The organism is Alkalimonas collagenimarina (assembly GCF_030717845.1).
Classification (GTDB): Bacteria; Pseudomonadota; Gammaproteobacteria; order Enterobacterales; family Alteromonadaceae; genus Alkalimonas; species Alkalimonas collagenimarina.
This window is the reverse complement of the sequence record NZ_JAUZVZ010000003.1, coordinates 114589-172259: the sequence shown is the minus strand read 5'-3', so window position 1 is coordinate 172259 and position 57671 is coordinate 114589. Positions and strand designations below refer to the sequence as shown.

Sequence of the window (57671 nt, the reverse complement as noted above, 5' to 3'; positions counted from 1 at the left end):
AGCATGAATCACCTTTGGTGCAACAGTTTTTGAAAGGCGAAGCCGATGGCGCCGTGCCTTTTCACTACAAAGCGGCGCCTTATGCCGATGAATTAATGGAGTTGTTGTGATGGTGTTGGATCAACTGCAGCGAATGGGCGCTGCCACTATTCACTCCGTTATGGGACTGGGTCGTGCTGCTTTAATGCTGCTTGGAGCTATTTTTGGCAAGCCCAGCATCCGTAAAGGAACACCGTTGCTTATTAAGCAGCTCTATGTTGTCGGTGTGCTGTCGTTACTGATTATTTTGGTCTCCGGGCTCTTTATAGGTATGGTGCTGGCCTTGCAAGGTTATACCGTACTGGTGAAGTTTGGCGCCGAGCAAATGTTGGGTCCATTGGTGGCCTTGAGTTTGTTGCGTGAACTCGGGCCTGTTGTTACTGCATTGCTTTTTGCTGGGCGGGCAGGCAGTGCCTTAACGGCTGAGATTGGCTTGATGAAAGCAACCGAACAACTATCGAGCATGGAAATGATGGCGGTGGACCCATTGCGTCGTATTATTTCCCCTCGATTTTGGGCTGGTGTGATCAGCATGCCTTTGCTGGCCATTATCTTTACTGCGGTAGGAATTTTGGGTGGTCATTTGGTGGGTGTTGATTGGCTGGGTGTCGATGGCGGGGGCTATTGGTCAGCGATGCAAGCGAATGTCGATCTGTATCAAGATGTGTTCAATGGCATCATTAAAAGCATCGTTTTTGCTTTTATAGTGATGTGGATTGCTCTGCACAAAGGGTTTGATGCGGTTCCAACGTCTGAGGGTATTAGCCGGGCGACCACCGAAACCGTAGTAACCGCATCGTTAGCAGTTTTAGCATTTGATTTTATTTTAACCGCATTAATGTTTGGTGGATAACATGAGCACACGGAAAATTGAGATTTTAGTCGGTTTGTTTGTAGCTATAGCCGTAGGTGCTTTTTTGATTCTGGCACTCAAAGTAGCTAACACGGGTTTTGCTGGCTCGGGTGATACCTACACCTTGTACGCCGAGTTCGAAAATATTGGTGGGTTGAAGGCTCGCTCACCCATCAAAGTTGGTGGTGTGGTGGTTGGCCGGGTCGCGGCGATAGAACTGGACAAAAACTACTACACGCCCAGGGTGCGTCTTGAAATTAGTCGACAGTACGATAATTTCCCTGAAACCAGCTCTGTGGTCATTTTAACCTCTGGTTTGCTGGGGGAGCAGTATCTTGGTATCCAGCCCGGCTTTATTGACGAAACCGTCCACATACTCAAAGATGGCGATATGATTGAAGACACGCGTTCAGCCATGGTGCTGGAAGAATTGATCGGTCAGTTTTTATTTAATCGGGATTAGTTATGAAATTAGTTAAATTATTTACACAGATGACAGCTACCTTCGCTTTGTTGCTTTCTGTCTCTTTGTCTGCGGCCGAGGTACAGAAATTTACCGACCCTTATGAAATGATCTCTGTGGTGGCGGATCAGGCGTTTACCCGGTTAGCAGCAGAAAAAGATAACATTATGGCCGATCCTGAGCTGATGCGGGCCATGGTCAATGAAGAACTATTACCTTACATTGATGTGCGCTATGCGGCATTCCGGGTGATTGGTAATCATATCCGCAATACCACCGAAGAGGAGCGTGATGCCTTTGTCATCGCTTTTCAAGAGTACATGATTGCGACCTATGCCGGAACCCTGACCTTGTATCGTGATCAGCAGGTAATCATCGCGCCCAGCCAAGATGTCGGCAACCGCCAGATTGCAACTGTCAGAGCCCGGGTCATCGACCCTGGTAAGCCGGATATCGTCATTGAGTTTAAATTACGCCGCGCCAGAGACTCTGAGTATTGGCAGGTGTTTGATATGGTGGCTGAAGGTATTTCACTGCTGGATAGTAAACGAGCTGAGCTAGCTGGCATGATCCGTCAGCAGGGCTTAAGCCGAGTGACTGAACTGCTGCAAGAACGCGCTAAAGCACCGATTGAGCCGGCTGAACCTGCTGAAGGAGACTAGTCGGTGTTGCGTATAGAGCATGATCAACAACGATTGCTATTTCATGGCACATTGGATAGAAATACTTTGCTTGGTTGCTGGCCTTTTAAGCAACTAAGTAGCATGTCAGGTCAGGTTGTCTTCGATTTTAAACAATTGAGCTCGATTGATACGGCCGGGCTAGCTTGGCTATTAAAACAATTAGCGCTTGCCAGACAAGGGGGCTTGGTGGTTCAATTGCAGCATGTGCCCTCTCAATTATACTCACTGGCTGAAGTAACCGATGTACTTGCTTTACTTCCTATCAGTGATAACACAGAGTAACTAATGGACATTCAACAAATCGAGCAACTTTTGCAGGAACAATTGCAGCTGTCTGAAGTCAAAGTCAGTGCAGATGGTTCTCATTATTCTGTCACTGCAGTTGGCGATTGCTTTGCTGAAGTTAGCCGGGTCAAACAGCAACAAATGATTTATGCTCCCTTGATGGCTGCCATTCAGGACGGCAGTATTCATGCAGTTTCTATTCGTACTTTTACGCCAGAGCAATGGCGTAGAGAAAAATTACTTAACTCATCGATGTAAACGCTTATGCAACAATTCTTAGTGACCGGTGGTGCTGAACTACGTGGCGAGGTAACCATTTCCGGTGCCAAGAACGCAGCCCTGCCTATTTTATTTGCCAGTATCCTATCGGAAGGCGAAGTTATCATTGATAACGTGCCTGAACTGAAAGATATTGATACCACCTTTAAATTGCTACGGTTATTTGGTGCTACGGTTCAACGTGATGGCAATACTGTCATCATTGATGCAGGCCCAATTCATAGCCAAATCGCATCCTATGATTTAGTCAAAACCATGCGGGCTTCTATATTAGCTTTGGGGCCTTTACTGAGCCGCTTTGGTCAGGCTGAAGTGTCGTTACCCGGTGGTTGTGCTATTGGCGCCCGGCCGGTCAACCTCCATATCGATGGTTTACGCAAAATGGGCGCCGATATCACCGTAGAGAATGGCTACATTAAAGCCAAAGCCAGCCGGTTAAAAGCGGCGCATATCGTGATGGATATGGTCAGTGTGACGGGTACCGAAAATCTGATGGCTGCAGCTGTATTGGCCGATGGTGTATCGGTAATAGAGAATGCAGCCCGAGAGCCTGAAGTTACTGACTTGGCTCACTTTTTAAACACCTTGGGTGCCAAAATATCTGGTGCGGGTACCGATACCATTCAGATAGAAGGGGTAGAGCGTTTGCATGGTGGTCGATACCGTGTGTTGCCAGATCGGATTGAAACCGGAACTTTTCTGGTGGCGGCTGCGGTGACAGGCGGAGATGTGACCTGTCGAAACACGCAACCTGGCGAGCTAGAAGTGGTTCTGGAAAAGTTACGTGAAGCTGGTGCGGACATTAGCACAGGTGAGGACTGGATCCGCTTGAATATGACTGGCCGTACCTTAAAGGCAGTGCAAGTGAAAACTGTGCCTCATCCGGGCTTTCCAACCGATATGCAAGCGCAATTCACTGTGTTGAATGTTGTAGCGCAAGGGGTTGGAACTGTGACGGAAACTATTTTCGAAAACCGTTTTATGCATGTGCCTGAATTACAACGGATGGGTGCTCGTATCCAGTTGGAAGGCAATACGGCGGTATGTCAGCACACCGAACAATTGACGGCGGCACAAGTGATGGCAACAGATTTACGTGCCTCGGCTAGTTTGGTGATAGCTGGTTTGGTGGCTGAAGGAACAACTGTTGTCGATCGGATTTATCATATTGATCGTGGGTATGAGCGAATAGAGCATAAACTAGCTGGACTTGGTGCCACGATCAAGCGTACCAATTAAAAATTGTATATGCAGACAAAACCAACCTTAATTGCGTAACTCGCGGATTAAGGTTGGGATAACCATTCGTTCGTTGTTGCGTTGAATGGTCAGTTCCACCGTAGTATCTGGTACCGTCTCGGCGATCATATTCAGCGCATGCTGAGTGCTGGTGAAGCTTTTGCCATCAATTTCCAATAAGATATCATTGACTTGCAACCCAGCTTCCGCAGCCGGGCTGTAAGGGCTGATAGAGGTCAGCAAGACGCCATACAACGGCTGACCGGTCGATATTAACCGATCGCCTGCAGCATTAATCACCGGATCACCAGACACCCCAAGATGCCCACGAAGCACGCGGCCATGCTGAATTAACTTCTCCATCACTCGATGGGCAAGCTTGTAAGGCACCGCAAAGAAAATCCCTTGTACATCCTGACTTTGGCGCTGGAACGTAGCTGCATTAATGCCGACCAGAGTACCATTGCTATTCACCAAAGCCCCACCTGAATTACCAGCATTGATGGCGGCATCCATTCGCATAAAATCGAAGTAACCGCGTGAGCTCATGCCATCGTTGCCATTGGCACTGATGATGCCTTGCGTTACGGTCTGGCCCAAATTCAACGGATTACCAATCGCGAGCACGACATCTCCAACTTGAGGATCTAGCTGAGGATCCTGTGGGATGGCTGGTAGATTATCTGCTTCGACATACAACAAAGCTAAGTCGGTCAGTTCATCTTGACCAATCAACACGGCTTCGAGCCAACGACCATCTTGCAAAGCGACTTCAATATGATCCGCCCCATACACCACATGATGATTGGTTAGAATGTAGCCTTGTGAACTCATAATGACACCAGAGCCGAGTTCTTGTCGCTCTACGGTTCGGGCCCGGAGCGAGCGAGGATGATTGATGGTGGTGCGGGTATACACATTGACCACGGAGGGCGCTGCCATCCTTACGGCTCTGGAATAGGATACTGGCGCTTGCTTTTGTTCTTCTTCATGCAAAGCAGGGCTTGGAAGTTGAAAGTTGATGTATTGTGGGAACAATAGCAACAACACCAGCGCAAGCGCCAGACCGTAAGCAATACTTCGTAACACAAAGAAAATAATCTTAAGCACTGACATCAAGTTAGCCAATTTAGAATGGACTAAGCATAACATCAATTACACAAAAGCAGTAGCCAGAAAACGACTACTGCTTGGTTTGTGATAACGAATGAATGGCTAGCGGATCAGCACATAGAGGGTTTGTTGACCACGCTGGATATTGAGGGCGATAACACCACGCTGATCTTGTAATGCTTTCCTTAGTTCAGCTAAGTTGTGTGTACGTTGTCGGTTGACGCCAATGATAACATCATCTTTCTCTAGCCCAAGACGAGCTGCAGGCGCACCGCGTTCCAACTCACTGACCAGGACTCCCGCTTTGCCGTCATGTGTTTGATCATTGAGTAGTGTGGCCCCTTCCAGCATCGGGTGGATCACGTTGGCTGCAATCTGAGTTTGTTCTGCGCGACCCAGTGTCACCTCAATATCGAGCGTCTTGCCATCGCGTAACACCGCTAAGCTTACATTCCGACCAGCGCCAAGGGTGGCAATTTTTGCACGTAATTCGCGGAAGTTAATAATGCGGTTGCCATTCATGCCAACAATGACATCACCTGAGCGCAATCCCGCTGTTTCAGCAGCTGAATTGGGCAGTACCTCATTGACAAATGCACCCTGGCTGACGGGTAAGTTCATCGCTTCTGTCAGCTCAGACGATACATCAATACCGCGAATTCCTAAGCTGCCCCGGCGGATCTCGCCAAACTCTATCATTTGATCGATCAAACTTTTCATCATGTTGGATGGAATAGCAAAACCAATACCAACGTTGCCACCGTGGGGACCTAAAATGGCGGTATTAATGCCAATCAGTTCACCGCGTAAATTGACCAGGGCGCCGCCAGAGTTACCACTATTGATAGCCGCATCGGTCTGAATGAAGTCTTCATACCCCTCCATGCCAAGATTACCGCGACCAAGCGCACTGACAATACCTGAGGTGACCGTCTGGCCTAAACCAAATGGATTGCCGATAGCAATGGCAAAATCACCCACGCGCAAGCCATCTGAGTTGGCTAACGGTAAAGCAACCAGATTATCTGCTTCAATCTTCAGTAAGGCGATATCGCTTTCAGGATCCTCACCTAACTTTTCTGCTTTATAGGTTCTACCATCTTGTAAGTTAATGACAATATCACTGGCATCACGGATCACATGGGCATTGGTGACGATATAGCCTTGTTCAGCATCAATAATAACGCCGGAACCCAACCCTCTAAATGGCCGTTCTTCACGGAGCTCGCCGGGGGCCCGAGGTCCGAAAAAGTGGCGGAAGGCATCTGGCATTCGTTGGCGAACCTCACGGCTGCCTTGCACGGATATATTGACTACGGCGGGAGTTGCCTGTTCGAGCATGGGGGCCAGTGTCGGCATATCGCCGTCGCTGGCTTGGATTAATGGAATACTTGCTTGAGCCAGTCCGATCGTCAGGCAAAGTGCTGCAATCAGGCTGGTGATGGACACAACGGCATTTTTCATAAATGAACATCTCCTTCAAACACACTGAGCATAAACCCGTTCTCATGCAGCTGCGATAGTTTCGGCTGCAATGAGGCAGGGCGTCGTTACATGATTCAGAATGATGATAAAGATACTTAGTACGAAAAAAAGTTCAATGGAGGATCAGCCTTAATCTTTCTGGGCAGAGCTCACTGCTTGCTTCGGTGACTTGTGCTGAGGCTCTTTAAATAAACCGCTGCTCTGGCCTGCATAATCACGAGGTTGTTCATAGGATTTAGAATACGTCGGCTTTTTCTCATCGAGTTGATGCAGGGAGTCTCGAATATGGCTGGCGGTATCAGATGATAAGTACGATAGCGTTTCATCCTTGTTATTTTCAAGCATTGGTTTTTCAACCAACTCCATTTTGCTTTGCTGCAAGTGATTGGCAATCTTGCCATAGTTGTCTTGCAACTGCGTGATCAACTGATTGGTGGTTTCCAGATGATTTGAGACATCAGCCCTATATTTTTTTAATTGCTCTTTTGTTTCTGTTAGTTCCAGCTGCAATTGATGCTGGTTGTGTTGACGAAGTGCCAGCCACCAGCCTGCGAGACCACCACCCAAAAAACCAACGACTAACCAGACTAAGGTCATTGTAATTGTCATAACAGCTCCTGCATCAACATCAAATCAAATCATTCAAAGGAAGTGTAACCGATTTTTTTAGTTACAGTGGTAAGGCATGTTAAGATAGCACCATACCATTAATTGCGGCTGAATGGCCTTATTTCAAGTATATAACAATGCTGTCACCTCAGGAAAAATATCAACAAGATTTGTTGCGGGATGATTTTCAGCCGGATGAAGCTCAAGCCGAAGCCGTGCGGCACTTGCAACGCCTGTACACTGATTTACTCAAGCAGCGAGAGAGTAAATCAGGTTTTTTGCAGAGGTTGCTCAAGAAAACAGCCACGACGGCACCTGCGAAAGGTCTGTATTTTTGGGGCGGCGTTGGTCGCGGCAAAACCTACTTAGTCGATACCTTCTATGAGTGCCTGCCGTTTGAACGTAAGCTACGGATCCACTTTCATCGCTTTATGCATCGCGTGCATGAAGAACTGAAAATATTAAAAAATCAAGTTAACCCCTTGGAAATCGTGGCCGATCGTTTCAAAGCCGAAACCGATATCATTTGCTTCGATGAGTTTTTTGTCTCAGACATCACTGATGCCATGCTGTTGGGCACCTTGATGCAGGCCCTGTTTGCTCGCGGCATTACCTTGGTTGCAACCTCAAACATCGAGCCAGACGGTTTGTATCGTAATGGCTTGCAACGTGCGCGCTTTTTGCCAGCCATTGATCTCATTAAACAACACACTGATGTGGTAAATGTGGACAGTGGCATTGACTACCGATTGCGTACTTTGGAGCAGGCCGAAATTTATCATGCGCCGCTCGATGAGCAAGCGGAAATCAATCTGGCGGAGTATTTTCATGCGCTATCGGATGAACCGCGGCAACAGGATGTAGCGATAGAAGTAGCTAACCGTCGTATACAGGCCCGGCACGAAGCCGATGGCGTGGTGTGGTTTGCTTTTAGTGCGCTGTGTGAAACCGCTCGCAGCCAATACGACTACATGGAGTTAAGTCGTTGTTACCATACCGTGCTAATCTCAGGGGTTAAGCAAATGGGGCAGCACAATGACGATGTGACGCGGCGTTTTATCGCGCTGGTGGATGAGTTTTATGAGCGTAATGTAACGCTAATCTTATCGGCAGAAGCTGAACTTGAGCACTTGTATCAGGGAGGGCTATTGAATTTTGAGTTTAAACGCTGCATCAGTCGATTGAGGGAAATGCAGTCGCACGATTATTTGGCTCAACCCCACTTGCCATAAGCCACCATAGGCAACATAGTCTAACTCTATTTATCATGGTCAACAGACTTCTTTTTAAAAAGTTGATATTTTTTGAGCAGAAATGCTGATCTTTTGATTTGAATGCATTATAATCCGCGCCCGGCCTACGTTACAGCCTTGTTGCCCTTTAGCCAGGTAACGCTTGTACTCGAAGGGGTACGGTCACGATACAGCACAATAGCCCTGTGCGTATCCGTTGTAACTATGTAAGTTTTGGAAAATTTAAATGAAAACTTTTACTGCTAAACCAGAAAGCGTCCAACGTGACTGGTATGTTGTGGATGCTGCCGGTAAAACTCTGGGACGTATCTCAACTGAAATCGCCGCTCGCTTACGTGGCAAGCATAAGCCTGAGTACACGCCGCATGTCGATACCGGTGATTACATCATCGTGGTCAATGCGGACAAAGTGACGGTAACCGGTAATAAAGCTAAGAATAAGATGTATTATTCTCACAGTGGTTTCCCGGGTGGCATCAAAGAAATCAACTTTGAAAAGTTGTTGGCGAAAAAACCTGAGATGGTGCTGGAAAAAGCCATCAAGGGAATGTTGCCAAAAGGCCCACTGGGTCGTGCTATGTTCCGTAAGTTAAAAGTATATGCAGGCGCCGAGCATCAACATGCTGCTCAGCAACCGCAAGTTTTAGACATCTAATCGGAGCATCTCATGGCACAGAATCAATACTATGGAACTGGTCGTCGTAAAAGCTCAACGGCCCGTGTATTTTTGAAAGCTGGTTCAGGCAACATCGTGATCAACAAGCGCTCTATCACTGAGTACTTTGGTCGTGAAACTGCCCGTATGGTTGTTATGCAGCCATTAGAGCTGGTTGATATGGTTTCAAAATTTGACATGCACATCACTGTGAAAGGTGGTGGTATCAGTGGTCAGGCAGGCGCTATCCGTCACGGTATTACCCGTGCACTGATGGAGTTTGACGAAACCCTGCGTCCGGAGCTGCGTAAAGCTGGCTTCGTGACCCGTGATGCACGTCAGGTTGAACGTAAGAAAGTGGGTCTGCGTAAAGCACGTAAGCGTCCACAGTTCTCTAAGCGTTAAGCTGTATTTACACCTCAAAAGCCCGACCTTGTGTCGGGTTTTTTATTGCTATTCAGCGGCGGTTAATCCTTGTGTAAAGCGTGGCTTTTCATTATGATCGTCGTTATTTATTCATTTATAATAATTTGCTGGTAAACAGCCGCTTAAAATAAGTTGTGTTTAAGCGTAAATGTGGAGATGAGTGGATGAGCAACGCGCCTGTAGATCATGGTCGCCGCCGCTTCCTGACCATTGCAACATCGGTCGTGGGTGGAGTTGGTGCCATTGGAGCCGCTGTTCCCTTTATTGCGTCCTGGAGCCCGAGTGAACGGGCTCGCCAGGCTGGTGCTGCAGTGAGTGCAGATGTCAGCAAAATGGAAGAAGGACAGCTAATACGGGTAGAGTGGCGTGGAAAGCCGGTTTGGATTGTTAAACGCACACAAGAAATGATTGAGCAATTACCTAACCACGAAAACCGGTTACGTGATCCAGAATCAAAAGAACTGCAACAACCGGTGTATGCCCAAAATCGTCATCGCTCCATTCGTCCTGAGTTTTTTGTGGCGGTTGGTATCTGTACGCACTTCGGCTGTTCACCAACTTACATGCCGAATGAATTTGCGTCGCAGGCTGAGGGTGTCCGTTCGGGTTTCTTTTGTCCATGTCATGGTTCCCGCTTCGATATTGCCGGCCGGGTGTTTCAGAATGTACCCGCACCAACCAATCTGGAAGTTCCTCCGTATATGTTTACTGATGAGTTCACCATTTTGGTGGGTGAAGACGAGGAGACTGCCTGATGAAAAACTTGATGAACTGGATCGAGTATCGTCTGCCTGTTGTGGAAAAAATGAAAATCCACATGACGCAGTATCCAGCGCCAAAAAACTTCAATTTCTGGTACTTCTTTGGCTCTTTAGCCATTGTGGTGCTAGTCAATCAGATACTGACTGGTATTTGGTTAACCATGAATTACGAACCTTCTGCTGAAGGTGCTTTCCGTTCTATCGAATACATCATGCGTGACGTCGAGTATGGTTGGCTGCTGCGTTATATGCATTCCACAGGTGCATCGGCATTTTTCGTCGTGGTGTATTTGCATATGCTACGCGGCATGATGTATGGATCTTACCAGAAACCACGAGAGTTACTGTGGATCTTTGGTATGCTGATTTATCTGGTGCTGATGGCTGAAGCCTTTATGGGCTATATGCTGCCTTGGGGACAAATGTCGTTCTGGGGAGCTCAGGTTATTATCTCTATTTTCGGGGTCATTCCATTTATTGGGGATGATTTAACGCTGTGGATCCGTGGTGACTACGTGATCTCCGGTGCAACGCTCAATCGCTTCTTTGCTTTGCACGTCATCGCCTTGCCTCTGGTGTTGGTTATTTTGGTGTTTTTACACATCATGGCGTTGCACGAAGTTGGCTCAAATAACCCAGATGGTATTGATACCAAGCGGGATAAAGATGACAGCAGTGTACCTGCGGATGCAGTGAGCAAATTTGAGTTTCATGACAACTTTACCAAAGGTGGTAAGAAAGTCATCATCGACTCGATCCCATTTCACCCGTATTACACGGTGAAAGACCTGGTTGGTCTGGCTGGCTTTTTATTCTTGTTCGCCTATGTCATCTTCTTTATGCCAGAAGGGGGTGGGTACTTCCTGGAAGCACCAAACTTTGAATTGGCTAATCCAATGAAGACCCCTGAGCATATTGCTCCAGTGTGGTATTTCACACCGTTCTACGCCATTTTGCGGGCAGTACCTAACCCATTATTTGGTGCTATTGCGATGTTTGCAGCCATTCTGGCCTTGGCGTTATTGCCATGGATCGACCGTGGTAAAGTACGCTCTATCCGCTATCGTTGTGGTCTGCATAAGCTGAATTTGGTCAATTTCTGCATTAGCTTTGTGGCTTTGGGGATCCTTGGTGTATTACCAGCGACTCCACTGTACACTTTCCTGTCGCAGTTTTTCTCATTCACGTATTTTGGTTTCTTTATTTTACTGTGGTTCTACAGCAAAAATGAAAATACCAAGCCATTGCCAGAGAGGTTGACCTGATGTTGAAACGTATTATTTCTGCAGCGGCTTTGTTGGCATCCTCTGTCGTGTTGGCAGCTGGCCCGAACATTCCATTGGAAAAAGCACCAGTTGATATTCGGGACACTGCTTCACTGCAGCGCGGTTTTGCCTTGTATCAAAACTACTGCCTTGCATGCCACCAGATGCAGTATCAGCGCTATGCTCGTAGCTTTCGCGATCTGGATATCCCAGAAGAGCTGGGTATGGAAAATCTCATGTTTACCGGTGAGCGGGTTGGTGATCATATTACCAACACCATGGATCCGGTTGATGCGGCAGAATGGTTTGGAGATGCAATTCCGGATCTCACCAACGTAGCGCGAGTCCGTGGTCCTGATTGGATTTATACCTACTTAAAGTCATTCTACAAAGATGAAAGTCGCCCATTTGGTGTTGATAATGATGTCTTTCCAATGGTTGGGATGCCGCACGTGTTGCAAGAGCTGCAAGGGGTACCTTACAAAGCCTATGAAACACGCTTGGTCGATGGTCAACAGACTCAGGTTTATGTTGGTATTCGTACCGATGGTTCCGGTGAAATGAGCGAGGATGAGTACGATCGCGCCGTGGCGGATTTAGTGAACTATTTAGTGTATACTGGCGAGCCTTATCGGTTAGAGTCGGAACGCCTGGGTATTAAAGTATTAATCTTCCTGGCTATCTTTTTTGTTCTGGCCTATCTGTTGAAGAAAGAATACTGGAAAGATGTTCACTAATTATTTGATATCTAAAAGTATTTAATGATAGGGGCCTGTTGGCCCCTTTGCTGTTTATTGTAAACCGGAGGAATGCATGGCGATTTCAGCCAATAAACGCCCTGTGATGACACTGTTTTCTGCTGCGGATGATATGTATAGTCATCAAGTGCGCATCGTACTGGCAGAAAAAGGCGTCAGTGTTGATATTCTCCAGGTCACTCAGGATAACCTTCCTGAGGAACTGTATGAAGTCAATCCATATGGCAGTTTGCCAACCTTGCTCGATCGTGAGCTGTCGCTGTATCAGGCACAAATCATTATTGAGTATTTGGACGAGCGTTTCCCACACCCCCCTTTGATGCCTGTGTATCCGGTTGCCCGTGGTCAGGCACGCTTGATGATGTACCGCATTGAAAAAGATTGGTATGCGTTGGCTGAGCGGATTTTACGCCATGCTGATGATGCTGAGCAGGCGCGACAAGATCTTACCGAAGGCTTGTTGGCGGTTGCCCCTTTATTTGATGAAGCGCCTTTCTTTATGAGTGAGGAGTTTGGCTTAGTAGACTGTTACATGGCGGCATTGTTGTGGCGGTTACCAAAGTTAGGTATTGAACTGAGTGGGCCGGGCAGCAAGACTCTGATGAACTACATGGCTCGTTTATTTGATCGTGATTCCTTTATGGCATCACTGACCGAAGCTGAACGGGAGTACCGTCGAGGAAAAGGAGGCTGATTGTGACCCCAAATCGACCTTACTTGTTGCGGGCATTTTATGAGTGGATCGTGGATAACGACTGTACACCTTATCTGGTGATTGATGCAGACTATCCAGATACTAAGGTGCCACCTCAATTCGTGCAAAATGGACAGATCGTGCTGAATATGGCACCTTCTGCCGTTTCGCAGATGCAAATGGGTAATGACGTGCTCAGTTGCAGTGCCCGCTTTGGTGGGCATCCATTTGCCCTCTATATCCCTGTCAAAGCGGTGTTAGCCATTTATGCCAAAGAAAATGGCGCTGGCACCGTATTCACGTTGGATGAAGACGAAACGGACATGGATGATTTTGATGAGCAGATGGATGAAGAGATGACAGGTAAGCCGTCTACACCAGCGAAAAGTAAAAGCGGTAAATCTCATCTGACGGTTGTGAAATAACAACGTCTGATATCTAGTGAAGGTCGCTTTCGGTTTTACAGCTTGAGGCGACTTTACTATACCGAATCAGCATGTCCTTGAAACGTCTCCACTGTACGCTACCTACTGGCTACTTGACAGAATGCTTTGAGCAGAGGCTCTTGATTTCGTTTACTTAGTAAACAGATCCCCAAATCAAAGTCGGCGAAATTATAATCTACTTTAAGTGCTTTCACGCGATCTTTTACTGGACTGAGTTGGACAACTACATCAGGCGCTAAGGCGACTCCCGTCCCGAGTGCGACCATACTAACCATGGCTTCATGACCATCCACCTTAGCGACCACGTGAGGTGTGATCCCAGTATCTTTGATCCAACGGTCAAATCGACTGCGCGCAGGGCCTCGTTCGGGTTGGATCATGGGAATGTCATGCCATGGAATAGGATCCAGTGCCAGCAAGTCAGCAACTTTGCCGGGTAGCGTCGGGCTTATTAAACCAATTGGCAGCTTGGTGATGGAGTGAAAAGCCATGTTTGACGGCAGTTGCTCTGGGTGGGCAGCTAAGGCGATATCGGCTTCACCGCTTCGTACTTTCTCCATCGCAATCGAAGCATCCCCGGTGGTGAGTTTTATTTCGGCTTTTGGGCAAAGTACCCTGAATTTATCCAGAATATCAGGTAGATGGCTGTAGCTGGCAGTCACGGTGCAAAATAGCTTTATTTCACCTACCAGCTGAGAGCTACTCATGGCCAGGTCTAGCTGCAATTGATGCCATTCATCCAACCATAGACAAGCGAACTGCTGCACACGCCTGCCTTCCGTTGTTAGCTTGACGGAGCGTTTATCCCGAATGAATAACTCGGTATTGAGTTCCTGCTCCAATCGTTGGATGACGCGGGTCAGAGTGGAAGGGCTGACAAACATTTGCTCGCTGGTTTTGGCAAAGTTTAGACTGGATGCCAAATGCAAAAAAAGTTGAGTGCTGCGAATATCCATAGCTTAAGTTTCATAAAGTGAAATACAGAATTGAAAATATATCACTTCATGCAATAAGTACAGTGTCGTATGATGATTTCATTAACGCAGCAACGTGATGTTGCAACGATCAGAACGGCTGGTTCGCGTACAAGTATTCAGAGATGTAGCATGAGCAATTATTTTAACAGTTTAAACTTACGGCAGCAGCTGACTCAGCTGAAACAATGCCGGTTTATGGACAAAAGTGAATTTGCGGATGGCTGCAATGCCATTAAAGAATGGACTATCGTAATTGTCGGCTGCGGTGCTCAAGGGCTAAACCAAGGCCTGAACATGCGTGATTCTGGTTTGAACATCAGCTATGCCCTGCGTGAAGAAGCGATCGCACAAAAACGCGCGTCTTTTGTAAAGGCAACCAGCAATAACTTTAAAGTAGGTACTTATCAGGAGCTGATCCCACAAGCGGATTTGGTATTAAACCTGACACCTGACAAGCAACACAGTGCTGTAGTAGATGCAGTGATGCCGCTAATGAAGCAGGGTGCGACCTTAGCTTACTCGCATGGTTTTAATATTGTTGAGGAAGGCAAGCAAATCCGCCCCGATATTACCGTCATCATGGTGGCGCCAAAGTGTCCGGGTACCGAAGTTCGCGAAGAGTACAAGCGTGGTTTTGGTGTGCCTACCTTGTTGGCTGTACATCCGGAGAATGATCCAAAAGGTCAGGGGCTGACGATTGCAAAAGCCTATGCCTCAGCGACTGGTGGCGATAGAGCAGGAGTTCTGCATTCATCGTTCATCGCGGAAGTAAAATCTGATTTGATGGGCGAGCAAACCATTCTGTGTGGCATGTTGCAAACGGGTTCTATTCTGGCGCATGAACGCATGGTGGCTGACGGTATCGAAGCCGGTTATGCGGCTAAACTGATCCAGCAGGGGTGGGAAGTGATCACCGAGGCGTTGAAGCATGGTGGCATTACCCACATGATGGATCGTTTACCGAACCCCGCGAAAGTGAAAGCATACCGGTTAGCTGAGCAATTGAAGCAGCAACTGCGCCCTTTGTTCGAGCAACACATGGACGACATTATCAGTGGTGAGTTCTCCAGTACCATGATGGCTGACTGGGCCAAGGATGATGCAAACTTGCTACGCTGGCGCGAAGAAACCAAGCAAACCAGCTTTGAGCAGGCACCTGAGTCATCAGAGCAAATTGCCGAACAAAGTTATTTTGATCGCGGCATCTTGTTGGTCTCTATGGTCAAAGCTGGTGTTGAGCTGGCGTTTGAGACCATGGTTGATGCCGGTATTATCGCTGAGTCGGCGTATTACGAGTCGCTGCATGAAACACCATTAATTGCCAATACCATCGCTCGTAAGCGCTTGTATGAAATGAATGTGGTGATTTCTGATACTGCTGAGTATGGCAATTACTTGTTCGCCAATGCTGCTGTGCCGTTATTACGGGATACGGTTAATAGCTTAAGCAGCGAGTTGGTTGGCAAAGGTTTGAGTGCTCCGCAACAAGGTGTTGATAATCTTGAGTTGATTGCCATCAACGAAGCGATTCGTAATCACCCAGTGGAGATAGTTGGCAAAACATTACGTGGTTACATGACCGCAATGAAAAAAATTGTAGAAACTGAGCAGTAATACTCAGTTGAGTTACCCCCGAATGATGTGGTCAACGGTCGTTAGCACGAAGCCAAAAGCTCAGCTAACACCGGACCAATAACGATGTTATACGTGGACCTTGGTTGTTTGCCCTGCTTTGCAGGGCTTTTTTTTTTGCCTAGTACTGTAAGGCTGTGCTGCGTGAGGATAACTGAGCTTTGTGCAACCAATAGCCAATTTTTACAGCACGGATAGGCCAGCCATGCAGGCAACACATCAGCAGTAACCACGGTATCGGCATAGTACTGGATGCTTTGAATGCTGTTAGATACTCTTTGAGCAGAGCGCTGGTTTTAGGTTGGCTGCTTTGTAAGGTTTTACAGGCACCTATAAAGTTTCGCGCACAAAAGTAGCTGATATAAAAGTTGGTCTTGGCCTGACGGCTAGGTAATTGCTGATGAAGTAATGCATCAAAGCCAAGTAATGCTTCTGCTAGATCGATACTTTTTTTGTACTGCATGGCCGGCGATTTATTCGATAAAATACTGTTGGGTCGCTGACGATACTGAACCCAAGGGCTGGGTTGGTAGTAATAGTGCTTTGCAGTCAGAGCTAATCGTGGTGTCACACTGATGTCTTCAAAATAGCGATCGACCGGAAAGTGGAGATCATTCTGCCATAGCGACCGCTTTGATATTTTGGACCAGATATGCATTTGTCCGGCAGAGAACAGACCGGCAATTAGGCCTTCTTTATCTGTACTAAGTTGCTGGCAGGGCCCATGAAAGCTGCTGCGATGATGCTCACCACGCAGATAGTGCTTTAGGCTACGTTTGGCTCTGAGCAGCTCAAAATCACAGAGAATTAAATCTGGTGCTTGCTGCGTGATGATCGACTTAAGTTCATGAATGGCGCCGGCGGTCATGACATCATCGGAATCAAAAAACCACAAATAGCGGCCACTGGCACGCTGTAGCATTGTATTGCGCGCTGCACTTAGCCCCTTATTGTGGGTGTGTTTGAGCAGAGTGAGTTGCTTGGGGTAACGCTGTTGCCAACTGCACATGATGGGATAGCAGTTATCTGGCGAGTCATCGTCTAAAATAATAACTTCACAGCCGTCATCTAATTGCGGCATGATGGAGTGAAGGCAGTCATGTAAATAGTCAGCCACTTTATAAGCTGGAATTAAAATACTTAGCCAGGGTGTCATGGGCAGCAGTTGATTAGTAAGAATAGCGAAAGCGTAACTGATCCGACTGTAACTTTCTGTGAAATACTGTCATTAGTTTAACTTTAAGGTTACATTTTGCGCAAAGGAGATTACATTGAAGACAATAGCCCTGGTTGCTCACGATGGAAAGAAACAAGCGCTCTTGGAGTGGGTTAAGGCTCACGCCGACTTTTTTGCGGATAAAGAATTGTATGCCACGGGTACAACCGGTTCCTTGCTAACCAAACAATTGGGTAGAAAAGTACACTGTTTGGCGAGCGGACCTTTGGGTGGCGATCAACAAATTGGTGCGCTGATTGCGGAGCAAAAGGTCGATTGGTTGGTATTTTTTTGGGACCCGTTGAGCTCACAGCCACATGACCCAGATGTCAAGGCGCTCATTCGGCTGGCGGTGGTATGGAATATACCGGTCGCCTGCAATCAGGCGACGGCAGACTTTATTGTGCATTCCACACTACTGCAGCAGGATTACCAACGCACTGTGCCTGATTTTTCCAGTTATCAAAATCGTCTGCAGCCAGATTAATTCTGGCTGCTGTTCTCTTCTTGAGCTTCTTTCTGTGCTGCTGAGCTGTGGAGTACATGAGTTTCTTCATCATAACGACCATGCAGTTCATCTTTGATGGTCTTATGCCATAACGGAACACCAATAAAATAACCAGCCCGTCCAATGGCGTGAGCAGCAATAGGTGAGGTCAGGGTGGTAAAGGCCATCACCGCCAGAGCTTTTAAGGTCACGCTGCTATCTATAAAGAACAGCATCACACCACACATAATGAGGCCTGCGCCCAGTACACCAGATTTGGTGGTCGCATGCATCCGTGTCAGTAAGTCGGGCATACGAAAGACACCAAGGGAAGCAACCAGCATAAAGAAGCTGCCAGCAAGCACAAAAAGGGCGGCCAGAATATCAGTGATCATCGCGGTGACTCCCTTTTTCCAGATAACGCGCAAAACCGATGGCCGATAAGAACGCGGTTATGGCGAGGACCATGGCCACATCAATAAATGCATCCCGCCCGGTACGAATAGCATAAAGGCCGATAATGCCGACCGTCATGGAGGCAATCAACTCCAGTGCCACCACTCGGTCGGGTAAGGTCGGCCCCTTAAACAAACGCCAAAGCGCAAAGAATAAGGCCACACTCAAGACCGCAAAGCAAACCCATAAGGTGTAATCAAGAATAGGACTCATCGCATTACTCGCAGAATTTTGGTTTCGAGACGTTTCAATTCATTCATCACCTCTTCCTCATTATCCAGATACATCACGTGGACATACAGGACTTTTCGATCAGAGGAGACATCAAGGCTGAGCGAACCCGGCGTTAAGGAGATGGCATTGGCCAGCATACTGATTTCCATGTCACTTTCTGCACGCAATGGCATCGCGATGACACCGGGCTTCATCAGGTGAATCGGGGTCAGTACATCGTAGGCGACTTTTAAGTTTGCCATGACCAGCTCTTTGGTGAAGAACACCACAAAGCTAAACATCCGGGGAACCCGTAAGCGATACTGTCGAACATCAGGGTGCTGACGGAACACCAGAATTAATACCAGATAGGCAATAAAGAAGCCTATGACGATACCACCAGCATTCATGGTATCGGTCAGCGCGGCCCAAATCAGTGCTAAAACCAGATTGGATAGCAACACATTCATGGTGTTTGACCTCCTAGCACCGCTTCAATGTAAATACTTGGGTTAAGTAACTGATGGGCTGCCATTTCTGCCATGACGTAGATAGGCTGAGCAAAGATACCAATCGCCACCGTCATGGCAGCCAATATCCCTATGGTCCAGTATAACAAAGCGTTACGAGTTGGTGCTGGTATGGCAGGCGCAGGTTCTGGTGTGCCTTTCCAAAACGCTTCATTCCATATTTTGATCATAGAGAACAGCGTTAATAGGCCGACCAGCAAAGCAACACCTACTGCCCACCAGGCCGAGGCTTCAACACCAGCTTTAATCAGAATAAATTTAGCGAAAAAACCGGATAGAGGCGGAACCCCAGCCAGTGATAGAGCAGGGATTAAAAAGAGTATGGCCAACCCCGGGTGATCTTTATACAGCCCACCGAGCTTTTTCAGCTCAAAACTACCACGTAAACGATAAATTAAGCCTGCAACTAAGAACAGATTCGCCTTCACAATAATGTGGTGCATGATATAAAACACGCCCCCAATGATGGCCAGCGGGGTGAATAAAGCTAACCCTAAAATCATATAGCCAATCTGGCTGATAATATGAAAGCTTAGGATCCGGCGGATTTCAAATTGAGCTGCCGCACCGAGCACGCCAGTCAGCATGGTTAGGATGGCTATCCACAATAAAATTTCATGGGTAAAGCCAGTATCTGCGGTAAAAATAAGCGTGAACACCCGGTACAATGCATAAACGCCAACTTTAGTGAGCAAGCCAGCGAAGATAGCTGACACTGCCACTTGAGGTGTATGATAGGACGCCGGTAGCCAGAAAAATAATGGGAAGGCGGCTGCTTTAATGGCAAAAGCGATTAAGAACAAACTGCCAATCACAGTGACCATTTTCTGATCATCAACACTGCCAAGTTTAACCGCGATATCGGCCATATTGAGTGTCCCAACCAAGCCATAGGTCAGACCAATCGCCGTAAGAAACAGCGCCGAAGACAGCAAGTTCAAGGTGACGTACTTGATGGCACCTTCCATCTGAGCACGCTCACCACCTAAGATAAGCAATGCAAACGATGCGACCAGCAATACCTCAAACCAGACATAAAGGTTAAAGATATCACCGGTTAAAAAGGCCCCATTTACACCAGCCAGAAGTAAGTGCAGCAGTGGGTAGTAGCCAAAGCGTTCAAAGCGCTTTCGTACCGTTTTTAAACTATAGAGTGCGGTCGCAAAGCCGGTGATACAGGCCAACACCACCATAATGGCGCCAAGCATATCGGATACCAGGACAATGCCAAAGGGGGCAGGCCAGGAGCCGACTTCAAGCACCTGAATACCATGATCTTTCGTTTGAAATAGCAAGGCAATAGAGCTGATGAGCAACAAGGCAGTACCGACGGCACCAATCCAGCGTTGAGCATTATGATTGCTAAGTACGGTGAGAGAAATAGCACCAAGCAACAGTGGAATTATAATGGGTAGCGCAACCAAAACTTCCAGATCCATTAATCGGTTCCCTTCATTTCGTTCATGTCGTCCGTTTGCACGACTTCACAGGCGCGGTGAATAAGCACTACCGCAAAAGCCAGTACGCCAAAACCAATGACGATGGACGTCAAAATGACCGCCTGAGCCAGAGGGTCGGCTGCGGCCCCTGCTATGACATCTTGCCCCTTTGGAATTAAAGGCGGAATGCCACGTTCAAGACCCGCGACGGTAAAAATCAGCAAGTTGGCAGCATTCGATAATAAGATCAAACCAATCACCAGTTTCACCACTGAACGACGTAACATCATGTAAATCGCCGCGGCGTAAAAGGTGCCAATAAGAATAGCCATTAAGGTGGTCATGAATGTTCAGCCTCCGCTAATGTAAAGACGACAGTCAATACAGTTCCGATCACGCCAAGAAAGACCCCAATATCAAACAATAAAGGTGTACTGAGTTTTAGCTCACCAAAGATAGGCAGATCGACCAACCACCATTGGGCCGTAAAAAACGATTGACCGACCAGTAGGGCTGGCAGTGATGCCAGTGCAGCTAACACCAAACCAACACCAACCAGTTGCAACGGATGGACTCGTAGCATGTCTCTGGCTGCTTTGTAGTCTTCGGCAAACAACTTCAAGGCAACCGCTGCAGCAGCCACCAAGCCACCGATGAAGCCTCCACCGGGTTCATCATGTCCCCGCAGCAACAAAAACAACGAAAACAACACCAATAGAGGTAGTAGAAGTGTACTACCGGTATTGAGAATTAAGGAGCGCATATTAAAGCGTCTTGGTTTCATGATGCTTCTCCTTCTTTCTGCGCTTGTTCATCGGCTTTCATTTTTTCTTTTTGTGAGCGACGAAAGGTAAAAGCCGCTCGACGATCGGAGTTGGTCACGGGTAATGCACCTGTCCGCAAGTGGATCATGGCGTAAACGCCGATAGCCACCAGTGCTAATACAAAGATTTCACCCAAGGTATCCAGCGCCCGGAAATCAACCAGAATCACATTCACTACATTGCGGCCATGACCGAGCGGGCCACTGTTTTGCAGGAAGTAATCTGAAATACCTTCCAGCTGACGGGCGCTGGTAATGGCGAGGATCAAGACCGTCATCAACAAGCCGGTTATGCCGGCAATAATCGCATCACGGATGCGATTAGCCGAGGAAGACAAGCTACGGAACTCGGGTAAGCGATACAGCACGAGAACCAAGAGCAAGACAGTAATCGTCTCGACCAGTACCTGAGTAATGCCCACATCGACCGCACTGAAGAAGACGTACAGCAAAGCAACACCAAAGCCCAGCGCGCCGAGCATGGCAACTGCTGCCAGAAAAGAGCGAACCATGACGGCAATGATAGCTGATAAAATCAGTAAAGCGACAATGGCAAATTCATGCACTTTAATATCGCTAAAGTTGATATCAAGCTCTAGCTGATTAACCCGCAACAAGGCCCAACCAACAATGATAATGACGGTGCCAAGTGTGGTGATCAGGTAATTACGTAGATAGCCATTCTGCAGGGTTTTGGTTTGCCAGCTGGCAAAGGTGGTCATGCCCAGCATGAGCCGCTCATAAATAACTTCTGGGCCAAATTTCTCTGCCGTCTGCATAAAGCGGGTGATATGGCGCCAGCCAGCCCAAAAACGATACATGATCAGACCGAAAATTAAACTGCTGATGGTCAGCATCAAAGGAAGATTGATGCCATGCCAGAGTGATAAGCCAATTGTGACCGGCTGGCCATACACGGCTGAGGCAGCGGCTGTTAAGATGCCATTACCTGCCAGAGCTGGTGCCAGGCCAAAGACCAAACCAAGTACCGCCAATAGTGCTGGTCCTACTAATAGAGCAACATTGGGATCATGAGGCTTTTTCGGTGTTTCAATTTGTGGCCCAAACCAAGGTTTCAAGGCCATGATGGCAGCAACTAAGACCACCATAATATTCGCCACCAAGGTGGCAATGGTCAGGCCGATTTGCCAGATAGACGCAGTAAGCACCGCCTCTAGCAGCAACTCTTTACCGACAAAACCAAACAGCGGGATGATACCCGCTAATGATAACGAAGCCAGTATGGCAACGACAGTAGTGATGGGCATGCTGGCACGCAAACCACTGGCATCGCGGAAATCCTTTACGCCAGCCGAGTGGTCCAAAATCCCGGCAATCATAAAGAGCGCACCTTTGTACAAGGCGTGAGCTAATAAAAAGGTCACTGCAGCCAAGGCTGCCTTTTCGGTACCCAACCCCAGTAGCATGGTTAATGTACCCAGTGCCATCACGGTCGAATAGGCCAACACACGTTTGACACCAGTGGCACGACTGGCTAGGAAAATACCGGTCACCATGGTGACGGCGCCAAATAGACTAAGGATCAGCAACCAGGCTTCACTGCCACCCAAACTTGGGTGCAGACGTGCCATCAAATAGACACCAGCTTTTACCATGGTTGCAGAGTGCAAATAAGCAGATACTGGCGTGGGGGCAGCCATAGCGTTGGGCAACCAAAAATGGAACGGGGTTTGCGCCGACTTGGTAAAGGTGCCTAGCAAAATCAATAGCAGCATCGGCAAATACAGCGAGTGTTCCGTCAAGGTACCACTGGCTAGAATGGTACTTAACTCAAAACTACCAGCCGCTAAACCCAGCATGATAAAGCCGGTCATCAGAGCCAGCCCACCCATCACGGTCACCATGAGACCTTGGTGCGCTTTTTTTCTGGCATCTTCTTGCTCATGGTTAAAGCCAATCAGCATAAAGGAGGTGACGGTGGTGAGCTCCCAGAAAACAAATAGACTGATGAGGTTATCTGATAGCACCAGACCCAACATCGACCCCATAAAACCAAGCAAGAAAATATAAAAACGGCCGAGTGATTGATGCCCTTCTAAATAACGTCCGCCATACACCAAAATAAAGAAGCCGATCCCCGTGATGAGTAAGGCAAATAGCAGCGACAGCCCATCCACCAGAAAACTGAGTTGGATTTGCAAACCGGGGAACCAAGGGTAAGCAAACTGCAGCTGACCGCCTTGACTGACTTCAGGTAATAAGCTGGCAAAATAAACAAAGAGCGCAGCGGGTAGCACAGACAATAGCCAACCACTTTGGCGGCCACCAAGGCGGTGCAGCCAGGGAGCAAAACAGGCAAGAATAAAGCATGACAGCACCGCTATCAGCATCATGTGTGGCTCCTTAAAGCGTGAGTGATATACATAACGAATTGTATTATGGCTTAATTTATATAGCCACGCTACCAAATCAGCGGTAACTCCTCAAGAACAAGAGATAGAATGCCTGTTGATAATGTAGCTATCGATGGGCTGATCCGTTCAGTCTTCGGTGAGCGTTACCTTGGCAAGGGATATGGAATATTTAAGGGAGACAATAGCATAAATACTATTGAGAACAATTCTCATTAGGGTTATACTGGCCGCCTTATTCGTATAGGTACACTAGCCGTGCTGATGGTGCGTGCTGTCGCTGGAGTGGGAAGATGAGCATACGTTCAATGGTAGTTCTATGGTGTAGCTTGATCATCGTGGCATGGGTTCAAAGCGCTGAATCGTGGGCGACTGAAGTAAACGTCTACTCTGCCCGTCAGGAGGAGTTGATCAAGCCGGTACTGGATCGATTCAGTGAGCAAACCGGCATCCGGGTGAATTTGATCACCGGCAATGCGGACGAATTGATCACTCGGATAGCGAGTGAAGGGCGCAACAGCCCCGCTGATTTATTAATCACCACCGACGTGGGCCGCTTATACCGGGCAAAGCAGCAACAGTTATTGCAACCTCTGCAATCAGATTTTCTCAACGCTCAGATCCCGACCCATCTTCGTGATGAGGCAGGCTACTGGTTTGGTTTAACCGTTCGTGCCCGTCCTATCTTATATGCAGTGGATCGGGTGGACCCAACCAAGTTAGCAAGCTTGCAAGATTTAACCGCTGCCGAGTGGCGAGGCCGTATTTGTGTGCGCAGCTCGAGTCATATTTACAACCAATCACTAGTCGCTAGCCGTTTGGCTCATGATGGAACTGAGGCCACGGAACAATGGGTGCGTGGAGTCGTTGCCAATTTTGCCCGACCACCGCGTGGTGGCGATCGCGATCAGATCCGTGCATTGGCCGCCGGTGTTTGTGATATTGCTATCGCCAACACTTACTATTTGGCAGGCATGATGAATGACCCCCGTGATCAGGCGGCAGCAAGCCAGATCAAGGTACTCTGGCCTGACCAGGATAGCGCCGGTGCTCATATCAATATCTCTGGAGCCGGTTTGTCTGCGCATGCTCCAAATCCACAGGCGGGTCGGCAATTGCTTGAGTTTATGTTGCAAGCAGAAGCCCAGCAATGGTACGCCGAAGCCAACCATGAATATCCGGTTCGTACTGACGTTGCTTACAGTGAAACTTTGCAGCAATTTGGCAGTTTTAAAGCTGATACCTTGCCCTTAGAGCGTTTAGGTGAGTTGAACGCTGATGCGTTGCGCTTGATGGATCGGGCTCGCTGGCGTTGATAAAGATGTCAATGATGCTGGAGTGCTGCAGTGACTGAACGGAGTCGGCGCTTCCGCTTGGACCCTTGGCGCTGGTTAGTCCTGGTGCCTGCTATGCTGTTAGCAGTTCCGGTACTGATGATTTTACTCAGCGTGCTCGATCCGCAATGGGATGTCTGGGCGCATTTGCGTCAGACCGTACTCTGGAGCTATATCAGCAATTCGTTGCTGTTGGCGTTTGGTGTCGGGTTGGGCGCATTGTTTATTGGCACAGGCTGTGCCTGGTTGGTCTCACAATATCATTTTCCCGGGCGTAAATATCTGGAGTGGATGCTGCTATTACCATTAGCTATCCCAGCCTACATCATTGCTTATACCTACACTGGCTTGTTGGATTTTGCCGGGCCAGTGCAAAGCCAATTACGAATCTGGTTCGACTGGCGCTATGGAGATTATTGGTTTCCTGAAATCCGATCCTTAGGCGGTGCCATCATCATGCTGGCACTGGTGCTGTATCCTTATGTTTATATGTTGGCACGAACGGCATTTCGCGAACAAGCCAGCTCATTGCAAGAAGCCAGCCGCACGCTTGGCCTGACGCCACGTCAGCACTTTTGGCGCGTCGCGTTACCCTTAGCTCGCCCTGCTATTTTAACCGGAACCGCTCTGGCGATGATGGAGGCCTTTGCTGATTACGGTACCGTGCAATACTTTGGCGTCGATACCTTCACCACCGGTATTTTCCGCACCTGGTTTGGTTTGAATAATAGTCTGGCTGCAGCACAGCTGGCGGCGTTATTGACCAGTTTTGTGTTGTTTTTACTGGTACTCGAACAGTGGTCCAGACGTAAAATTCGTTATTATCATCAAGGGCAAAAAGATACTCAGCAGCCGCGACGTACACTGACTGCTGGTCGTAAATGGTTGGTGTTCGTGCTGTGTTGCTTGCCGTTATTGTTTGGCTTTGTTGTTCCGGCGGTTCAACTTAGTCTCTGGGCACTCGCCACCTGGCAAGTAACGCTGGATGAGCGTTTTATGCAACTGGTGTGGAATAGTTTTTCACTGGCCGCCATGGCAGCCCTTATTTCAGTGACCCTGGCATTGGTGTTTGCTTATGCCCGACGCTTAAAACGCGATTGGCTGGTGTTGATCCCAGTCCGACTGGCAGCTATGGGCTACGCCATCCCCGGTACTGTGATTGCCATTGGGGTGATGTTGCCGTTGGCGTTTGTCGACCAGCGCATTGATTTACTGGCCGAGCAATGGTTTGGAGTCCGAACCGGCTTGTTGTTTTCTGGCACTTTATTTGCGCTCTTGCTGGCCTATAGCGTTCGCTTTCTGGCGGTATCGCTGCACAGTGTTGAAGCTGGTTTGCATCGCATCCGGCCCAATATGGATCAAGCGGCTCGTTCGTTGGGCTGTTCACCCCGGCAAGTGTTGTGGCGGGTGCATGTGCCGTTACTGCGTGGTAGTGTATTAACCGCACTGTTGCTGGTATTTGTCGATGTGTTAAAAGAATTGCCAGCAACTCTGATTTTGCGCCCTTTTAATTTTAATACGTTGGCGGTACGAACCTACGAGTTGGCCTCGGATGAGCGATTGGCCGATGCGTCTTTATCGGCATTGGCGATTGTTCTTGTGGGCTTATTACCGGTGATTATTTTGGCGCGCTCTATGGACCGTCACTAAGCGGAAGAAACCATGCTTGTATTGGAACAACTGGCAGTTGCCTATGGCCCCCATACGGTGGTCAAAGACATCAGTTTATCATTATCGAAAGGGCAGATTGGTTGCCTGGTTGGCCCTTCTGGCTGTGGAAAAACCACCATACTACGCGCTATTGCTGGCTTTGAACCCTTAGCGGGGGGAGAAATCAGTCTGGCGCAAGGTGTGGTCAGTAGTCAGCACTACCATTGCCCTCCGGAGCAGCGCCATTTGGGGATGGTGTTTCAAGACTTTGCTTTGTTTCCGCATTTAACGGTGGCAGAAAATATTGGTTTTGGTTTGCAGCAACTCAGTCGGACCGAAGCCACGAAACGCACCCGGGAATTGCTGCATCTGGTTGGTTTGCCTGATCTGGGCCGTCGCTACATCCATCAATTATCGGGTGGACAGCAACAGCGGATCGCGCTGGCCAGAGCCATTGCTCCGAAGCCAGAAATTTTGCTATTGGATGAGCCCTTCTCTAGCTTAGATGCTGAACTGCGGGAGTCATTAGCGCGTGATATACGGCAGATTTTAAAACACGAAGAAATGACAGCCGTGATGGTGACCCATGATCAGTTTGAAGCCTTTACCATGGCAGACTTGATTGGAGTGATGGAGCATGGTCGCATGCAACAGTGGGCTACCCCCTATGAGTTGTACCACAAGCCTATCAACCGATTTGTCGCTGACTTTATTGGCCGGGGGGTGCTCTTACCCGGTGAAATGCTGGACGGGCAGCAGGTGAAAACCTCGTTTGGTATTTTTGCCCAAAGTTATCTGGCTAATTTGCAACAAGGCGAACAGGTCGATGTGCTGATCCGGCCCGACGATATTGTGCATGACGATGACAGTGGCGTTACAGCCAAGGTGTTGGATAAATCGTTTCGGGGGTCGCACATTTTGTATACCTTGCAGCTAAGAAGTGGTGATGAGGTCTATTGTTTGGCGCTCAGTCACCACAATCATGCGGTAGGCGAGATGATTGGGATCCGGCTCGACTTGGATCACATGGTGGTGTATCCACGCATTAGCTAGCTATAGGGTTGCTAGTCTTGCGGGCTCACTTCATTCAAAAGGGAGTCGAGGCGGTGGCAATAACCTTTGTGTGAGCTGATCAATTTCACCATGCTGCTGCATATGTTCGATACCTGCATTAAAGGCTGCTTTTAAAGAAAGTGCCTCTGGATGCTGTCTGGAAAACAGCAAGTACAGTGGTTGCTGCTCGATCGGAGGCTCAATCCAATCGATCTGCGTCAAGTATTCAGAGAACTCATGTTCTAACAAATAGATGCCATTGAGTTTATCACCCGCGATTAAATCAACCCGATCTGCCGCCAGCAATTGAAACAGCTGCTCTTCATTAGACACTTGATAATGGCGAATATTGGTCTCCAGAAAGCCAACCGGATGTGAATAACCCAACACGGAACCATAACGAAGCCCCTGATGTGCCAGATCAAGGTAACTGGTAAAGTTGTACTGCTCGGAGCGGCGTTTAAATAATACAATAGAGGTGTGGTAAATTGGAGTAGGGAAGTAAAATTGCTCTTCGCGTTCAGGGGTATGTTTAACGCCAATAATACCAGCATAATGGCCCTGCCGTGTAGCTTGCATGGCTCTGGCAAATGGCATGTAGTGAATGTCGACTTCCATACCTTGCAAAGCAAAAGCCCGCCGAACGATGGCCGTTAAAGCACCTTCCTCTGGCAGGTGCTCCCCACTATGGGGGCTGTAGTCACTGCTGGCAAGCAGTACGGTATTCGCGTTAAGCAGCGAACTCACCAGCAATAAAAAAAGACCTGGCAGGCATAATTTCATCATGGTACCCAACCAACATACACTGGTTAAGTATGGCAGAAACTGCCTGATTTGCTTGGAGTCTCAGGCAGCTGCTGCTTAAAGGGCGTTATTCTTTGCTATCTTGTTTTGGCAAGCTTGTGCTGGCGGCCGCATCCTGTTCCGGACTAGCCAACGTTGCTTGATCCTGTTGCACCGGAATAGCCCGGGATTGCTGATTGATATTGTATATTTGTTCTGCACTGTTTAGATCAGAACTATTCTTGATACGAGCGATGGTTTCTCTATCAGATAAGAAGCTTTGAATATCATCCAGGATGGCTTGCATTTCTGGCTGATTATCCTCCATTTCCATAATGTGGCGGGGATGCTCGACATTTTTAGCGCCACTGTCTGCAAAGGTACTGGTGGTAATTCGTGAGCTGATGATCCAAGGTGTCAGCGACGAGCGCATAACGTAGTTTTCCGATGCAGTTGAGTCATAAATCCCTTTCCCTGTAGTTAGTTTGCTCTCGGTATAGGTACCTTCACACTTTAGATAAATCAATAAAGAACGAAAATTCAATTCGGCCCAGAACGTGTGAGCATAATTTTCCAGCAAGCGGCCAAAGCTTGAGGCAATGAGCCAGAAAAATAGCAAGCTGAGCAGGAACTGACTTTCATTAAACAATGCAATCAGATACTGCAAGTGTTGGTTGTCGCTTGGTGATGTAAGTGCTTGATACTGCTGCCACAGAGCCAGAACAGCTTTGGACTCATAGAGCATAAAAAATAAGATAACAGGGCCGACGAGTAGTAATAGCTGACCAAACAAAGTGGCAATCAACCGTAAGGTTTTAAACAGAGGTGCTTGTGGCAATGGAGCAAACTCAGGTTGTGTTTCGATCATCACTTCGCCACTAAAATCCCCTTTGCTGGACGATTGCTCGTTTAGTTTTGGTTCGAGCTCACGGTAAATCCGGTTTGGGATTTCTTTATAACGTCGGTTAGCCATTACAATGCTATCGATGTTGACGAACAGCTCCCGGGGATGAATATTTTCTTGCCAGTTATCGCGAAACTCAGACACCCGTGTCATCGCTTTAACCTGTTGGGTGCGCTCTTTAAGCAAAAAAATCACCAAAGGCGCGGTGAGCCCAAGCAACAATAGAATCAGCAATAACGGAGGTAGCACAGCAAAGGGCTCCAGTGCGGTTTGTTGCAGCTCGGTATACAGCTCTTGTATGTCGGGTTGTTGCAACAGCCAGTTCAAGCCAAACCCGAGTATAACGGGTGCTAAAATCGCGAAAGCCATTATTTTGGCAAGTGCAATGTTGCCGTGTGTTTCAATGGTTTGCTCAGCGGCCCGAAACACGGTACTTGCTTTACGCCAACTGATGATCAGATACAGCACCAGAAAAAAAGAAAAAAACGGCAATAAGATGGCGCCAATATCGCCAATCAATCCGGTTGCGCTGACAAACCAGGTCAGTGCAAAGGCCAATAATGCCACGGCAGTTGCAATCACTGCTCCTGCATAACGCTGTGCCAGATTTCGCAGCGGATAAGGAAGAAAGATCAGCTTTGGTACCAAGGTATGCACAAAGCGGGAAATAAACCCATCGGGTTCAATAAAGGTTTTATTTTTGCGGCCCATCAGCATTTCTTCCAGATCAATGCTGCGATAAGCAGGTTTCTCAAGCTTCGCCGTTTCGCGCTCTGATTTACTGAGATTCAAAGCCAGCGATGTAGGGACACTTCGACCTACAAAAAAACGCAGCATTTGAAACACACCACCACCTAACGAGCGTAACCCGCCAGAAAGAAGCACAAAGCCTATAATGGCATAAATCCAGGCCAGTGCTTTATCTTGTTGGATGATTTCAGCCACTTGCAGTAAGGGGTAAACCCCCATACTTGTGACGATCAGGCCTCGTGCGGCGCGGATGAGTCCTTCCATCTTGAAGGGGTTACGAATGCCGAGAGATTCGCTACCGTAATCAAAGGCCATGCTGGTATCCTTAGTATTGTATGACTGACTTGTATACAGATTAGTGTGTCAAAAGATACGATGATCGATTCATGAACGCAATAGATGTAAAAGTGGAAAGAGATACGAGCTAAACGTTTTGCAGGTTGCGCCTATGAAAAAAGCGCCCCTTAGGGCGCCAAAGTGGGCAAAGCAAAGGTTATTGATTGAGGAAGTCCGTCAGCTCTTCGGCCACTGCCGCCATGCCGACTACGCCATCCAGATGACCCCAGATGCCAGGGATCTCAACATATTCGGCCGCTTTTCCCGCTTGTTGCATCACATTACGGCTGTATTGGCTCATGGCAGGTAGCAGCAGCTGGTCACCCGTTGCCGGCATAAACAAGGTTTTTGCTGTGATATTCTCGAGCGATTTTTTCCAATCATCTCCCATCCCGGCACGGAATAACTGTGACGCCCGAACCAGATACAAAATATGATTAGCATCCTGAAATCCGGCCCTAACTGCGGCATGCTCACGCAGTTGCTGCCATGCCGATAAACTAGCGGTGATATCCTGATGCAGCGCTTTTTCGGTTGATGGTGCTGGGTAGCGAAGGTTAAAACCGGTTGGATGCACTGCATCTTGAATGATGTATGACAAGGCGGTGATCAAACCGTGCTGAGGCTGGCCTGTTTCATAGTAGTCGCCCTGATTCCAGGCTGGATCCTGCTTGATGGGGTAGGCCCAGCGTTCTAATCGGACTGCAGCCCAGGCATCGATATAAGCAGATCCAATCACGGGTACCAATCGCTCCACTTTATCCGGATAGCGCGTGGCCCATTCAATGGCCTGAAAAGACCCCATAGAAGCCCCAATCACGGCATGAAGTTTTTCAATACCCAGGCTATCCAGTAAGGCTTTTTGCACTTCGACAAAATCACCAATGGTCACCACCGGAAAACTTAAGCCATAGGGCTGGCCACTGGCCGGGTTGATAGTGGCTGGCCCGGTTGTGATGACATTAGGGTCATAGACATTGGCGTTAACCAATGTATCGACACTGATGACATAATAGCGATCGGTATCGATGGCCTTGCCGGGGCCAATAATAGCATCCCAGTAACCGGGTGCCGGGTCATCCTCATGGTACTTGCCTGCAGCATGTGAAGTACCGGAAAAAAAGTGGGTGATTAAAATGACATTGTCTTTGTCGCTGTTTAACTCACCGTACGCTTCCCAGCCAACCTGAACCGGAGCAATAATCTTGCCATTTTCCGTGGTGAATTCAGCAATTTCAAAGCGCTGCTTTTCGACCAGCATGGCTTGGCTCGTTGCACTCCAAAACAGCAGAAAACCAAGCACAATCAATGGATATTTCATGGTAGAACTCCTTAAAAGAACTGGAACAAGGCAATGGCAACAAAAACACCTGCCAATGGCACTAATACACTGACCACGGCAACGGGCCCATAGGCATTTTGATGGGTTTCGCCGCAAATTGCACGAATGGTGGTGACGACATAACCGTTGTGCGGCAAAGAATCCAAGGCACCTGATGAGATGGCGACCACCCGATGCAGTTGTTCAGGATCAACCCCGCGATCCAAATAGGTTGGTGCTATTTCCGGTAGGGCAATGGCTTGCCCGCCTGAGGCTGAGCCAGTCAGCCCGGCAATAGCGCTGACCGCAACGGCAGCACCCAGTAATTCGGGGCCGGGTAAATGAGTCATGTAATCAACCACGCCAGCGAAGGCCGGGGTTAGCCTGGCCACACTGCCAAAGCCAACCACTGCAGCGGTGTTGCCTATAGCAAGCAAGGCCCCCAGTACGCCCTCATTGGTGGCGGCAGCCGGGTTTTTTAAAAACTTAATATTCATCAGATACAGGCTGACGACACCGCCTGCCAACGCGACAATCAGAGCCGCCTGCTGCAGCTGCTCGTGCAAGAAAAAGGATAAGGTTAGCACCACAACCAGTGGTAAAATACCAAAAATGGCATGGGGTAGCGCTCGGTCATCTACGACGGGATCGCTGCTGCGTTGCTGAAAGTGCTCCCCTTTATTAACCGCCTTACGGATCATCCACATCAGGCTCATGTAGCCGGTAATGGCCATAATCACGGCCACCACCAAGCTGACTTCCCAGCCGGCATAGGGCGTGGTGCCCAGATAAGGAATAGGGATCCAGTTCTGGATCTCAGGTGAGCCTGCCGATGTCATGGTAAAGGTCACTGAGCCCAGTGCCAGTGCTGCCGGAATAAAGCGGCGTGGCAAGTTGGCGCCTTTAAACAGACTGACTGCCATTGGGTAGGCAGAAAAGGCCACTACAAAGACACTGACACCACCGTAGGTCAACACGGCGCAAGCCATCACCACCGCTAGTACCGCTCGGGTTTGACCAATCCGTTTGACAATAGCGAGCGCGACGGCATCGGCGGCTCCGGTATGCTCCATCAGTTTGCCGAACAACGAGCCGAGTAAGAACATTAAAAACCAGGCAGCAACAAAGCCGGAAAAACCATTCATATAGCCATGCACAAAATCAATTTTATCCGCTACATGCCAGAAAGGAATGCCATTGGTTGCGGCAACCAATAATGCGCACAGTGGTGCAGTGATAAACAGGTTAAAGCCACGCATGGTCAGAATAATGAGCAGCAACAAACCCAGAAGCAAGCCGAATAAACCCAGCATGAAATATTCCTCGTTGTATTTTCATCAAGTGTGATACAACAAGTCGCGGCAAGCCATAGTACTAAGGTACAGGTTAAAAAATCTTCATTTCAGCCTACAGTAGTGAGGTACCCGCAACGTATCAGCAGGAGAGCCATCATGGCAAATAACGAGAAAAGAAAAAATAAAGTCGCAACAGTACAACGGTTTTCAGTCAGTCTGCTGGCCTTGGCGGTCAGCAGTGGTTTAGCGGTCAGTTCGGTTCACGCTGAAGAAGAGACTGCTGCCGAGTTAAAGCTTGAACGCATCGAAGTCACCGCTCGCCGTACCGTGGAAAACTTACAACGAGTCCCGGTAGCCGTGACGTCCATTGGCGAAGATGATTTATTACAGCGTGGTATTTCCACTATTGTTGAAGTTCAGCAATTCTCGCCCAATACCACCTTACAACAGAGCCGGGGAACCAACTCAACCCTAACCGCCTTTATTCGTGGCGTGGGGCAAGAAGATCCGCTCTGGGGTTATGAGCCTGGCGTCGGTATTTATATTGATGATGTTTACGTTGCCCGGCCGCAAGGTGCGGTACTTGATATTCTCAATATTGAGCGTGTCGAAGTATTGCGGGGCCCACAAGGTACGCTATATGGTAAAAACACCATTGGTGGTGCTGTTAAATATGTCACCAAGCAAATGACAGGAGACACAGAGTTCTCTGTTAGTGGTACGGTCGGTAGCTATAATCAACGTGACGTCAAAATGGCCGGGCAAATCCCATTGGTACAGGATAAATTGTATCTAGGGCTTGGTTACGCCAACTTGCAACGTGATGGCTATGGCGAATTCTTGGTTTCTGATTTAGCCAATCAAGACAAAGAAAACTACAACAAAGATGTGCAGGCTTTTCGGGCTACGCTGGAGTTTCGTCCGGTAGACAACTTCTTTATGCGCCTGAGCTACGATAAAACCGATGATAAATCTAATTCCAAAGGTGGTTACCGCCTACTGCCAAGCTTGTTAACTGATGCTGCAGTACCTGATAGTGTGTATGACTCATACACCAGTTTGCCGACCTGGACTCGGGTCGAGACGGAAGGTTTTAGCTTGCTGATGGACTGGACCATCAATGACAACATGAGCTTAAAGTCGATCACAGCGAAGCGTGAGAGCTATTCGCCGGTCAACATTGATTTTGATAACACACCATTGCGTATTTTTGATGTACCAGCCATTTATGAAGATGATTGGTTTACCCAAGAGCTGCAACTGAACTATCGTACTGACCGACTGAATTTGGTGAGTGGCTTGTATTATTACACCGCCGAATCCTGTGGTGTGTTCGACGCCATTCTTGAAGTATTAGGGCAAACCGCTTTTGGTACTCCGGGGTTAACCCGTGAGGTTGCAGGGTGCAGCGATAGTGATAGCACCGCTGCCTATGCTCAGGGCACCTATCAGCTCAACAGCCAATGGTCTGTGACCGCAGGTCTGCGTTTTACCAATGACAAAAAAGACGCACTGGTACGAAACGGTCTGATTTTTGATACCGTATATCCTGAATCTGGCTGGATACCGGGCTATGTTCGCCCTGATGGCTTGCAAACTCCCGTCGTGCTCGATGATAGTGCCAGTTGGAGTAAGTGGACGCCGAAGTTGGGTGTAGAGTATCAGCACAGTCAAGACACCATGTTTTTTGCCAGCTTTAGCCAAGGCTTTAAATCAGGTACCTTCAACCCTCGGGCTGAAACGGCTGAGCCTGCAGCGAATCCGGAAGATGTGTTGTCGTATGAAATCGGTATGAAAAGTGATCTGAGCGATACGTTCCGCTTGAATGCTACTTTGTTTATGCTGGATCACAAAGATCGGCAATATATCTCGGTAATCCCTGATCCTAACGACTCGTCAGTCTTGAACCAGCGTCTTGGCAATGTCGGGCAATCCGATGCGACGGGAGCTGAGTTTGAGTTTACCTGGTTGGCTGCGCGTAACTTGCAAGTATATGGTAGCTTAGGGTACATCGACGCGAATTTTAAAAATGTGTTCAGTTTCGATCCTGTCACCGGTGGTCAGGTTGATATCACGGATAACTTTGTGGTGACCAATACCCCGAAAGTATCGGCCAACATTGGCTTTAGCTACGATATGCAGCTGGCATCGGGTGGTGACCTGATTTTTAATGGTAATTACTATTACCGCAGCAAATACGCCCTGACTGAGCTGAATAATCTGCTGGAGCAGGACAGCTATGGTCTGTTGAACTTGTCGGTCAACTGGGTAAGTGCTGATGGCCACTGGACGGTAGGCTTGCATGGTAAAAACCTGACCGATAAGCAGTATTTGGTGGGCAACTATGCCTTTATATCCGTCGCGGATGATGGCAGTTTTATACCCGGCTTGGGTGGTGATAACACGCTGATTGGCTACTACGATGCACCTCGCACCGTAAGCCTGACGGTAGGTTACCGCTTCTAAGTTGTTCAAGCGGTTAAAGTACGCAGCCGGAACTGTACCTTCCCTGGCAGTTCCGGCTATCATAGGACAACGCTTCATTTGTAACGAGCTACTATGATTGCCATTATTGCGGATGATCACCCGTTGTTTCGGGTGGCCTTATCTCAAGCCTCACAAACCATACTTGGTGATAACGCCCTGTTATTGCAAGCTGAAAATATGGCGAAAGTCTGGGCTTTGTTGCGACAACACCCCGATACCAGTTTGATCTTCCTCGATTTAAAAATGCCGGGAGCCGATGGCTTCGCTGGCTTAACAGCATTACGTACCGAATACCCTGATGTGATTGTGTTGATGGTCTCCGCAGTGGAAGAGCCCTCGGTGATCAAACAAGCTTTGCAACTGGGTGCTGCAGCCTATGTGCCTAAATCGGCACCATTGGATGTATTGTCGGAAGCCATAGCGGCCGTGCAGCAAGGCGATAGCTGGGTACCTGCGGCCTTGAGCCAAGATATCGCCGATGCCCGAACGCTGATCGATCAAGACTTTGCCCACCGGCTAGAGCAATTGACACCGCAGCAATTTCGAGTGTTGAAAATGATTGCCGATGGTTTGCTGAATAAGCAAATTGCCTATGAAATGAATGTGCAGGAAACCACCATTAAACAGCATGTTTCAGCTATTTTGCGCAAGCTGCATGTCAATAACCGTACACAAGCCGGTATTTTATTCGAAAAACTGAAGTTGCCGGACGAGCTGGCATAAGCTGAGTACGCTGCATCCATTCAACAAACCCTGATTATTTGTTTAATTGATACCAATTATCACCTGCATTCATCAAATCTATAAATAAAGGCTGTTTTTGCTTAGATCAGCCATTGCCGCACATCAAATGGCTCTGCTATTGCCGCGAATAATGATGCACCCATTTTACCTTTTTGGTTGTTTTATTTTAAAGTCTATTAAAAACAACAGATTACATTATTGCTGCTAAGCAGGATTTAAGCATTGGTTGTCATTTTTCATCATAGTTTCAGTGAATGATTGAAATGATATTTATTAATTATATTTATGTGCGAAAGGAGGCTAGATTTAAGTCACACCCAAGAACAGCCCTGAAGGAAATGATGATGTCTTACCAACAAGCTCTGGACCAATTGTCTACACTGATCAGCTCTAAAGACAGCAGCTGGAATGCCATTAACCCAGAATACGCTGCTCGTATGCAGCTGCAAAATCGCTTTCAAACCGGCTTGGATATTGCTCGCTATACGGCTGCAATTATGCGCAAAGACATGGCCGATTACGATGCCGATAGCAGCCAATACACGCAGTCGCTTGGTTGCTGGCATGGTTTTATCGGCCAGCAAAAAATGATAGCCATTAAAAAACACTTTGGCAGTACCGATAAGAAATACCTGTATCTGTCAGGCTGGATGATTGCGGCCCTGCGCTCTGAATTTGGCCCGCTGCCAGATCAATCCATGCACGAAAAAACCTCGGTACCGGCCCTTATTGAAGAACTGTATACCTTTTTACGTCAGGCTGATGCCCGTGAGCTTGGAGGATTATTCCGCCAGCTGGATACGGCTAAAGCAGCCGGTGATGCAGCGAAAGCGTCTGAACTGCAGCAACAAATAGATAACCATCAAACCCATATCGTACCGATTATTGCCGATATTGATGCTGGCTTTGGTAATGAGGAAGCCACCTATTTGCTGGCGAAAAAAATGATTGAAGCAGGTGCCTGCTGCATCCAGATCGAAAACCAAGTATCGGACGAAAAACAATGTGGCCACCAGGATGGCAAAGTAACGGTTCCGCATGCTGATTTCCTCGCTAAAATCCGTGCGGTGCGCTATGCCTTTTTAGAGTTGGGCATCAACGATGGTGTTATTGTGGCGCGTACCGACTCTCTGGGTGCTGGCTTGACCAAGCAAATCGCTGTCACCAATGAACCCGGTGATTTAGGTGATTTGTACAACAGCTTCCTGGATGGCGATTATGTGACCAATGCTGACGATATCGCCAATGGCGATGTGGTGGTGAAAGCCAATGGCAAGTTGTTAAAGCCAAAGCGTTTAGCCAGTGGTTTGTTCCAGTTCCGTAAGGGCTCTGGTGAGGATAGAGTGGTGCTGGATTGCATTACGTCCTTGCAGCATGGTGCTGATTTATTGTGGATCGAAACCGAGAAACCGCATGTCGGCCAGATCGCAGCCATGGTCAATCGTATCCGAGAAGTAGTGCCCAATGCCAAGTTAGTCTACAACAACAGCCCATCCTTTAATTGGACGCTGAACTTCCGCCAGCAGGTGTTTGATGCATGGCAACAAGAGGGCAAAGATGTATCCAGCTATGATCGGGCGCAGTTGATGAGTGCCGATTACGATAGTAGCGAATTGGGTCAGGAAGCCGACCGTCGTATCCAGACGTTCCAGGCCGATGCAGCACGTGAAGCGGGTATCTTCCACCACCTGATCACCTTGCCAACCTACCATACGGCAGCGTTATCTACGGATAATCTGGCAAAAGAGTACTTTGGCGAAGCGGGCATGCTGGGTTATGTCGAAGGGGTGCAACGCAAAGAAATCCGCCAAAGCATTGCCTGCGTCCGCCACCAGAATATGGCTGGCTCCGATATGGGTGATGATCACAAAGAGTATTTTTCTGGCGATGCGGCACTAAAAGCATCTGGCAAAGACAATACCATGAATCAGTTTTAGAGCGTGGTTGAGGCGCTTTGATACGGCAGCCCTAGGGCTGCCTTTTTTTATGTTCGAGCTACTTGTAGTAGGCTTCAACCGTGCCTTTCAGCGTAATTAACATCGGTTGACCACGACGATCCAATGCTTTTGGTGATGGCACTTTTACCCAGCCTTCACTGATGCAGTATTCTTCAACATTGGTCCGCTCTTTGCCATTCAGTCGAATGCCAATTTCGTGCTCGAAACATGCTTCGACATAGTGTGGGCTGCGAGGGTTGCCAGCAAGGCGATCAGGTAACGTCGGTTTTGAATCAGTATCGCTCATTTTCATGACCTAAAAAATAGTAAGTGCGCCATTGTAGACAATGCAAGCCAGACGCTCAAGAACTCTCACCATGGCCATCGCCAGATAAGCTGGGGCACAAGCAAGTAAAACAGGTGGTGGGTGTGCAGTTAACCATCGGTGTTTTCTGGCTAACAATGCTACCATACCAGTAGTACGGTTTTTTGCAGCGAGGGGCTAAAATGTTGAGTCTGTTGGGCTGGGCGGGGTTCATCATGGGGCTTTGGCTAAGTTTTCCGCGCGAATTCTGGCCGAAGCTAAAATCTGAGCCGGAGTATCAGCATTTGGTGTTTGGCTCAGCAGCAGTACTACTGTTGCTGTGGCTGATGCAGGCTAGTATTTATGATGGCTTAGCGGTGCACTTTTTAGCGGTTACCGTGTTGGTGCTCTGTCATGGTTGGCGCATTGCCAGCTGGATTTGCTTGCTGCCTTTTCTGGTACTGCTAGTGCTGGGGCAGGTGTCTCTGGCAGATGGTGGCTGGTTTGCCCTGACCACCTTTGTACTTCCGGCCATGTTTAGTGGTTTGATGTTCTGGTTTAGTTATTACTATTTGCCCAGACACTTATTTGTCTATATTTTCGTAGCGGCATTTTTTGCCGCAGCCCTGACCATGCTGTTGCATATGGGGCTGACATCGGCTTGGTTGTTTTTAGACGGCCGCTATCCCTGGCACATTATTCAAGACAACTACTTACTGCTGGCGCTGTTGATCAGTTTCCCTGAAGCATTATTAAATGGCATGGCGGTCACTCTAATGGCCTTGTACCGGCCGCACTGGCTACGTACTTTTTATGACAATGAGTATTTATCGCCTGAACGCTAAACCTCAGCGCAATAAGCGCTGAAACAGCCGCTTTAAGGTGACTGGTTTTAATGGTTTGAGCAAGAAATGGAAACCGGCATTGAGAGCGGCTTCACGCACTTGTTCGCTGTGATCGGCGGAGTGAATGACCACCGGCAGTTGCAGTGAAAAATGATTGGCCAGTTGCTCGGCCACCATCACGCCGGTTGCCCCTTGATCCAAATGGAAATCAAACAACAACAAATCGGGTTTTAACCCCTGACGTATGGCTTGTAGTGCCTGCTCTGGCTTGCTGATGGCGTGGACCTCACAATCCCAGCTTCGTAGCAGCTCGGCGACGGCTTGTAGCAATTGGGTATCGTTATCCAACAATAATATTTGCTTGTTGCTGAAGTTGGCGCGGATGCCTTGCTCTGGCGTACTGCGTATTGCGGTTACCGGTAGATGGCTGCGCGGTACCAGCACGCTAAAGCAGCTGCCTTGCTCTGGGGTGGAGTGCAGCTGTAGTGGGTGTTGCAGCATGCTGGTGATGCGATTAGCAATCGCCAGGCCAAGGCCCAAACCTTTTTGGTGCTGGTTGTCCCCTTGTTGGAACTCTTCAAAAATACGCTGTTGGTCGGCTTTGGCAATGCCGATGCCGGTATCGAGCACGCAAATTTGTAGCTGACTGCCCCGACGTTTTACCGCCAGCACAATGCGGCCATGATCGGTGTAGCGAATGGCGTTGGCCAGTAGATTTTGCAAGGCCCTCTTCAGCAGTTTCCGGTCGCTGACGATGGCTAGTTTGCTGGGCAGGTAATGAAATTGCAGATTTTTTTCGGCCGCCAGCACAGCGGCATCGCGGGCAATATCATCCAATACCTCGGTGAGCGCAATGCTTTGATGGCTGGCTTTGACTACACCCGCATCCAGTTTGGTGAGTTCTAAGATCGAGGTCAATAACTCTTCTGCCGAATCCAGTGAGCTGATCAAGTGCTCGCTAAGTTGATTCAGTTCAATGCTATCGGCTTTTTCTTTGATCAGGCTGGCAAACAGAGCGGCTGCATTGAATGGCTGCATTAAATCATGACCAGCGGCGGCAAAGAAGCGAGTTTTTGCTTGGGTGCTGGCTTCAATTTTTTGTTGGGCTTGCTGCAACTGATGGTTTAATGTTTCTAGTTTCTGCGTACGATCCGTCACGCGTTGTTCCAGCGTAAAATTGCTTTGTTCCAATGCTTGTTGTGTTTCAACAAAGGAGGTGATGTCAGTAAAGGTGGTAACAAAACCGCCACCAGGTAAGGGGTTGCCCTGCATTTCAAACACGCGACCGTCCTTTTGCGGGCGCTGAAATTTATAACTGCTGCCTTGGCGTAAAAACCCCAGACGCTTGTCGACCTCTGCATCCAGATCACGACTGAAGATTAAGCCCCGCTCGGCATTCAGCCGGATTAAATCGGCCACCGGCCTGCCGACTTCAACCAAACCTGCGGGGTATTCAAACATATCGAGGTAGCGCTGGTTCCAGGCAATTAAGCGCAAGTCGGCATCCACCACACTAATACCCTGACTGATGTTATCGATGGTCGCTTGCAGTAAGGCCTGATTGAATTGAAACACCTGACTGGCTTCATCGACAAAGCGAGCCACGGATTCCAGCGGTAACTGGCTGTGGCGGCTGGCAGCATCCATCACCAGACGCATGGAGGCTCCACCAATCACTGCGGACAATGCCCGCTCTGACGATTGGATCAAATTAAGTGGGGCAGGGGTATGCTGTTCTTGTAGGTTGCTTTTTATGGTTCGTTGCAACACCCGGTTGGCTTCTGACTCCCCGGCAAAGCGTCGTAGTAATAAATAGCAATCTTGCACCGACAAGTTGGGTTGGCGATTGCTGTTGCTTGCCGTCCCTGATTTTTGCAAGAAGCGGCCACTTTCCAACCACTCACCGACCCGGGTTTGGCTAAAATGGCTGACCAACAGCACCATCAGCAGGTTGATGGTTAAACTCAGCAACACACCTAGTGTGATGGCGTCGACGCCGAGACCGAATAGCTGATGTGGTGCCAGCCATTCAATACCCATTGGTCCACTGTTCAGCCACTGTGTACCGAGCCAGCCAGCCCGACTTAACTCCGGCAATAACAGAATATAGGCCCAAACCAAAGCACCGCTGAGCAGACCTGCCAGCGCACCCTGTTGATTGACCCGGCGCGACAGCAACCCAAGGATTAAGGCTGGCGCCAATTGAGCGACTAAGGTAAATGCCATCAGGCCAAGTTGGGCTAAACCGGTCTCGGTGCCTATCCAGCGGTAATAGACAAAACCGAGGCATAGTACTACCAGCATGGCGGCACGCCGTAAGTTAGCAATTTTTAATAAACTTGGCGGGCTGTAGGCGGTTTGTCGGGCGCGAAATAATAGCGGCGTCAGTAGTTCGTTGGTGATCATGATACCAAGCACCACGGTGGCGACCACCACCATACTGGTGGCTGCTGAGAACCCCCCTAAATAGGCCAGTAAGGCGATGTCGGTCCGATTTGCCGCCATCGGCAGTTGCAGCACCACCAAATCAATATTGACATCATTACCCAGCAGCATCACACCGGCCAAAGCGACCGGTAAAGTGAAGATACTCATTAGCAGTAAATACAGTGGAAAGATCCAGCGTGCACTGCGTAAGTGACCGAGTCGTTGATTTTCAACAAAGGACACATGAAACATGCGCGGTAAGCAGAGTGTGGCGGTAAAACCGAGCAACACATGCACCCAGTAGGTATGAGTAGGTAAGGCATTGCGTTGCAGCTGTTGCACCGCTTGATGGTTTTGTGCTGCGCTGAAAATAGATTGCATGCCATCGTAAATACCCCAGCAGACAAAAGCACCAATAGCGAGCAGGGCGAGCAGCTTCACCAGTGATTCAAAGGCGATGGCGGTCATTAAACCCGGGTTGGGTTGATGCGCCTTAGCGCTTTTACTGACAAAAAGCAGCGCAAATACCGCCATCCACAAGCTGACAAAAAGCCCGGTATCCTGATACCAGTTGGCGGCTTGCTCGGAAGACACCATGACATTGATGCTGGTTGAAACGGCATGAAGCTGCAGAGCGATGTAGGGAATAATCGCCATAAACAGGATCAGCGTAATACTGACCGCCAGTATTCTGGAATGGCCGAAACGGGTGGCGATAAAGTCAGCAATAGAAGTAATGCGATAACGACGGCAAGCAATGGCAATTCGTGCCATCAATTGGAAGCCGAGCCAGAATAAAATAAAGGAACCAATGTAGGTCGGGGGGATCCACCAGCCATTGACTGCGGCCTGTGCAGTCACGCCATAAAAAGCCCAGGACGTGCAATAAATGGATAAAGCAAAGCTAAACACCCAAGGAGCCAATGGGTGCTTGCCCGTTATCCTGCGGCCAAAATAGCCCACGCTGAACAGGATCACCAAATACAACACCGAAATTGCAGCAATGGTGCCAAGGCCAATGTGACCTTGTTCAGCAATCAGTTCAGCGGGATCTTTCATGCAGGCTCCGGGTAGAAGATAGCGGCGCAGCTAGTACTACGCCTGTTTTTGAGTTTACCGTGCCGTCCAGCCGCCGTCGAGTACCAGGGTTTGTGCGGTCATATGCCGTGCACCATCACTGCATAAAAAGGCTGCGGTGGCGGCGATTTCATCCACATCAATAAAGGCTTTTTGCGGCATGGGTGCCAGCATAATGGTATCAATCACTTCTTGCTCGCTGATGTTGTGTTCTTTTGCCTGCGCCTTAATTTGTTGCTCGACCAGCGGGGTTTTGACATAGGCCGGGCAAATGGTATTGATGGTTATATTGTTGCTGCCATTCTCCAGCGCCACCACCTTGCTAAAACCGAGCAAACCATGTTTGGCGGCGACATAAGCCGATTTATAGGGCGATGCAATCAGGGCGTGAATGGAGCCAATATTGATAATGCGACCAAAGTTGCGCTGCTGCATGCCCGGTAACATGGCTTTGGTCAGCATGGCTGGACCGGTCAGCATCACCTCCAGCAATAGACGCCACTTATCGGTGGGGAAGTCTTCCAGCCGGGCGACATGCTGAATGCCTGCGTTGTTGATCAGAATATCTGCCGGGTACTGTGCAGAGCAACGCGCTATGGCATCTGCGTCGGTGACATTCAGTACGCAGCCTTCGGCCTGATAACCTTGCTGGCGCAGCTCTGCTACTTTCTGTTCTATGATCGATTCATCGAGATCGGCCAACACTACCCGGTGCGACTGGGCAGCAAAGTGATTGGCAATCGCATAGCCAATGCCGCCAGTAGCTCCTGTTATGACAACGTTCATACTCTACTCCTGATTCTGTCAGCCTCTGTGCTTCGTTATATGCTAGCAAGTACGACTGGAACAACAACGGTACTTTAGTGCTATAGCTTGTGCTTTTCCGATACTTGATGCCTATTAGACATCTAGCTATCTGTCTTATACCAGTAAGGCTGATCGGCTTTCCTGTTTGCTTGGGGTTGTGATAGAGTTTGCTTTATTTAGAACAATAATGATGACGCATTCAGCAGGTTTTCAGCGCATTGAGTGGTGATTTTGTCCCGCTTGGCCATGTTTCTGTGGTAAATCGTTGAAAACCCTAAGTTGGCATCCAAGACCAAACCCTTGAGTGTGTATTATCAACCTATCATTAAGAGGCGCTTCGCATGTCAGCTGGTCCACAGCAGCAGTACCCCTCATCAGAGAAACGGGGTTGGTTTACCAGTTTTCTTGATACCGTTGAATGGTTAGGAAATCTCCTGCCTCATCCGGTTACTTTATTTGCCTTGTTCGCACTAGCGGTTATTTTTGGCAGCGGCATTGCGTCCTTCTTTGATGTCAGTGCTTTAGATCCCCGGCCAGAAGGTGCGGCTGGCCGTGCTGAGGATGGCGTGATTCAGGTGGTTAATTTGGTCAGTGTTGATGGCCTGCAGCGTATTGTATCCAACCTGGTCACTAACTTTACCGGCTTCCCGCCGCTTGGCGTGGTGCTGGTCGCACTGCTGGGCGTTAGTGTTGCAGAGCACTCGGGTTTAATCTCCGCCGCGATGCGTGGCCTGGTGATGAATGCCTCGCCGCGTATGGTCACTGTCACCATCGTATTTGCCGGCATTGTGTCTAATACCGCTTCAGAGCTTGGCTACGTGGTGTTGATCCCAATGGCTGCGGTGATTTTCCATTCATTGGGGCGGCATCCGCTGGCGGGCTTAGCGGCTGCCTTTGCCGGTGTGTCGGGTGGCTACAGCGCTAATTTATTTATCGGTACCGTCGATCCGTTGCTGGCTGGCTTTACTGAAGCGGCTGCCCATCTGATTGACCCGACCTATACTGTCGGGCCAGAAGCTAACTGGTTCTTTATGATTGTCAGTACCTTCTTTATTGCGGCACTTGGGGCCATTGTCACGGAAAAAATTGTCGAACCCAAGCTGGGTAAGTACGACGTTTCGGAAGCCTCGATCGATTTAGGGGCACAAAAGCTGGAGCCATTACAACCCGAAGAAAAGCGGGCCTTAAAAGGTGCAGGTATTGCGTTTCTGATCCTGGCGGCTTTGCTGGCCTGGAGTATCATTCCAGAATCCGGGGTATTGCGTCATCCGGATACGGGTGAGGTGCAGGGTTCACCGTTCTTACGCGGCATCGTGGTGTTTATCTTTATTACCTTTGCCATACCGGGCTTTGTCTACGGCAAAATAGCCGGCACCATGAAAAATGATAAAGATGTCATTAATGCCATGTCGAAGAGCATCGGCTCGATGGGGTTATACATTGTACTGGTATTTTTTGCCGCCCAGTTTGTTGCCTTTTTCGGCTGGAGTAATCTGGGGACAATCTTTGCGGTCAAGGGGGCGACCTTCCTGCAAGAAATCGGATTAACCGGGCCAGTGCTGTTCTTTTTCTTTATCGCCATGTGTGGCTTTGTCAATTTAATGCTGGGCTCGGCATCGGCGCAGTGGGCCATTACAGCGCCGATCTTCGTTCCAATGCTGATGATTATTGGCTATTCGCCTGAAGTTATTCAGGCGGCCTATCGGATAGGAGATTCCGTTACTAATCTAATCACGCCTATGATGAGTTATTTTGGCCTGATCCTGGCAGTCGCCGCACGTTATAAGAAAGACCTGGGGATTGGCACACTCATTGCCACCATGCTGCCGTACTCGATGATCTTCTTTATCGGCTGGACCACGCTATTTATTGTCTATGTCTTTGTACTGGGCTTGCCGGTTGGCCCTGGCACAGAAACCTACTACAGCTTTGATTAGGCGTAAGGCCGCATGGTTATAAAGTGAGTGAGCTTTGTTTTCAGCAAAGACAAAAAGTGCAGCTTGAGGGCTGCACTTTTTTATGTCCATCGAAACTTTTTCGTTGCTGTTTATCACTTTATGCAGTGTGACGTCACTTTTTCTGACAGGCCTGCGCGCTGGTAGACTCCCGCACCACTAATTCAGGAATAAACACTGGCTGGGCGTGAATTTGCGCTTTATTGGCGTTAGGACGGGTGTGCTTAAACAACAACTCGGCAGCCTGAGCGGCGATGGTGCTGTTAGGCTGATGCGCGGTTGTCAGCGGTGGCCAGGTTTGACGCGAGAAAGGACTATTTTCAAAACCAGCAATGGATAACTGTTCTGGAATTTGAATATTCATCAAGCGCGCATGAAATAAGGCACCGGCGGCAATTTCATCGTTACAGGCAAAAATAGCGGTTGGGCGTTGAGGCAGTGCCATCAGTTTTTTTGCCCCCTCTACTCCCGACTCAAACGAGTAATGCCCCGGTACAATATACTTAGGGTTGGTATGTAGGCCGCGCTTGGTAATGGCCGCTTTAAAGCCAGCCAGGCGCTCGCCACTTGAGCTGTGCTCTTCATCACCGCACAAAAAAGCGATATCGGTATGGCCCAACTCTAGCAAATGGTTGGTGATTTTGAAGGCAGCGGTAAAGTCATCAATCAAAACGCAGTTGTTTACTGTTGGCGATGGTGTTGAGCCAGAAATTATGCGCACAAAATCCACTTTCATTTCTTCCAGTGCGGCTGCGATATGGGGCATTTCAGAAAAAGGTGGTGTCAGAATTAACCCGGCTAAGCGGGATTTATTCACCAACTCCTTTACTTCATCAACGATACCAGGAGATTTCGCATTGGTCGGGTGGATCAGCAATTCATAGCCGTGCTTCTTACAACTATCCAATAAGCCTTTTTGCATATCAATGATGTAATACGCATTAGGGTTATCATAGATATAACCAATGCTGTACGAGCGGGTACTCGCTAGGTTGCGCGCTGCTGAGTTAGGCTGATACTGCAACTCGTTAATGGCAGCCATGACTTTTTCATGCGTATCTTGTCGAACGGAGGGTTCATTATTCATCACCCTGGAGACCGTTTTAATGGAGACTCCAGCATGTTTTGCAACATCATTGATGGTGGCTTTCATCGATTTGCCCTGCAAATAAATACAATTATTTATACTTTAAACTGGACGAGCAGGCTCGGGGTTATTATGGTTATCAAGCCAAGATGACAGCGCTGGTCAAATTTAGAGCATTCGTGTGATAGTGATACGCTTTTTTTGACCAAATCGCAAGTTATCCAATGGTCGGATATCACCGAAAGCTTAATTATAAACGATTTGCAACGCTGAATAAATGACCAGCGCACCTTTGTTTATCTGCTTTTCAAAGCCTGTAGTGTGCACTCTGTCGCATCTACGTAGGCAGAACGAACAAAAATAGTTGAAAAAATCATCAGTTTTGATTTGCATTGCTGATTTTTTTTGTGTAAGTTAAATTGCAATGACAGCGTTGTCATTGCGGGATAGATAAAAATAATAGCGCAAGATCATAAGAGGAACGGGAGAAGCTTATGTCTAACAATAAAATAAACAAGTGTGCCTTAGCGGTAAAACTAGGGCTAATGGTCGGGGCTTTTGGCCTCACCATGCCAGTTATGGCGAATGATGCAGCAGCCGATGATGTCGAAGTCATTGAGGTACGTGGTATTCGAGCCTCGCAAGAGGCCAACCTGAATGCTAAGCGGTTTAGTGATGCAACGGTGGATGTTGTTACGGCAGAGAATATTGGCAAGTTCCCCGATAGTGACGTTGGTGAAACTTTAGGCCGTATCTCCGGCGTTGCGGTTAGTCGACAGTTTGGACAGGGGCAACAGGTTTCTATTCGAGGTGCATCCAGTCAGTTAACATCTACCTTGTTGAATGGGCATGCGATTGCCTCCACCGGTTGGTATGATCAGCAGTCCATTGATCGCAGTTTCAATTACTCGTTATTGCCGCCAGAGCTGGTAGGCGAGGTGGAGGTGTACAAGTCTTCGCAAGCTAATCTGCCTGAAGGTGGGGTTGGTGGTACTGTGATTGTGAATACCCGCAAACCAATGAGTTTGGATGCCAATACAGCTTTTTTCAGCGTGAAAGGGGATTATGGCAGCATCTCTAAGAAGACAGACCCTGAGCTTTCAGGTTTGTACAGCTGGAAAAACGACGATGAAACTTTTGGCTTTTTGTTTGCCGCCGCTTATGCCGAAACCAGCTATCAGCGCAATGGCATTGAGTCCTTACTTGGCTGGGGGGATATCGTTCCTACGACTTTTGAACAAGAGCGTGAGCGCACAGCACTTAATGCCACTTTCCAGTATCGGCCAAGCCAGAATTTAGACATTGGTTTGAACCTGCTGAGTCTGGATATGAAAGCTAATAATGCCAATACCTCATTATTTGTGATGTTCCCGGATGATAAAGATGCAGCCTGTGAGGCTCGGAACGCATCGGGTACCTGTACTTTCTATCGTCGTGGCGCTGATGACGAGAACCCTGGTTGGGGGCAAACCTGGGCCCGTATTGCCAGTATGAGCTCGGATACGGTTGATTTAAACTTTACTTATGAAGCAGACAGCTACACCTTAAAAGGCCGTGCTGGCCATACTAAAGCTGATGGAGGTACTGATTTAACGGCAAACTATGGTTTCTGGTTGGGTCAGCCAGCTGACTATGCGGGTACCTACGATGCGACTGGAAAAGTCATTGATATCAACATTGCTAATAAGCATTTCACTGCCGATGATTTTCAGGCGAATCTTGGGCCAGAAGGTTGGTCATTAAAGAAACAGCCAAACAGTGACGAAGAAACCTATGCCCGGCTTGATTTATCCATCCCGGTAACGCTGGGTGTTATTTCGGAAATACACACAGGGGCCAGCTGGTCTAACCATGAAGTAAAAACAGAAACATTCACCGTAGATATGGCCAGTACAGTTCCAAATAATCCGGCCAGTCGTTATTACTCCGGCACGGTATCCTCTGCTGCAGGCTTTACGTTACCAAGAGCCCATCTAGGCAATATGATTGCAGATGCTAATGCTGCCATTGCCAACTTTGTGGATACTTCCATTGATTATCGCTCGGGTTACGGCACTATTAAAGAACGCAATGTTGCTCTGTATCTGATGGCAGATTACTTCACCGATACCGTACGCGGTAACTTTGGTCTGCGTTACGTCCGCACCAATGCGGAATCAGACTTTTTCAACTTCACTGGCGGTGTGTACGATGATGTACTTTCCACCGATAAAGCGAGCTACACTGAAGTGCTACCAAGCTTCAACATCGCTTACAATGTGACTGATGATGTGATTCTGCGTGGTTCTCTGGCACAAGTCATTGCGCGGCCGAATTACTACGATATGTTTTCACGATCATCTTTCTCCGGTTATGCGGATGGAACGCCAGGTAATGAGGTGGTTACAAAAGGTAATGTTGGCCTTGCACCGTTCAAAGCAACGCAAGGCGACTTGGGGATTGAGTACTACTTCAGTAGCCGAGGAATGAGTAGTGCGACCTTCTTCTTTAAGAATGTCGATACCTTTGTAACTTCCGGCCAGTTGCTGAACCAGCAAATCGGAGTGGTCGATCCGGATTCAGGCGAGGATAACTGGACAGTCGCCACTATCCTGAATGGTAAAGGTGGTGATATTTATGGTGTTGAGCTGCAAACTCAAAACGCTTTTGATAATGGTTTTGGTTATGTAGCGAACTATACTTTTGTTGATGCCAGCTCTCCATCCGGTAATTACCCAGATGAAATCGGCAGGTTTTCGGACTCGTCGCGTCATTCACTCAACCTGGTTGGTTACTATGAGGCAGATGATTACACGGTTCGGGTGGCATACAACTGGCGGTCTGCTTACATGATGCGTGAACTACCTGGCTTCTATGGTAACCGTGAGCATCAAAGTTACGGTAGCCTTGATTTAAGTGCTGGCTATCAAATCAGTGAAAACCTAAACCTGACCTTTGAGGTTGTGAACTTACTGGAAGAAGACAGTGTTCAACTTGGTGTCGCGCCAGCTGAAGCTGAGGTAATTGATGAATTTAAAAACGGTTACCCTGCTTGGTTTTTCGAAGGCGAGCGACGTGTTAAGTTTGGTCTAAGTTACCGCTTCTAACTGGTATGTATTAGCCAATAGAGAAAACCCGGTAGCTCAGGCTGGCCGGGTTTTTTATTTTATGAAGCCTATCTTGGGAGGCGTCTTGATAAAAAAAATTGCTATCGTTGGAGGTGGAACCGCTGGCTGGCTGGTTGCGAATCATTTAGGGCAACAATTCCGGCATCAACCTGGAATCACCATCACACTGATTGAATCACCGACCATTGCGACCATTGGTGTTGGCGAGGGAACGGTGCCGGCCATTCGTTATTCATTGAAAAAATTTGGAGTATCAGAGACCGATCTATTGACCCAATGTGATGCTACATTCAAGCATTCGATCAAGTTTATCAACTGGCTCGATAAGAGTAAGCACGGTGAAAATGCCTATCATCACTTGTTTAGCAACCCGTTGGTCCATGGGTTGGATTTGACCAGTTTGTGGCTACATCAGGTGGGGGATTATGCCAGTTTTGTGTCACCACAAGCCGCTGTTGTTGCAGCTAGCTTGGCGCCAAAGTCGATTACGGCAGCAGAGTTTCAGTGTACAGTGCCCTATGCTTATCATTTCGATGCCCGCAAATTTGCGGGCTTGTTGCATGCAAATGCGACCGAATCGTTTCGGGTTCAGTATGTGCAGGCGGATGTGACCGATATTCGCATTGATGAAGCTGGCTTTATTACACATCTTGTCACCGCACAGCAAGGAGAATTAGCCTTTGACTTTGTGATTGACTGTACTGGTTTTCAGGCGGCATTGCTTGGAGAGAAACTGAAGATCCCATTTCAAAGTTGCGCCGACCAATTATTTACCGATACTGCCTTAGCGGTACAGGTGCCCTATAACCAGGAGCCGAAGCTACCTCCGTACACACTTGCTTCAGCTCATCAGGCTGGCTGGGTTTGGGATATCGGATTGACTAGCCGGCGGGGCGTTGGTTTTGTCTACTCATCAGCTCATATGACAGAAGATAAAGCGTATCAGAAGTTGGAACGCTATGTTGGCAAGTCAGAGCTTGCGACACTTTCGGTGCGAAAAATTCCAATGCAGGTAGGGCGTAGAGCCAAGTTTTGGCATAAAAACTGTGTCGCAATTGGTTTGTCTCAGGGCTTTGTCGAGCCGCTTGAAGCCACGGCCATTTTACTTGCTGACTTTTCTGCCGATTTGCTAAGTCAGTGTTTCCCGGCTGAGCGAAGTGAAATGGATTTAGTCGCCGAACGGTTTAATCAGCGTATGGTGCATGCCTGGGATCGGGTGCTGGACTTTATCAAGCTGCATTATTGCATCTCTGATCGCACCGATTCTGATTTCTGGCACGATAATAGGGAGCCCGCTTCTATACCAGAATCACTGCAACAGAAGTTAGCACTCTGGCGGAACCATGTACCCACCAGGGAGGACTTTTTCAGTAAGTTTGAAGTGTTCGATTTAGAGAATTATCTGTATGTACTGTACGGTATGAAGTACCCAACTAAAAAGCCGCTGCTCACACCAGACTACCAGGCACAGGCAGAGCTTGCTGCAAAGCAGGTGCAGCAGCAGGCTCAGGTTCTTGGTTCAGAGCTTATTCCACATCAGGAGTTGCTGGCAAAAATTAAGCAGTATGGTTTACAAAAAGTGTAAGTATCGAAGGCAAGATGAGTAGCATTATCCAAAGCAAACATAAGCTGCAATCTATTGAAGATTTCTTTTCGCTGCCTCTGGTCCCAAGCCACAAACTGCAGTAAGGTAGCATGGGATTTTTTCCAAATAACTCTCAGGATTTTTTATGTCAGTAAATATTGTTCCGTTATCGAAAGAGCAGCATCAAGCGCTGCGTGTTAATGCAAAGCAACCCTTTGCTCATATTGCGTCTGAGCATTTATTACCTGTTGTGGTGCATGAGTTTGGTCCAGCCTCTGCTGTTTTCCCTATCGTCTTTGTAAAAAACAATGAAAATGGTAACTTTCAGTCGGTTGCTTTACTTGGCTTAGAGCAGGGTAAAAACTTATTTTTGCAAGGCGACACCATGCAAGCGACCTACCTGCCGATGGCCGCTCGTAACTACCCATTCTTTTTGACACCAGATCCAACCAATGAGACTCAACTGACCGTTGGGATCGACGAAAATAGCGCTCGTGTTTCAAAGAAAGAAGGTGAAGCACTGTACACTGAACAAGGTGAAGAAACGGAGTTTCTGCAAAAAGTGAAGAATCAGTTAGCTGACTTTTTTGACACCAGCCGGGTCACTCGCGAGTTTATTAAGCATGTAGTTGACTTAGGGCTGCTGGAAGCGAAGACATTAACCGTGCAAGTGAATGATCAGAAGCGTGAAATCAATGGTTTGTATCTGATTGACGAGAAAAAGCTGAATGAGCTCACCGATGAGCAGTTTCTCGATTTACGCAAGAAAGGGTACTTAGCGCCGATTTATGCCCAGATGATCTCGGTGCAACAGGTGCAGCGTTTAACTCGCTGGCAAAGTGAGTTAGAAACAGCGAAGCCAGCAACGGCCTAAGCGCTTTTACTGTCTTGACCAAAGGGCTCTGATGAGCCCTTTTTTTATGAAAAGCATAATTACTACTTGAACTGGATAAAAAAACGTCATATATTGATATGACAGCGTTGTCATTGCGATGCAGTAGCAATGTTGGGATGTCTCACCGCATCCGCTCCCTGGGAGGTTTGATGGTGCCGGATCAAACCAGCCATCCCGGTAATTAGTATTGGTAGTTGGTGCTAATTACTAACGGCAAACAAGGATGTTGAGTTTATTTGCCAATCCTTTATCCAAGGGTACTTTTGCCAGCAAAGCATGCTTTGCTGGCTTTTTTTTGCGCGAAAAAAAGCCCTGCTATCAAGCAGGGCTGACTGAGTCAGACGATTAAAGCTTAATGGTGCGGCTGTGAATACCCGCATAGGTTGTGGCGCGAAACCAGACTTCAGCTTCATGCTGCAGTGGCTCTTGATAGCGCTGCCAGCTCTGGCCTTGATCCAAACTGTATTCAAGAGGCAAGCCAGGCCAAGCGGTGCTTGCTTTGATACTCTGCCCCTCACGAACCGCTCCCGGTACTGGAACATAGTGCAGGCTACCTGATTGCTGTAAGCGAGTGAACTCGATCTGAGTCAGTCGTTGGGCAAAGTGCTGCCATGCCTGTTGCGCTGCTGCTGAGCTTTTGTTGGGCTCCCAGTCTGCTTTATGCCAGGCCCGTTCAGCCAGTGCCAGTAACCGGGGGTACACCATGGTTTCCAGTTGCTCAGCAGTGCGGATGGTTTCGCTCCAGACCTGACCTTGAATACCGAGCATATTTTCTGGCTTTTCTAATTGAGGGAGTGGACGCCCGAGCAGCGCTTCAAGATCGGTGATTGGGGTACCATCACGCGTAAACTCTGCATTGCTGTACAGATGGTCGGGGCGATAATGAAATACTTTTTCAGTATCGGTGTAACGGGCGGCCCAATAATAACCACGTTCTTCCGGGTGGGCTTCTTGTGGATGGTCAAAATACAAGTTAGTACCGGCTGATTGCACTACCTGATATCCCGCATTAGCAAAGCGATAGGCTCTATCGCCATAACCCCATTCCCAAATATTATCCCAGGCGTTTACGATCACGGTTTTGTTTTCAAACTGCTCACGTTGGAATGGGTTGACCGGGTCAGCCATCAGGCCGTCTTCCCAGGCCGCCATTGCAAGCCCGCGTTGATTACTAAGCTGAGCTACTCGATTAATAAAGTGAGGCTTTAAGTCTGCGACGCCAGTCACACCATTGAGTGGATCGGCAAACAGCTGCTGGCAGGCAGGCGCCTTTTCCCAAGAGCCGGTTCCCACTTCATCTCCGCCCATATGAAATACTTGCAGTTGCAAACCGGCATCACGATACATTTGCTGCAATTCATACATGACTTTGTCGATAAAGGCATAGGTAGAATCCAGACAGACATTGATCGAGTTGTCGTTGTAGTTTTGTACGGTTAAGTACTCAGAACGGTCATCGGTTTCAGACAACAGATACTGCTTGGCTTGCTCAGGCTTGTTGTCAGTTTTTAGTCGCTGATAGCGCGCCTCCATGGCCTTAATGGCTGCACGGGCATGACCTGGCATATCAATTTCCGGGATCACTTCAATATGATGCGCCTTGGCATGTTGCAGCAGTTGAATAAACTGCTGGCGGCTAAAGTAGCCATTGCCACTGCCGTCGGTATGAGGCCCGGTGCCGAGTTGGGTGAGCAGGCATCGTTGCTCGGTTAAGTCGAAGCAACGGTTGGCGCCAATGGCGGTGAGTTCTGGCAACCCCGGGATTTCCAACCGCCAGCCTTCATCTTCAGTCAGGTGCAGGTGCAATTTATTCAGCTTATAACGGCCCATTTGTTCAATCAGCCGCATAGTGACATCAAAGCCATGAAAGTTACGCGCCATATCGTAATGCATACCACGCCATGCATAGCGCGGATAATCGACAATGGTCAGCTGCGGTACCCTTACTTGAGGGGCCTGGTCAGTCGATTGAGCGGGCAGTAATGCCAATAAACTTTGAATGCCATAAAACACACCGGCTTCATCAAAGCCGGTGATATCTATACGATTGCGTTGCACTTGCAGCTCATAACCTTCTGCTTGAAGTTTAGGGTGCTTTGGCTCCAGTTGCAGATGGATGATAGGCTGCTGGTTGTTGCTGGCATTGATAGTAGTGAGAGGCTGGCCAAAGTAATCTGCCAACTGTGCAGCAAGATAACTGCCCTCCGCACTAAGGGCTCCACTGAACTGCAGTTGCCACTGTGCGCTTAGTTCGCTGTAGCCGCGGCGATGTTGAATTTGTACCGGTTGGGGAATAATCCGTTGTTGCAAATCCTCTTCGCTCATTAGGCGAGCTGGTTGCTGATGGTTTAGGTACCGTTGTTCATTGGTCATGGTGGCAAAACCATCGCCATCACCGATATTGCGTAGTCGCTGCTCGGGTTCAGTCATTGGCCGGACAAAGCGGCTGAAATCTTCCGTGTCGGTGTTGGCAAACACTGCTGGCGTTAATTCACCAGCGACCATAAAAGCTCTGGGCATCCAGTCCGAATAGCTGATGATCCATGGCGCAGAAACAAAAGTTAGTTGCAGCTGTTCCCCGCCAGGCAGACCGGCAAAGTCTGCGGTGGGTTGGATGCGATGCAAATCGCCTTGAATATGATCAAGTTGCAAACCATGTTGCTCTACGCTAACTATTTTACGCACCGAGTGAAAATACCAGGCCCAATCGGCGGCTCCGGCAGGTAAGTCGTAGGATGAATGATTTTCCAGTTCGATACGACCCCGAAAACGGCCTGCTTCGGGTAATAAGTTGGATTCAACAGCAAAATACCACTGCGTCTGGTTGGTGAAATCGGCGAGTTGTTGCTCTGAGGGCAAGGAAGAGGCATGGCTGTACCAGCCCATACATAAAGCAATGCAGCATAGCCAGAAGGGTAATAGCTTTTTTATCATCGAGTTATCTCCTAATTTTCATAAGCTTAAACCATACTGCTGAAAAAAATAAGCTCAAATATTCATCAAGGGTATTGTCATTTGTCAGATTTATTATATGCTGTTTATTAGAAATGACAACGCTGTCAATTGAATTAAAGTTCAAAAATAGTACAGCGACTATCAAACGGGTTGCATCGAGGTAAGCGGATGAGTACAGCAGGAGCGCAGCACTATTACTTGGGAATTGATGGCGGAGGCAGCAAATGCCGGGCTCTGTTGGTCTCCGATGATATGCAAGTGCTAGGTGAAGGCATTGCCGGGCCGGGTAATCCTGTACGTGGTATGGATATCGCTACCGCATCTATTATAGATGCCACCAAGCAAGCACTACTTTGTGCCGGGCTGCCTGAAAAGAGCATGGCTCAATTAACTGTGGGTGCCGGTCTGGCTGGCGTTAATGTGCCTCAATACTATGCGCTATTTCGTGAGTGGCAGCATCCATTTTCCTCGTTTCATTTGACCAGTGATTTGCACATTGCTTGCTTAGGCGCCCATCAGGGACAAGATGGTGGCGTGATCATTATTGGCACGGGTTCCTGTGGCTTGGCTCAGGTGCATGATGAGGTGGTTGAAGTTGGCGGTCATGGCTTCCCTTTCGGCGATAGCGGCAGTGGTGCTTGGTATGGCTTGCAATTGGTGCACCATGTGTTACTGAGCCTGGATGGCTTGGCTGAACCAACACTGCTCGCCAATGCATTGTTTAAAGCCAGTCATTGCCGTAACCAACTCGATCTCATTCAACACTTTATGCATAGCTCTCCTACCGTTTACGCACGTTATGCACCATTGGTGTTCGATGCCGCGGAGCAGGGGGATGCTACCGCTCAAGCCATTATTCGTAAAGGTGCTGGCCATATTAATGGCATTGCCCGAAGATTACTGGATGTGAAACCAGCCAGCATTGCCTTAATAGGTGGCTTGGCTTACAAAGTGAAGCCGCATTTAGATACGGATATTCAAGCGTTACTGATGAAGCCCAAGGCCACTCCCGAATGGGGCGCGGTATGGTATGCTCAGCAACTTCATGAACAGCAGGATACACACATTTATGATGCACTCTGAGCTAAAAGTTGCTCGTTTATTTGATGGGGAGCAATGGCAACACAATGTTGCAATCCGCTGGCAGGACGGTCAGATCATAGAACTGTTGCCATGCGATGCCAGTGAAGTCTCGGCCGGAACCTTGGTACCGGGCTTTATTGATCTGCAAGTCAATGGTGGTGGTGGTGCTTTGTTCAATACAGCGACCAGCCAACAAACGCTAGCCACCATGATGCAGGCTCATGCTCGCTTTGGTAGTACCGCCATGTTACCCACGGTGATCACTGACTCGATCAGCACCATGCAACAAGCCGCAGATGTAATCGCCATGGCCATTCGGGAACAGCAACCGGGTATTTTAGGAGTGCACTTTGAGGGGCCGCATTTATCGGTACCGAAACGAGGTGTGCATCCAACTGAGCACATTCGGTCATTGAGCGCTGATGAGCTGGCGATTTATCAACGGAATGATTTGGGCATTAAACTGCTGACAGTTGCCCCAGAAAACATAGCCCCTGAACACATCCGTCAGTTGGTGGAGCTGGGTGTGATCGTCTTTCTTGGCCATTCCAATGCCGATGCTGCAACGGTGCAAGCTGCATTAGCAGTAGGGGCGACAGGCTTTACTCATCTCTACAATGCCATGTCACCTTTAACGTCGCGTGAGCCGGGGATGGTCGGAGTGGCACTGGCCGATCCACACAGTTGGTGTGGCATTATCTTGGATGGTCATCATGTGCATCCAGTGGCCGCCAAGCTGGCTCTTGCCGCTAAACCGAGAGGAAAGCTAGTGTTGGTGACCGATGCGATGTCACCAGTGGGTACCGATGATACCGAATTCGATTTTTTCAGTGGCAAGGTGCACCGTGATGGCAGCAAGCTTACCAATGACGCTGGCTCACTTGCCGGCTCGGTGTTGGATATGGCCGCAGCGGTGCGCTACGCCGTGAACACACTTGATATTGAGCTGGGTGAAGCGGTGCGTATGGCATCTCTGTACCCGGCGCAAGCCATTGGCTGTGATGCCGAGCGAGGAAGACTATTACCAGGATTTAAAGCGGATATGGTGCTGTTGGATGATGCACTGTATTGCCAGAAGAGCTGGTTACACGGAAAGCCCACAGCTGCTTTGAAAGCATAGAATAACAATAACTGCCGTGGATAGCGGCAAATCGTCAACAAGGGGATAATCGATGGAAACTGCTGCAACTCAGGCTAAGCCACGCAGTAATGTGATGCCGATGGTGATCGTTGCCATCTTGTTTTTTGTGCTGGGCTTTGCCACCTGGCTGAATGGCTCTTTAATGCCGTACTTAACGCAGATGTTGTCATTGACACCGTTGCAGGCATCTCTCATTTTATTTTCATTTTATATTGCGGTTACCTTCACTGCCTTGCCATCGGCTTGGGTGATCCGCAAGGTTGGTTATAAGAATGGCATGGCGCTTGGTATTGGTATCATGATGTTGGCTGGTTTACTGTATATTCCGGCCGCGAAAACACAGATATTCGCCGTGTTT

General features: G+C 48.4%; 52 protein-coding genes (2 of these 52 only partly in view). 31 read left to right on the top strand and 21 right to left on the bottom strand.

The window, feature by feature from the left end; genetic code table 11:
• The 7 genes in view from Q3O60_RS03195 to murA are tightly spaced (at most 6 nt apart) and all read left to right on the top strand, a layout consistent with a single transcriptional unit that may run on beyond the window.
• Positions 1-110, top strand: the 3' portion of a protein-coding gene (locus Q3O60_RS03195; RefSeq protein WP_305892454.1) for an ATP-binding cassette domain-containing protein. It extends 703 nt beyond the left edge of the window; only the last 110 of its 813 coding nucleotides appear in the window; its start codon lies off the left edge, out of view; its stop codon occupies positions 108-110.
• Positions 110-892, top strand: coding sequence for a lipid asymmetry maintenance ABC transporter permease subunit MlaE (gene mlaE, locus Q3O60_RS03190; RefSeq protein WP_305892506.1), 783 nt, complete (start codon positions 110-112; stop codon positions 890-892). The genes Q3O60_RS03195 and mlaE overlap by 1 nt, the downstream gene beginning before the upstream one ends.
• A 1-nt stretch (position 893) precedes the next feature.
• The gene (mlaD, locus tag Q3O60_RS03185; protein ID WP_305892453.1) at positions 894-1355 is read left to right on the top strand and encodes an outer membrane lipid asymmetry maintenance protein MlaD; all 462 of its coding nucleotides are present in this window, start codon (positions 894-896) and stop codon (positions 1353-1355) included.
• 2 nt (positions 1356-1357) lie between these two features.
• The gene (locus Q3O60_RS03180) at positions 1358-2017 is read left to right on the top strand and encodes an MlaC/ttg2D family ABC transporter substrate-binding protein (RefSeq protein ID WP_305892452.1); all 660 of its coding nucleotides are present in this window, start codon (positions 1358-1360) and stop codon (positions 2015-2017) included.
• 3 nt (positions 2018-2020) lie between these two features.
• A complete protein-coding gene (locus Q3O60_RS03175) occupies positions 2021-2320 on the top strand; it encodes an STAS domain-containing protein (protein ID WP_305892451.1) in 300 nt (99 codons plus the stop codon).
• A gap of 3 nt (positions 2321-2323) precedes the next feature.
• The gene (locus tag Q3O60_RS03170; RefSeq protein WP_305892450.1) at positions 2324-2581 is read left to right on the top strand and encodes a BolA family protein; all 258 of its coding nucleotides are present in this window, start codon (positions 2324-2326) and stop codon (positions 2579-2581) included.
• Positions 2582-2587: 6 nt separating this feature from the next.
• A complete protein-coding gene (gene murA / locus Q3O60_RS03165) occupies positions 2588-3841 on the top strand; it encodes a UDP-N-acetylglucosamine 1-carboxyvinyltransferase (RefSeq protein WP_305892449.1) in 1254 nt (417 codons plus the stop codon).
• A 27-nt stretch (positions 3842-3868) separates the two neighbouring features.
• Here the strand turns inward: murA and Q3O60_RS03160 are convergent, their stop codons facing one another.
• From Q3O60_RS03160 to Q3O60_RS03150, 3 genes are all read right to left on the bottom strand, one after another.
• Positions 3869-4957: a trypsin-like peptidase domain-containing protein gene (locus Q3O60_RS03160; protein ID WP_369812619.1), complete on the bottom strand. Its 1089-nt coding sequence runs from the start codon at positions 4955-4957 to the stop codon at positions 3869-3871.
• 99 nt (positions 4958-5056) lie between these two features.
• Positions 5057-6418, bottom strand: coding sequence for a DegQ family serine endoprotease (locus tag Q3O60_RS03155; RefSeq protein WP_305892448.1), 1362 nt, complete (start codon positions 6416-6418; stop codon positions 5057-5059).
• 150 nt (positions 6419-6568) lie between these two features.
• Entirely contained in the window at positions 6569-7048 is a 480-nt protein-coding gene (locus Q3O60_RS03150; protein ID WP_305892447.1) for a Z-ring associated ZapG family protein, read from the bottom strand.
• Positions 7049-7188: 140 nt separating this feature from the next.
• On the opposite strand from Q3O60_RS03150, the gene zapE reads away from it, so the two are divergent.
• The 8 genes from zapE (at position 7189) to Q3O60_RS03110 (ending at position 13285) form a co-directional block, all read left to right on the top strand.
• Entirely contained in the window at positions 7189-8280 is a 1092-nt protein-coding gene (gene zapE / locus Q3O60_RS03145; RefSeq protein ID WP_305892504.1) for a cell division protein ZapE, read from the top strand.
• Positions 8281-8527: 247 nt separating this feature from the next.
• Entirely contained in the window at positions 8528-8956 is a 429-nt protein-coding gene (gene rplM / locus Q3O60_RS03140) for a 50S ribosomal protein L13 (protein WP_305892446.1), read from the top strand.
• Positions 8957-8968: 12 nt separating this feature from the next.
• Positions 8969-9361, top strand: coding sequence for a 30S ribosomal protein S9 (gene rpsI, locus Q3O60_RS03135; protein ID WP_305892445.1), 393 nt, complete (start codon positions 8969-8971; stop codon positions 9359-9361).
• A 185-nt stretch (positions 9362-9546) separates the two neighbouring features.
• On the top strand, positions 9547-10137 hold the full coding sequence (petA, locus tag Q3O60_RS03130; RefSeq protein ID WP_305892444.1) for a ubiquinol-cytochrome c reductase iron-sulfur subunit: 591 nt from the start codon (positions 9547-9549) through the stop codon (positions 10135-10137).
• Positions 10137-11408 (top strand): cytochrome b, encoded by a 1272-nt coding sequence (locus Q3O60_RS03125; RefSeq protein WP_305892443.1) that lies wholly within the window; start codon positions 10137-10139, stop codon positions 11406-11408. Before petA ends, Q3O60_RS03125 begins: the two co-directional genes overlap by 1 nt.
• Complete coding sequence (locus tag Q3O60_RS03120) at positions 11408-12145, top strand: cytochrome c1 (protein ID WP_305892442.1); 738 nt, start codon at positions 11408-11410, stop codon at positions 12143-12145. The genes Q3O60_RS03125 and Q3O60_RS03120 overlap by 1 nt, the downstream gene beginning before the upstream one ends.
• Positions 12146-12221: 76 nt before the next feature.
• Positions 12222-12860 carry a stringent starvation protein SspA gene (gene sspA / locus Q3O60_RS03115; RefSeq protein ID WP_305892441.1) on the top strand — a complete coding sequence of 213 codons (639 nt, stop codon included), beginning with the start codon at positions 12222-12224 and terminating at the stop codon, positions 12858-12860.
• Positions 12861-12862: 2 nt separating this feature from the next.
• Positions 12863-13285 carry a ClpXP protease specificity-enhancing factor gene (locus Q3O60_RS03110; RefSeq protein ID WP_305892440.1) on the top strand — a complete coding sequence of 141 codons (423 nt, stop codon included), beginning with the start codon at positions 12863-12865 and terminating at the stop codon, positions 13283-13285.
• 98 nt (positions 13286-13383) lie between these two features.
• Here the strand turns inward: Q3O60_RS03110 and ilvY are convergent, their stop codons facing one another.
• The gene (ilvY, locus tag Q3O60_RS03105; RefSeq protein ID WP_305892439.1) at positions 13384-14262 is read right to left on the bottom strand and encodes an HTH-type transcriptional activator IlvY; all 879 of its coding nucleotides are present in this window, start codon (positions 14260-14262) and stop codon (positions 13384-13386) included.
• A 150-nt stretch (positions 14263-14412) separates the two neighbouring features.
• On the opposite strand from ilvY, the gene ilvC reads away from it, so the two are divergent.
• Positions 14413-15897, top strand: coding sequence for a ketol-acid reductoisomerase (gene ilvC, locus Q3O60_RS03100; RefSeq protein WP_305892438.1), 1485 nt, complete (start codon positions 14413-14415; stop codon positions 15895-15897).
• 139 nt (positions 15898-16036) lie between these two features.
• Here ilvC and Q3O60_RS03095 read toward each other — a convergent pair whose 3' ends face one another.
• Positions 16037-17071, bottom strand: coding sequence for a glycosyltransferase family 2 protein (locus tag Q3O60_RS03095; RefSeq protein ID WP_305892437.1), 1035 nt, complete (start codon positions 17069-17071; stop codon positions 16037-16039).
• Between the two features lie 115 nt (positions 17072-17186).
• On the opposite strand from Q3O60_RS03095, the gene Q3O60_RS03090 reads away from it, so the two are divergent.
• Complete coding sequence (locus Q3O60_RS03090) at positions 17187-17618, top strand: methylglyoxal synthase (RefSeq protein WP_305892436.1); 432 nt, start codon at positions 17187-17189, stop codon at positions 17616-17618.
• Here Q3O60_RS03090 and mnhG read toward each other — a convergent pair.
• Genes mnhG through Q3O60_RS03055 form a run of 7 tightly spaced genes read right to left on the bottom strand, consistent with a single transcriptional unit; the run spans position 17615 to position 23430 of the window.
• Positions 17615-18010, bottom strand: a complete 396-nt coding sequence (gene mnhG / locus Q3O60_RS03085) for a monovalent cation/H(+) antiporter subunit G (RefSeq protein ID WP_369812622.1) — start codon at positions 18008-18010, stop codon at positions 17615-17617. The two genes, Q3O60_RS03090 and mnhG, sit on opposite strands and share 4 nt — an antisense overlap.
• The gene (locus Q3O60_RS03080; RefSeq protein WP_305892434.1) at positions 18003-18287 is read right to left on the bottom strand and encodes an MrpF/PhaF family protein; all 285 of its coding nucleotides are present in this window, start codon (positions 18285-18287) and stop codon (positions 18003-18005) included. Before Q3O60_RS03080 ends, mnhG begins: the two co-directional genes overlap by 8 nt.
• Complete coding sequence (locus Q3O60_RS03075) at positions 18284-18757, bottom strand: Na+/H+ antiporter subunit E (protein ID WP_305892433.1); 474 nt, start codon at positions 18755-18757, stop codon at positions 18284-18286. Before Q3O60_RS03075 ends, Q3O60_RS03080 begins: the two co-directional genes overlap by 4 nt.
• Positions 18754-20250 carry a Na+/H+ antiporter subunit D gene (locus tag Q3O60_RS03070; protein WP_305892503.1) on the bottom strand — a complete coding sequence of 499 codons (1497 nt, stop codon included), beginning with the start codon at positions 20248-20250 and terminating at the stop codon, positions 18754-18756. Before Q3O60_RS03070 ends, Q3O60_RS03075 begins: the two co-directional genes overlap by 4 nt.
• A 5-nt stretch (positions 20251-20255) precedes the next feature.
• Positions 20256-20600 (bottom strand): Na+/H+ antiporter subunit C, encoded by a 345-nt coding sequence (locus Q3O60_RS03065; RefSeq protein WP_305892432.1) that lies wholly within the window; start codon positions 20598-20600, stop codon positions 20256-20258.
• On the bottom strand, positions 20597-21040 hold the full coding sequence (locus tag Q3O60_RS03060) for a Na+/H+ antiporter subunit B (protein ID WP_305892431.1): 444 nt from the start codon (positions 21038-21040) through the stop codon (positions 20597-20599). The genes Q3O60_RS03065 and Q3O60_RS03060 overlap by 4 nt, the downstream gene beginning before the upstream one ends.
• Positions 21037-23430: a putative monovalent cation/H+ antiporter subunit A gene (locus Q3O60_RS03055; protein WP_305892502.1), complete on the bottom strand. Its 2394-nt coding sequence runs from the start codon at positions 23428-23430 to the stop codon at positions 21037-21039. The genes Q3O60_RS03060 and Q3O60_RS03055 overlap by 4 nt, the downstream gene beginning before the upstream one ends.
• 314 nt (positions 23431-23744) lie before the next feature.
• On the opposite strand from Q3O60_RS03055, the gene Q3O60_RS03050 reads away from it, so the two are divergent.
• The 3 genes from Q3O60_RS03050 to Q3O60_RS03040 all read left to right on the top strand — a co-directional run bounded on the left by Q3O60_RS03050 (position 23745) and on the right by Q3O60_RS03040 (position 27488).
• A complete protein-coding gene (locus Q3O60_RS03050) occupies positions 23745-24767 on the top strand; it encodes an extracellular solute-binding protein (protein WP_305892430.1) in 1023 nt (340 codons plus the stop codon).
• Between the two features lie 93 nt (positions 24768-24860).
• Positions 24861-26435 (top strand): ABC transporter permease, encoded by a 1575-nt coding sequence (locus Q3O60_RS03045; protein WP_305892501.1) that lies wholly within the window; start codon positions 24861-24863, stop codon positions 26433-26435.
• A 12-nt stretch (positions 26436-26447) separates the two neighbouring features.
• Complete coding sequence (locus Q3O60_RS03040; protein WP_305892429.1) at positions 26448-27488, top strand: ABC transporter ATP-binding protein; 1041 nt, start codon at positions 26448-26450, stop codon at positions 27486-27488.
• Positions 27489-27518: 30 nt separating this feature from the next.
• Here the strand turns inward: Q3O60_RS03040 and Q3O60_RS03035 are convergent, their stop codons facing one another.
• From Q3O60_RS03035 to Q3O60_RS03020, 4 genes are all read right to left on the bottom strand, one after another.
• On the bottom strand, positions 27519-28274 hold the full coding sequence (locus Q3O60_RS03035) for a substrate-binding periplasmic protein (protein ID WP_305892428.1): 756 nt from the start codon (positions 28272-28274) through the stop codon (positions 27519-27521).
• A gap of 85 nt (positions 28275-28359) precedes the next feature.
• On the bottom strand, positions 28360-30240 hold the full coding sequence (locus Q3O60_RS03030; protein ID WP_305892427.1) for a hypothetical protein: 1881 nt from the start codon (positions 30238-30240) through the stop codon (positions 28360-28362).
• A 178-nt stretch (positions 30241-30418) separates the two neighbouring features.
• The gene (locus Q3O60_RS03025; RefSeq protein WP_305892426.1) at positions 30419-31582 is read right to left on the bottom strand and encodes an E22 family MetX-like putative esterase; all 1164 of its coding nucleotides are present in this window, start codon (positions 31580-31582) and stop codon (positions 30419-30421) included.
• An 11-nt stretch (positions 31583-31593) separates the two neighbouring features.
• Complete coding sequence (locus tag Q3O60_RS03020) at positions 31594-32895, bottom strand: GntP family permease (protein WP_305892425.1); 1302 nt, start codon at positions 32893-32895, stop codon at positions 31594-31596.
• 138 nt (positions 32896-33033) lie between these two features.
• Between Q3O60_RS03020 and Q3O60_RS03015 the strand changes: the two genes are divergently transcribed.
• The 3 genes from Q3O60_RS03015 to Q3O60_RS03005 all read left to right on the top strand — a co-directional run bounded on the left by Q3O60_RS03015 (position 33034) and on the right by Q3O60_RS03005 (position 38045).
• Entirely contained in the window at positions 33034-35343 is a 2310-nt protein-coding gene (locus Q3O60_RS03015; protein WP_305892424.1) for a TonB-dependent receptor, read from the top strand.
• 93 nt (positions 35344-35436) lie between these two features.
• Complete coding sequence (locus tag Q3O60_RS03010; protein ID WP_305892423.1) at positions 35437-36087, top strand: response regulator; 651 nt, start codon at positions 35437-35439, stop codon at positions 36085-36087.
• A 362-nt stretch (positions 36088-36449) separates the two neighbouring features.
• Complete coding sequence (locus tag Q3O60_RS03005) at positions 36450-38045, top strand: isocitrate lyase (RefSeq protein ID WP_305892422.1); 1596 nt, start codon at positions 36450-36452, stop codon at positions 38043-38045.
• A 58-nt stretch (positions 38046-38103) separates the two neighbouring features.
• Here the strand turns inward: Q3O60_RS03005 and Q3O60_RS03000 are convergent, their stop codons facing one another.
• Positions 38104-38352: a DUF3297 family protein gene (locus Q3O60_RS03000; RefSeq protein WP_305892421.1), complete on the bottom strand. Its 249-nt coding sequence runs from the start codon at positions 38350-38352 to the stop codon at positions 38104-38106.
• A 200-nt stretch (positions 38353-38552) separates the two neighbouring features.
• Here Q3O60_RS03000 and Q3O60_RS02995 point away from each other — a divergent pair, with 200 nt between their 5' ends.
• Positions 38553-39194: an energy-coupling factor ABC transporter permease gene (locus tag Q3O60_RS02995; protein WP_305892420.1), complete on the top strand. Its 642-nt coding sequence runs from the start codon at positions 38553-38555 to the stop codon at positions 39192-39194.
• A gap of 3 nt (positions 39195-39197) precedes the next feature.
• Here the strand turns inward: Q3O60_RS02995 and Q3O60_RS02990 are convergent, their stop codons facing one another.
• Both Q3O60_RS02990 and Q3O60_RS02985 read right to left on the bottom strand, forming a co-directional pair.
• Positions 39198-42680, bottom strand: a complete 3483-nt coding sequence (locus Q3O60_RS02990) for a PAS domain-containing hybrid sensor histidine kinase/response regulator (RefSeq protein WP_305892419.1) — start codon at positions 42678-42680, stop codon at positions 39198-39200.
• A gap of 54 nt (positions 42681-42734) precedes the next feature.
• A complete protein-coding gene (locus Q3O60_RS02985; RefSeq protein ID WP_305892418.1) occupies positions 42735-43484 on the bottom strand; it encodes a 3-hydroxybutyrate dehydrogenase in 750 nt (249 codons plus the stop codon).
• Between the two features lie 362 nt (positions 43485-43846).
• Between Q3O60_RS02985 and Q3O60_RS02980 the strand changes: the two genes are divergently transcribed.
• On the top strand, positions 43847-45442 hold the full coding sequence (locus tag Q3O60_RS02980; protein ID WP_305892417.1) for an AbgT family transporter: 1596 nt from the start codon (positions 43847-43849) through the stop codon (positions 45440-45442).
• A gap of 133 nt (positions 45443-45575) precedes the next feature.
• Here the strand turns inward: Q3O60_RS02980 and Q3O60_RS02975 are convergent, their stop codons facing one another.
• Entirely contained in the window at positions 45576-46613 is a 1038-nt protein-coding gene (locus Q3O60_RS02975; RefSeq protein WP_305892416.1) for a LacI family DNA-binding transcriptional regulator, read from the bottom strand.
• Positions 46614-47041: 428 nt separating this feature from the next.
• Between Q3O60_RS02975 and Q3O60_RS02970 the strand changes: the two genes are divergently transcribed.
• From Q3O60_RS02970 to Q3O60_RS02960, 3 genes are all read left to right on the top strand, one after another.
• Positions 47042-49633, top strand: a complete 2592-nt coding sequence (locus Q3O60_RS02970) for a TonB-dependent receptor (protein WP_369812618.1) — start codon at positions 47042-47044, stop codon at positions 49631-49633.
• A gap of 61 nt (positions 49634-49694) precedes the next feature.
• On the top strand, positions 49695-51239 hold the full coding sequence (locus Q3O60_RS02965; protein WP_305892415.1) for a tryptophan halogenase family protein: 1545 nt from the start codon (positions 49695-49697) through the stop codon (positions 51237-51239).
• Between the two features lie 145 nt (positions 51240-51384).
• The gene (locus Q3O60_RS02960) at positions 51385-52113 is read left to right on the top strand and encodes a SapC family protein (protein WP_305892414.1); all 729 of its coding nucleotides are present in this window, start codon (positions 51385-51387) and stop codon (positions 52111-52113) included.
• A 366-nt stretch (positions 52114-52479) separates the two neighbouring features.
• Here Q3O60_RS02960 and Q3O60_RS02955 read toward each other — a convergent pair whose 3' ends face one another.
• Complete coding sequence (locus Q3O60_RS02955; protein WP_305892413.1) at positions 52480-55068, bottom strand: family 20 glycosylhydrolase; 2589 nt, start codon at positions 55066-55068, stop codon at positions 52480-52482.
• A gap of 189 nt (positions 55069-55257) precedes the next feature.
• On the opposite strand from Q3O60_RS02955, the gene nagK reads away from it, so the two are divergent.
• The 3 genes in view from nagK to nagP are tightly spaced (at most 52 nt apart) and all read left to right on the top strand, a layout consistent with a single transcriptional unit that may run on beyond the window.
• Positions 55258-56172 carry an N-acetylglucosamine kinase gene (gene nagK / locus Q3O60_RS02950; protein ID WP_305892412.1) on the top strand — a complete coding sequence of 305 codons (915 nt, stop codon included), beginning with the start codon at positions 55258-55260 and terminating at the stop codon, positions 56170-56172.
• Positions 56162-57292, top strand: a complete 1131-nt coding sequence (gene nagA, locus Q3O60_RS02945) for an N-acetylglucosamine-6-phosphate deacetylase (protein WP_305892499.1) — start codon at positions 56162-56164, stop codon at positions 57290-57292. Before nagK ends, nagA begins: the two co-directional genes overlap by 11 nt.
• A 52-nt stretch (positions 57293-57344) precedes the next feature.
• Positions 57345-57671, top strand: partial view of an N-acetylglucosamine MFS transporter NagP gene (gene nagP, locus Q3O60_RS02940; RefSeq protein WP_305892411.1) — the 5' end (the start) only. Its footprint extends 984 nt past the window's final position; the window shows 327 of its 1311 coding nt (coding positions 1-327); the start codon lies at positions 57345-57347; the stop codon falls past the right edge of the window.

Coding starts and splice junctions, on each gene's coding strand:
- mlaE (WP_305892506.1), top strand. CDS start 110: ATGGTGTTGGATCAACTGCAGCGAATGGGCGCTGCCACTATTCACTCC.
- mlaD (WP_305892453.1), top strand. CDS start 894: ATGAGCACACGGAAAATTGAGATTTTAGTCGGTTTGTTTGTAGCTATA.
- Q3O60_RS03180 (WP_305892452.1), top strand. CDS start 1,358: ATGAAATTAGTTAAATTATTTACACAGATGACAGCTACCTTCGCTTTG.
- Q3O60_RS03170 (WP_305892450.1), top strand. CDS start 2,324: ATGGACATTCAACAAATCGAGCAACTTTTGCAGGAACAATTGCAGCTG.
- murA (WP_305892449.1), top strand. CDS start 2,588: ATGCAACAATTCTTAGTGACCGGTGGTGCTGAACTACGTGGCGAGGTA.
- Q3O60_RS03160 (WP_369812619.1), bottom strand. CDS start 4,957: ATGTCAGTGCTTAAGATTATTTTCTTTGTGTTACGAAGTATTGCTTAC.
- Q3O60_RS03155 (WP_305892448.1), bottom strand. CDS start 6,418: ATGAAAAATGCCGTTGTGTCCATCACCAGCCTGATTGCAGCACTTTGC.
- Q3O60_RS03150 (WP_305892447.1), bottom strand. CDS start 7,048: ATGACAATTACAATGACCTTAGTCTGGTTAGTCGTTGGTTTTTTGGGT.
- rplM (WP_305892446.1), top strand. CDS start 8,528: ATGAAAACTTTTACTGCTAAACCAGAAAGCGTCCAACGTGACTGGTAT.
- rpsI (WP_305892445.1), top strand. CDS start 8,969: ATGGCACAGAATCAATACTATGGAACTGGTCGTCGTAAAAGCTCAACG.
- petA (WP_305892444.1), top strand. CDS start 9,547: ATGAGCAACGCGCCTGTAGATCATGGTCGCCGCCGCTTCCTGACCATT.
- Q3O60_RS03125 (WP_305892443.1), top strand. CDS start 10,137: ATGAAAAACTTGATGAACTGGATCGAGTATCGTCTGCCTGTTGTGGAA.
- Q3O60_RS03120 (WP_305892442.1), top strand. CDS start 11,408: ATGTTGAAACGTATTATTTCTGCAGCGGCTTTGTTGGCATCCTCTGTC.
- sspA (WP_305892441.1), top strand. CDS start 12,222: ATGGCGATTTCAGCCAATAAACGCCCTGTGATGACACTGTTTTCTGCT.
- ilvY (WP_305892439.1), bottom strand. CDS start 14,262: ATGGATATTCGCAGCACTCAACTTTTTTTGCATTTGGCATCCAGTCTA.
- ilvC (WP_305892438.1), top strand. CDS start 14,413: ATGAGCAATTATTTTAACAGTTTAAACTTACGGCAGCAGCTGACTCAG.
- Q3O60_RS03095 (WP_305892437.1), bottom strand. CDS start 17,071: ATGACACCCTGGCTAAGTATTTTAATTCCAGCTTATAAAGTGGCTGAC.
- Q3O60_RS03080 (WP_305892434.1), bottom strand. CDS start 18,287: ATGAGTCCTATTCTTGATTACACCTTATGGGTTTGCTTTGCGGTCTTG.
- Q3O60_RS03075 (WP_305892433.1), bottom strand. CDS start 18,757: ATGAATGTGTTGCTATCCAATCTGGTTTTAGCACTGATTTGGGCCGCG.
- Q3O60_RS03065 (WP_305892432.1), bottom strand. CDS start 20,600: ATGACCACCTTAATGGCTATTCTTATTGGCACCTTTTACGCCGCGGCG.
- Q3O60_RS03060 (WP_305892431.1), bottom strand. CDS start 21,040: ATGAAACCAAGACGCTTTAATATGCGCTCCTTAATTCTCAATACCGGT.
- Q3O60_RS03055 (WP_305892502.1), bottom strand. CDS start 23,430: ATGCTGATAGCGGTGCTGTCATGCTTTATTCTTGCCTGTTTTGCTCCC.
- Q3O60_RS03050 (WP_305892430.1), top strand. CDS start 23,745: ATGAGCATACGTTCAATGGTAGTTCTATGGTGTAGCTTGATCATCGTG.
- Q3O60_RS03045 (WP_305892501.1), top strand. CDS start 24,861: ATGCTGTTAGCAGTTCCGGTACTGATGATTTTACTCAGCGTGCTCGAT.
- Q3O60_RS03040 (WP_305892429.1), top strand. CDS start 26,448: ATGCTTGTATTGGAACAACTGGCAGTTGCCTATGGCCCCCATACGGTG.
- Q3O60_RS03035 (WP_305892428.1), bottom strand. CDS start 28,274: ATGATGAAATTATGCCTGCCAGGTCTTTTTTTATTGCTGGTGAGTTCG.
- Q3O60_RS03030 (WP_305892427.1), bottom strand. CDS start 30,240: ATGGCCTTTGATTACGGTAGCGAATCTCTCGGCATTCGTAACCCCTTC.
- Q3O60_RS03025 (WP_305892426.1), bottom strand. CDS start 31,582: ATGAAATATCCATTGATTGTGCTTGGTTTTCTGCTGTTTTGGAGTGCA.
- Q3O60_RS03020 (WP_305892425.1), bottom strand. CDS start 32,895: ATGCTGGGTTTATTCGGCTTGCTTCTGGGTTTGTTGCTGCTCATTATT.
- Q3O60_RS03015 (WP_305892424.1), top strand. CDS start 33,034: ATGGCAAATAACGAGAAAAGAAAAAATAAAGTCGCAACAGTACAACGG.
- Q3O60_RS03010 (WP_305892423.1), top strand. CDS start 35,437: ATGATTGCCATTATTGCGGATGATCACCCGTTGTTTCGGGTGGCCTTA.
- Q3O60_RS03005 (WP_305892422.1), top strand. CDS start 36,450: ATGATGTCTTACCAACAAGCTCTGGACCAATTGTCTACACTGATCAGC.
- Q3O60_RS03000 (WP_305892421.1), bottom strand. CDS start 38,352: ATGAGCGATACTGATTCAAAACCGACGTTACCTGATCGCCTTGCTGGC.
- Q3O60_RS02995 (WP_305892420.1), top strand. CDS start 38,553: ATGTTGAGTCTGTTGGGCTGGGCGGGGTTCATCATGGGGCTTTGGCTA.
- Q3O60_RS02990 (WP_305892419.1), bottom strand. CDS start 42,680: ATGAAAGATCCCGCTGAACTGATTGCTGAACAAGGTCACATTGGCCTT.
- Q3O60_RS02985 (WP_305892418.1), bottom strand. CDS start 43,484: ATGAACGTTGTCATAACAGGAGCTACTGGCGGCATTGGCTATGCGATT.
- Q3O60_RS02980 (WP_305892417.1), top strand. CDS start 43,847: ATGTCAGCTGGTCCACAGCAGCAGTACCCCTCATCAGAGAAACGGGGT.
- Q3O60_RS02975 (WP_305892416.1), bottom strand. CDS start 46,613: ATGAAAGCCACCATCAATGATGTTGCAAAACATGCTGGAGTCTCCATT.
- Q3O60_RS02970 (WP_369812618.1), top strand. CDS start 47,042: ATGTCTAACAATAAAATAAACAAGTGTGCCTTAGCGGTAAAACTAGGG.
- Q3O60_RS02965 (WP_305892415.1), top strand. CDS start 49,695: ATGAAGCCTATCTTGGGAGGCGTCTTGATAAAAAAAATTGCTATCGTT.
- Q3O60_RS02960 (WP_305892414.1), top strand. CDS start 51,385: ATGTCAGTAAATATTGTTCCGTTATCGAAAGAGCAGCATCAAGCGCTG.
- Q3O60_RS02955 (WP_305892413.1), bottom strand. CDS start 55,068: ATGATAAAAAAGCTATTACCCTTCTGGCTATGCTGCATTGCTTTATGT.
- nagK (WP_305892412.1), top strand. CDS start 55,258: ATGAGTACAGCAGGAGCGCAGCACTATTACTTGGGAATTGATGGCGGA.
- nagA (WP_305892499.1), top strand. CDS start 56,162: ATGCACTCTGAGCTAAAAGTTGCTCGTTTATTTGATGGGGAGCAATGG.